At 44.1% G+C, this 57,671-nt stretch carries 51 protein-coding genes, 2 tRNA genes and 1 riboswitch (1 of these 54 running past the window's edge); of the genes, 29 read left to right on the top strand and 24 right to left on the bottom strand.

The window, feature by feature from the left end; all coding sequences use genetic code 11:
• The 7 genes from CH376_RS08540 to xrtN all read left to right on the top strand — a co-directional run.
• On the top strand, positions 1-595 hold the final stretch of the coding sequence (locus CH376_RS08540; RefSeq protein ID WP_100785002.1) for an HDOD domain-containing protein. 932 nt of this gene lie to the left of the window's left edge; only the last 595 of its 1,527 coding nucleotides appear in the window; its start codon lies beyond the left edge, outside the window; its stop codon occupies positions 593-595.
• A gap of 221 nt (positions 596-816) precedes the next feature.
• Complete coding sequence (locus CH376_RS08535; protein ID WP_100785001.1) at positions 817-2,103, top strand: LruC domain-containing protein; 1,287 nt, start codon at positions 817-819, stop codon at positions 2,101-2,103.
• A gap of 82 nt (positions 2,104-2,185) precedes the next feature.
• Positions 2,186-3,244, top strand: coding sequence for a sensor histidine kinase (locus CH376_RS08530; RefSeq protein WP_100785000.1), 1,059 nt, complete (start codon positions 2,186-2,188; stop codon positions 3,242-3,244).
• Positions 3,241-3,909, top strand: coding sequence for a response regulator (locus tag CH376_RS08525; protein WP_069608271.1), 669 nt, complete (start codon positions 3,241-3,243; stop codon positions 3,907-3,909). The genes CH376_RS08530 and CH376_RS08525 overlap by 4 nt, the downstream gene beginning before the upstream one ends.
• A 183-nt stretch (positions 3,910-4,092) precedes the next feature.
• Positions 4,093-4,431 (top strand): hypothetical protein, encoded by a 339-nt coding sequence (locus CH376_RS08520; protein ID WP_100784999.1) that lies wholly within the window; start codon positions 4,093-4,095, stop codon positions 4,429-4,431.
• A gap of 257 nt (positions 4,432-4,688) precedes the next feature.
• Positions 4,689-7,319, top strand: a complete 2,631-nt coding sequence (locus tag CH376_RS08515; RefSeq protein WP_100784998.1) for an XrtN system VIT domain-containing protein — start codon at positions 4,689-4,691, stop codon at positions 7,317-7,319.
• A complete protein-coding gene (gene xrtN, locus CH376_RS08510; RefSeq protein ID WP_100784997.1) occupies positions 7,320-8,675 on the top strand; it encodes an exosortase N in 1,356 nt (451 codons plus the stop codon).
• Positions 8,676-8,776: 101 nt separating this feature from the next.
• On the opposite strand, the gene CH376_RS08505 is transcribed toward xrtN, so the two are convergent.
• From CH376_RS08505 to CH376_RS08480, 6 genes are all read right to left on the bottom strand, one after another.
• Entirely contained in the window at positions 8,777-9,217 is a 441-nt protein-coding gene (locus CH376_RS08505; protein WP_100784996.1) for a hypothetical protein, read from the bottom strand.
• Between the two features lie 258 nt (positions 9,218-9,475).
• Positions 9,476-10,228: a DUF1554 domain-containing protein gene (locus CH376_RS08500; RefSeq protein ID WP_420843538.1), complete on the bottom strand. Its 753-nt coding sequence runs from the start codon at positions 10,226-10,228 to the stop codon at positions 9,476-9,478.
• A complete protein-coding gene (locus CH376_RS08495; protein WP_100784995.1) occupies positions 10,228-11,043 on the bottom strand; it encodes a fibronectin type III domain-containing protein in 816 nt (271 codons plus the stop codon). Before CH376_RS08495 ends, CH376_RS08500 begins: the two co-directional genes overlap by 1 nt.
• 4 nt (positions 11,044-11,047) lie before the next feature.
• Positions 11,048-12,655, bottom strand: a complete 1,608-nt coding sequence (locus tag CH376_RS08490; RefSeq protein WP_100784994.1) for a hypothetical protein — start codon at positions 12,653-12,655, stop codon at positions 11,048-11,050.
• The gene (locus CH376_RS08485; protein WP_100784993.1) at positions 12,652-14,886 is read right to left on the bottom strand and encodes an adenylate/guanylate cyclase domain-containing protein; all 2,235 of its coding nucleotides are present in this window, start codon (positions 14,884-14,886) and stop codon (positions 12,652-12,654) included. The genes CH376_RS08490 and CH376_RS08485 overlap by 4 nt, the downstream gene beginning before the upstream one ends.
• 153 nt (positions 14,887-15,039) lie before the next feature.
• Positions 15,040-15,474 carry a YHS domain-containing (seleno)protein gene (locus CH376_RS08480; protein ID WP_100784992.1) on the bottom strand — a complete coding sequence of 145 codons (435 nt, stop codon included), beginning with the start codon at positions 15,472-15,474 and terminating at the stop codon, positions 15,040-15,042.
• A 110-nt stretch (positions 15,475-15,584) separates the two neighbouring features.
• On the opposite strand from CH376_RS08480, the gene CH376_RS08475 reads away from it, so the two are divergent.
• Positions 15,585-16,631, top strand: a complete 1,047-nt coding sequence (locus tag CH376_RS08475; RefSeq protein WP_100785045.1) for a mechanosensitive ion channel family protein — start codon at positions 15,585-15,587, stop codon at positions 16,629-16,631.
• Positions 16,632-16,767: 136 nt separating this feature from the next.
• Positions 16,768-17,610, top strand: coding sequence for an LA_0991 family prenyltransferase-like protein (locus CH376_RS08470; protein ID WP_207767167.1), 843 nt, complete (start codon positions 16,768-16,770; stop codon positions 17,608-17,610).
• On the opposite strand, the gene CH376_RS08465 is transcribed toward CH376_RS08470, so the two are convergent.
• The gene (locus tag CH376_RS08465) at positions 17,579-18,307 is read right to left on the bottom strand and encodes a fatty acid desaturase CarF family protein (RefSeq protein ID WP_100784990.1); all 729 of its coding nucleotides are present in this window, start codon (positions 18,305-18,307) and stop codon (positions 17,579-17,581) included. The genes CH376_RS08470 and CH376_RS08465 overlap by 32 nt on opposite strands.
• Positions 18,308-18,438: 131 nt before the next feature.
• Here CH376_RS08465 and CH376_RS08460 point away from each other — a divergent pair, with 131 nt between their 5' ends.
• The 4 genes from CH376_RS08460 to CH376_RS08445 all read left to right on the top strand — a co-directional run bounded on the left by CH376_RS08460 (position 18,439) and on the right by CH376_RS08445 (position 21,804).
• Positions 18,439-18,837, top strand: a complete 399-nt coding sequence (locus tag CH376_RS08460) for a DUF2721 domain-containing protein (RefSeq protein ID WP_100784989.1) — start codon at positions 18,439-18,441, stop codon at positions 18,835-18,837.
• 189 nt (positions 18,838-19,026) lie between these two features.
• A complete protein-coding gene (locus CH376_RS08455) occupies positions 19,027-19,833 on the top strand; it encodes an SDR family oxidoreductase (protein ID WP_100785044.1) in 807 nt (268 codons plus the stop codon).
• Between the two features lie 19 nt (positions 19,834-19,852).
• The gene (locus CH376_RS08450) at positions 19,853-20,779 is read left to right on the top strand and encodes an alpha/beta hydrolase (RefSeq protein ID WP_165781720.1); all 927 of its coding nucleotides are present in this window, start codon (positions 19,853-19,855) and stop codon (positions 20,777-20,779) included.
• A 71-nt stretch (positions 20,780-20,850) separates the two neighbouring features.
• A complete protein-coding gene (locus CH376_RS08445; protein ID WP_100784987.1) occupies positions 20,851-21,804 on the top strand; it encodes a fumarylacetoacetate hydrolase family protein in 954 nt (317 codons plus the stop codon).
• Between the two features lie 425 nt (positions 21,805-22,229).
• Here CH376_RS08445 and thiC read toward each other — a convergent pair whose 3' ends face one another.
• Complete coding sequence (thiC, locus tag CH376_RS08440; RefSeq protein WP_100784985.1) at positions 22,230-23,798, bottom strand: phosphomethylpyrimidine synthase ThiC; 1,569 nt, start codon at positions 23,796-23,798, stop codon at positions 22,230-22,232.
• Positions 23,799-23,928: 130 nt separating this feature from the next.
• A riboswitch (TPP riboswitch) is annotated at positions 23,929-24,022 on the bottom strand.
• A gap of 792 nt (positions 24,023-24,814) precedes the next feature.
• On the opposite strand from thiC, the gene CH376_RS08430 reads away from it, so the two are divergent.
• Positions 24,815-25,771: a porin OmpL1 gene (locus tag CH376_RS08430; protein ID WP_100784983.1), complete on the top strand. Its 957-nt coding sequence runs from the start codon at positions 24,815-24,817 to the stop codon at positions 25,769-25,771.
• Between the two features lie 159 nt (positions 25,772-25,930).
• Positions 25,931-26,902, top strand: a complete 972-nt coding sequence (locus CH376_RS08425) for a porin OmpL1 (RefSeq protein WP_100784982.1) — start codon at positions 25,931-25,933, stop codon at positions 26,900-26,902.
• 483 nt (positions 26,903-27,385) lie between these two features.
• On the opposite strand, the gene CH376_RS08420 is transcribed toward CH376_RS08425, so the two are convergent.
• Together CH376_RS08420 and CH376_RS08415 are read right to left on the bottom strand one after the other, a co-directional pair.
• On the bottom strand, positions 27,386-29,086 hold the full coding sequence (locus tag CH376_RS08420) for an acyl-CoA dehydrogenase family protein (RefSeq protein WP_100784981.1): 1,701 nt from the start codon (positions 29,084-29,086) through the stop codon (positions 27,386-27,388).
• A gap of 504 nt (positions 29,087-29,590) precedes the next feature.
• Positions 29,591-30,199, bottom strand: a complete 609-nt coding sequence (locus CH376_RS08415; protein WP_165781719.1) for a protein-L-isoaspartate O-methyltransferase family protein — start codon at positions 30,197-30,199, stop codon at positions 29,591-29,593.
• 149 nt (positions 30,200-30,348) lie between these two features.
• On the opposite strand from CH376_RS08415, the gene CH376_RS08410 reads away from it, so the two are divergent.
• Positions 30,349-30,421, top strand: a tRNA-Phe gene (locus CH376_RS08410).
• Positions 30,422-30,436: 15 nt separating this feature from the next.
• On the opposite strand, the gene CH376_RS08405 is transcribed toward CH376_RS08410, so the two are convergent.
• The gene (locus tag CH376_RS08405; RefSeq protein WP_069609334.1) at positions 30,437-30,679 is read right to left on the bottom strand and encodes a hypothetical protein; all 243 of its coding nucleotides are present in this window, start codon (positions 30,677-30,679) and stop codon (positions 30,437-30,439) included.
• Between the two features lie 292 nt (positions 30,680-30,971).
• On the opposite strand from CH376_RS08405, the gene CH376_RS08400 reads away from it, so the two are divergent.
• Both CH376_RS08400 and CH376_RS08395 read left to right on the top strand, forming a co-directional pair.
• Positions 30,972-31,403 (top strand): AAA family ATPase, encoded by a 432-nt coding sequence (locus CH376_RS08400; protein ID WP_100784979.1) that lies wholly within the window; start codon positions 30,972-30,974, stop codon positions 31,401-31,403.
• Between the two features lie 594 nt (positions 31,404-31,997).
• Complete coding sequence (locus CH376_RS08395) at positions 31,998-33,182, top strand: DUF1577 domain-containing protein (RefSeq protein ID WP_207767166.1); 1,185 nt, start codon at positions 31,998-32,000, stop codon at positions 33,180-33,182.
• An 86-nt stretch (positions 33,183-33,268) separates the two neighbouring features.
• Here the strand turns inward: CH376_RS08395 and CH376_RS08390 are convergent, their stop codons facing one another.
• The 5 genes from CH376_RS08390 to CH376_RS08365 form a co-directional block, all read right to left on the bottom strand.
• On the bottom strand, positions 33,269-34,546 hold the full coding sequence (locus CH376_RS08390; protein WP_125231914.1) for an NHL repeat-containing protein: 1,278 nt from the start codon (positions 34,544-34,546) through the stop codon (positions 33,269-33,271).
• Between the two features lie 13 nt (positions 34,547-34,559).
• The gene (locus CH376_RS08385; RefSeq protein ID WP_100784977.1) at positions 34,560-35,651 is read right to left on the bottom strand and encodes a helix-turn-helix domain-containing protein; all 1,092 of its coding nucleotides are present in this window, start codon (positions 35,649-35,651) and stop codon (positions 34,560-34,562) included.
• A 421-nt stretch (positions 35,652-36,072) separates the two neighbouring features.
• Positions 36,073-36,510 carry a hypothetical protein gene (locus tag CH376_RS08375; protein WP_100784975.1) on the bottom strand — a complete coding sequence of 146 codons (438 nt, stop codon included), beginning with the start codon at positions 36,508-36,510 and terminating at the stop codon, positions 36,073-36,075.
• Positions 36,511-36,574: 64 nt separating this feature from the next.
• Complete coding sequence (locus CH376_RS08370; RefSeq protein WP_100784974.1) at positions 36,575-38,197, bottom strand: methyl-accepting chemotaxis protein; 1,623 nt, start codon at positions 38,195-38,197, stop codon at positions 36,575-36,577.
• Positions 38,198-38,269: 72 nt separating this feature from the next.
• Positions 38,270-38,683 carry a globin family protein gene (locus CH376_RS08365; protein WP_100785042.1) on the bottom strand — a complete coding sequence of 138 codons (414 nt, stop codon included), beginning with the start codon at positions 38,681-38,683 and terminating at the stop codon, positions 38,270-38,272.
• Positions 38,684-39,010: 327 nt separating this feature from the next.
• On the opposite strand from CH376_RS08365, the gene CH376_RS08360 reads away from it, so the two are divergent.
• The 7 genes from CH376_RS08360 to CH376_RS08330 all read left to right on the top strand — a co-directional run bounded on the left by CH376_RS08360 (position 39,011) and on the right by CH376_RS08330 (position 47,346).
• Positions 39,011-39,415, top strand: coding sequence for an STAS domain-containing protein (locus CH376_RS08360; protein ID WP_100785041.1), 405 nt, complete (start codon positions 39,011-39,013; stop codon positions 39,413-39,415).
• Positions 39,416-39,630: 215 nt separating this feature from the next.
• A complete protein-coding gene (locus tag CH376_RS08355) occupies positions 39,631-41,313 on the top strand; it encodes a GGDEF domain-containing phosphodiesterase (protein WP_100784973.1) in 1,683 nt (560 codons plus the stop codon).
• A 2-nt stretch (positions 41,314-41,315) separates the two neighbouring features.
• Positions 41,316-41,768, top strand: a complete 453-nt coding sequence (locus CH376_RS08350) for a hemerythrin domain-containing protein (protein ID WP_100784972.1) — start codon at positions 41,316-41,318, stop codon at positions 41,766-41,768.
• A 425-nt stretch (positions 41,769-42,193) separates the two neighbouring features.
• Positions 42,194-44,740: an NHL repeat-containing protein gene (locus CH376_RS08345; protein WP_100784971.1), complete on the top strand. Its 2,547-nt coding sequence runs from the start codon at positions 42,194-42,196 to the stop codon at positions 44,738-44,740.
• A gap of 541 nt (positions 44,741-45,281) precedes the next feature.
• Complete coding sequence (coaE, locus tag CH376_RS08340; protein ID WP_100784970.1) at positions 45,282-45,905, top strand: dephospho-CoA kinase; 624 nt, start codon at positions 45,282-45,284, stop codon at positions 45,903-45,905.
• Positions 45,902-46,645 (top strand): SPOR domain-containing protein, encoded by a 744-nt coding sequence (locus tag CH376_RS08335; protein WP_100784969.1) that lies wholly within the window; start codon positions 45,902-45,904, stop codon positions 46,643-46,645. Before coaE ends, CH376_RS08335 begins: the two co-directional genes overlap by 4 nt.
• A gap of 53 nt (positions 46,646-46,698) precedes the next feature.
• Entirely contained in the window at positions 46,699-47,346 is a 648-nt protein-coding gene (locus tag CH376_RS08330) for an FFLEELY motif protein (protein ID WP_100784968.1), read from the top strand.
• Positions 47,347-47,476: 130 nt separating this feature from the next.
• Here CH376_RS08330 and CH376_RS24210 read toward each other — a convergent pair whose 3' ends face one another.
• The 6 genes from CH376_RS24210 to CH376_RS08300 form a co-directional block, all read right to left on the bottom strand.
• Entirely contained in the window at positions 47,477-47,641 is a 165-nt protein-coding gene (locus CH376_RS24210; RefSeq protein ID WP_165781718.1) for a hypothetical protein, read from the bottom strand.
• A gap of 250 nt (positions 47,642-47,891) precedes the next feature.
• Positions 47,892-48,857 carry a hypothetical protein gene (locus CH376_RS08325; protein ID WP_100784967.1) on the bottom strand — a complete coding sequence of 322 codons (966 nt, stop codon included), beginning with the start codon at positions 48,855-48,857 and terminating at the stop codon, positions 47,892-47,894.
• Positions 48,826-50,238 (bottom strand): MBOAT family O-acyltransferase, encoded by a 1,413-nt coding sequence (locus CH376_RS08320; protein WP_100784966.1) that lies wholly within the window; start codon positions 50,236-50,238, stop codon positions 48,826-48,828. The genes CH376_RS08325 and CH376_RS08320 overlap by 32 nt, the downstream gene beginning before the upstream one ends.
• An 820-nt stretch (positions 50,239-51,058) precedes the next feature.
• Positions 51,059-51,140: transfer RNA gene (locus CH376_RS08310), tRNA-Leu, on the bottom strand.
• 133 nt (positions 51,141-51,273) lie between these two features.
• A complete protein-coding gene (cueR, locus tag CH376_RS08305; RefSeq protein ID WP_100784964.1) occupies positions 51,274-51,669 on the bottom strand; it encodes a Cu(I)-responsive transcriptional regulator in 396 nt (131 codons plus the stop codon).
• Between the two features lie 10 nt (positions 51,670-51,679).
• A complete protein-coding gene (locus CH376_RS08300; protein WP_100784963.1) occupies positions 51,680-51,976 on the bottom strand; it encodes a 2Fe-2S iron-sulfur cluster-binding protein in 297 nt (98 codons plus the stop codon).
• Positions 51,977-52,158: 182 nt separating this feature from the next.
• Here CH376_RS08300 and CH376_RS08290 point away from each other — a divergent pair, with 182 nt between their 5' ends.
• The gene (locus CH376_RS08290) at positions 52,159-52,365 is read left to right on the top strand and encodes a heavy-metal-associated domain-containing protein (protein WP_100784961.1); all 207 of its coding nucleotides are present in this window, start codon (positions 52,159-52,161) and stop codon (positions 52,363-52,365) included.
• A gap of 25 nt (positions 52,366-52,390) precedes the next feature.
• Complete coding sequence (locus CH376_RS08285; protein WP_100784960.1) at positions 52,391-52,855, top strand: hypothetical protein; 465 nt, start codon at positions 52,391-52,393, stop codon at positions 52,853-52,855.
• A 669-nt stretch (positions 52,856-53,524) separates the two neighbouring features.
• On the opposite strand, the gene CH376_RS08275 is transcribed toward CH376_RS08285, so the two are convergent.
• Positions 53,525-54,241 (bottom strand): IspD/TarI family cytidylyltransferase, encoded by a 717-nt coding sequence (locus CH376_RS08275; protein WP_100784958.1) that lies wholly within the window; start codon positions 54,239-54,241, stop codon positions 53,525-53,527.
• Positions 54,219-55,487, bottom strand: a complete 1,269-nt coding sequence (locus CH376_RS08270; RefSeq protein WP_100784957.1) for a diaminopimelate decarboxylase — start codon at positions 55,485-55,487, stop codon at positions 54,219-54,221. Before CH376_RS08270 ends, CH376_RS08275 begins: the two co-directional genes overlap by 23 nt.
• 75 nt (positions 55,488-55,562) lie before the next feature.
• On the opposite strand from CH376_RS08270, the gene CH376_RS08265 reads away from it, so the two are divergent.
• On the top strand, positions 55,563-56,639 hold the full coding sequence (locus CH376_RS08265) for a zinc dependent phospholipase C family protein (RefSeq protein ID WP_100784956.1): 1,077 nt from the start codon (positions 55,563-55,565) through the stop codon (positions 56,637-56,639).
• Positions 56,640-56,645: 6 nt separating this feature from the next.
• On the top strand, positions 56,646-57,671 hold a 1,026-nt coding region (locus CH376_RS08260; RefSeq protein ID WP_207769136.1), incomplete at its 3' end, for a transglycosylase domain-containing protein.

The following is a 57,671-nucleotide window of genomic DNA, read 5'->3' as shown; positions in this document are numbered from 1 at the left end:
CGGTTTAAAAGAACTCAATCAACTTCTATATTCGCTCGGAACAAAACAGATCCTGGAAGATAAGTTTCCGGCGTTTCTTACGATCTGGGATAAATCGAATCAGTGCGCGTTCTACTGCAAACTCATCGCGAACCGTATGGCTCTTCCGAAGGACACGATCAGTAATCTTATGTCCGCCGCGTTGTTACACGACATCGGCGAGATCATCCTTCTTTCACTGGAAGAAAGAACGATGAAGAGCATCGGAAAGATATCGGCTTCCAAAGAAATTGCGTCCGCGGTTTCCATGGAAGAAGCCGCATTAGGAATCACTCATACGAAAGTCGGCGCTCTCATCGCGGAAAAATGGAACTTCCCGGAAGTTTACGCAAAGGCTATGGAATATCATCACAGAGCCTTACTCGTCGACGAAGAATTCCAACCTTACGTATTTCCGATCTACTTGGCCGATATGATGATCAAGATCAACAACGAAGAAGCGAAATACAGCGAGATACCGGAGAAAATTCTTCAGTATTGCAAATTCAACACTTCGGGAGATTTTCATTCTTTCCGGACCAAATCTCTCGAAAGTTTCTTAGCAAGCACCCGATAAGAATTTTCTGCCGAGAAACCGCGACGAATGAAAACCGATTTTGTATACGATTTCGGTTCATTCTTTTATTGAATAAGAGTCCGAGTTTGGTCATTTAACGTTTCGTTTTTTCAATGTCGTTTTATACCTGTTCGCTTAACAAAATATACATTTCGGTCTATTGTTGTTCCGTCTCGCCTATGCGAGAATAAAACTCGTCGTGGCCTAGGCCGGAGGGTTTTATGAGAGGTTTTCCAAAAATGACGGGTTTGATTCTTTCGGGGATTCTCCTTTTGAGTTTCAACGCGTGCACGAACTCTCAGGATCCCAATCTGCTTTGGTTGTTGAGCGCGACGCAACCCACGCCTTCTCCCGCTCCGGACGGAGAGCAGCCGTTCAGCATCGTCATCAACGACGAGACCGCTCCGGTGGATTTTGTTTTCGATACCACAAAGACGGTAAACGTAAACATTCAGGTGTTAAGTCCGGATTCTCCCATCTCCGGAAGTCTAGTACAAATCTTTAATATAGATAATACCGCTCAGAAATCAATCTTTAGAGCCGTTACATCCGAAAACGGAGAAGTCAAAGGAAGTTTTACGATCGACGAAGCGACTCGAAAAGTCACCCTCAAGGTGGAGGCTTTCGGTCAACTCTACGAAGCGGAGATCGAGATCATCAATTCGTTTAGCATTTCGCGTAAAATCACGGTGATCATCAAGGGGAACAACGTTCTTCTTCCCGATACCGACGGAGACGGAATCGTCGACCGCGACGACACATATCCGAACGATCCTACCCGCGCGAGTACGTTCCGTTATCCGGCTAATGGCTATTATACGATCTCCTACGAAGACTTGTTCCCGAATCAGGGGGACGCGGACTTCAACGACTACAACGCGAGAGTGGTCTTCGAAGAGGACTGGAACGCAAAAGGAGAAGTTGCGAGAATTCGCGCCAAATACACTCACGTTGCGAAGGGCGCGGGATACAATCATACTCTCAACCTTACGATTCCCGGAGTTACCGCAGCTTCGTATTCCTTAACTCGTTACGCTTACGACGGAACTACCGTAGAAAATACTTTTTCAGGAAACGATACCAATATTCAGGCTCTCGAGATTCTTCCGAAATCGAACACTACGATTCCCTCCTCGAACACGTCTCGGTCCAACACCGTTTTTAAAATCGGGAAGTCGGCGAATTTGGAAATCATCTTACAAAGTGCGATCAATCGTGTGAGTTTAGGAGCGGCGCCGTATGATACGTTCTTGAAAGTCATCAATACGAATCAAGAGATTCACTTTCCGAGAAGACATTTCGATTCCAACGGAAAGGATCTTTATTTGGATTCCACCGGATTTCCTTGGGCGCTTTTGGTTCCAGGAAATTTTCTCTGGCCTTATGAAAGTACGGACGTTCGTAAATCGTATCCTTCTTTCAAACCCTGGTATGAATCGATGGGAAATCTGAATGCGGACTGGTATCTTTCACCGGTAATGTCCGAAGTTTTTCCTCCTTCGAACTGAACTCATTTCCCCGGGATTTTCTTCCCGGGGCATCTTTTTTTCTTTTCTTTCTTTCCATCGCGTGAGATGCTTCTAAGCTCGTATGCCCGATCTGAAAATGAAGAATCGAAAACTTCCGTCTTCCGTTCCTTTGGAATCGGGACTCTCCCCCAAATTCTTCCTCAATCTTTTAAGAGAGATCGCGCCTATCGTAGCGGTCGACGATAAACGTACCATTCTTTTTGCGAACGAATCCTTTCGCAAAGAGTTTGTGGGAAGTTCGAGAAGCGTTATCGGCAAAAATTTATTTCGAGTTTTCGGATTGAACCCGGTGGATCAGGAAGAAATGGATTCCAACATTCATCTTTCGAAAAGGGGAAAGGTTCAAAATCAGGAATTTAGAAAACAGAAAACTTACTACGGTTATTCGGTGTTTCGTTTCGGAGAAAGCATCGGTATCATTCTTAAAAACATCACCGAAAACAAACGTCTCGAAAAAAAGATCGCGAACCTTCACACAAAACTTCTTCAATCTCAAGAAGAGGAAAGAATCCGTCTTTCTCGCGAATTACACGACGGAGTCGGTCAGACGATTCTCGCGGCTAAACTCAACTTCCAAGCCTTCAACCGAAATCCGAAAATCTACGAAGCACAGTTTGATACGGGACTTCTTCTGATCGATAAGGCAAGTCAGGAACTCAGAGATATTTATACGAACCTACATCCTTCCACTCTTCGTGAAATCGGTTTGGAAGCCGCGATTCGCGCTCTGAGTTCGGATCTTTTTCCTCCGATGGACGTGGAATCGGAATTGGAACTCAACTTAAAACGCGAGCTTCAACCCACGGTCGCCAATCAGGTTTTCAGAATCGTACAGGAAATTTTTCAAAACGTGATCAAACATTCTCAGGCAAAAAAGATTTATCTCAAAATCCAAATCAAAGGAGGACAATTGTATCTGGACGCAAAGGACAACGGAATCGGATTTCAAGAAAGAAAAGTAAGAGCCCGCTCCTCTGGTTTTGGGCTTGAAAATATCAGAAGAAGAGTGGAAGATTTAAACGGTAAATTTAAGATTGATTCTTCCGCTGGAAAAGGGACTAAGTTTATCATTCGGATTCCTTTGGAAAAAAGCAAAAATACAACGACCAAAAAAATATGAAACCTCTAACAAAAATATTCTTAGTCGACGATCACGCCATCCTCAGAGAAGGACTCAAGATGATTCTTTCCGGACAACCGGGTTTGGAAATTTGCGGAGAATCCGGAGACGCCGAAAAAGCGCTGGATCAAATCGGAAAGCTGAGTCCGGATCTTGTCATCACCGATATTTCGATGCCGGGTCTAAGCGGAATCGACTTGGTAAAAAATCTAAGAAAACATTATCCGAACATCCGAACGATCATTCTTTCCCGCCACGATAATAAGGAATACGTTCAGAAATTACTCGAACTCGGAATCAACGGTTACGTTCTGAAGGACGACGCGGGGAACGATCTTCTGAGAGCGATCGAAGCGGTTCACAAAGGGGAAACGTATTTGAGTCCTGGGATTACCGCTCATTTTCTTTCCGGCTTTGTGGGATCGGGAAAACCGGGAGAAGACAATCAAGACGCGAAGAAAGCGTTCTCGGTTCTTTCGGATCGGGAAAGAGAAATCCTAAAATTGGTCGCGGAAGGAAACTCCAACGAATCGATCGGAAAAATTTTAAGAATTTCTCCTGCGACCGTGAAGGTTCACCGCGCGAACATCATGAAAAAATTAGATCTTCATAAAGTAGCCGACCTGGTGATGTACGCGATCCGCGCGGGGTTGATCGAGTCGTAATTCGTCGAAACGGACATTCTTCATTCGAAATTGTTAAGCGAAAACTTTGATCGAAACGGATCTTTCTCCATCCGATATTGATGAAATTCGAGAAAGCCTTTCGAAGATTCTCCGGTATCATTTTCGTTTCGATCCGCGAACGAATAGATTCCTAATTTTGAGTTCGACAAAATTTTATCGGAAATGAATTCAGATTCGATCTTAGAACAATACCCTTTTCTTCTCGATCTTCCGGATTTGATCTTGAAAGATTTGGATCTTCAGGTATTGCAGATTCCCACCCCAGAACAAAAGGAGAAAATCCGTTTCCTGGAGCAAAAAACGAATTCGTTTATCGTCCTTTACAAAAAAAAATGCGAACCCAAGGGAAAACATCTGTGTAAAACGATTCGTTCCGCAGAACTTGGATCGGACCAATGGAAATCAATCTCTCAACTGGAAGAAGAGATACAAAAAGAAACCGAATCGATCCTAGTTGCGTATCATAGGCCCGTACTTTTTTTTGAACCGAATCGGTTCTGATTTTCCTCTACCGATTCTTCGATTCTTTTCCGATCCGTTTTCAAATTTCCCGGAAACTCCTTTTTCTTTATCCCCCATCAAAAATTGATGAAAATTCCCGCTTTCTATGAGGTTGATAAGGGTATCTCGTTTTGGATCCCATCCGTTTTTTAGTCAAGCACCTGAGTGCTCCGCAGCGAACATCTGAGGAGCGGACATAGCCCGGAACTTTTAGTATATTCTTACAAAGATAAAATAAGGAAGAATCGACGAAGACCATGAAAACCCTCATCCAAGAATATCTCCAAAGAAACGTTCAAATTTTCAAATGGAAAGGCCCGGCCTGGCTCTGGTTTCTGGCCTTCTTCGTAGCGATCATCGCGTTAGGCGCCGTTTCCTACGGAATCCTGGAGTTTCTATTCACATTTACGGAAAAATACTCCCACTATTTCTTTTTCCCCGTTTTCGGGTTGATCACGATTCTCTTTGTTTCCATTTTTTCCGCGATCCTTTACGTGATATTTCCGAGTTATAAGCAGTTTTTTATATTTACTCTGATCGTCTCTTCGATTTGTTTCGCGGTGAATTCCTACGTGCTCAATCACGAAGTGTTCACGCCTTTTACGGAAAGGACGGTATGGGCTTTGTGGATCGCATTTTCGCTGTTAGCCGTTTCTCTTTTTATGGATCGTGTTCCTGAGTCGATTCTTCCTTTTTTTCAACCCATTCTCGTATTGGGAGCTTTTATGTCGCTGGCGTTCGTTTTAGTTTTGGCGCCGTTGATGCTCTTTAGTTGGGCTCTTGTTTGGATGGCCGGTTTGGGTTTTCTTCCCTACGGTCCTTTATTTTCGATGATCGCCTTTTTACATGCAATCTTCCTAATACATTCCAAACTGGAAAACGGCAAAAAGAAAATTTCTCTCGTTCTCATAACGGCTTCCGTTTTCCTTCTTCTCGGTTATTCTTCCTATTATTTTATCCAATGGAATCACACGGATGACATTCTCACAAAGCCGGAAGCGTTGCAGGGACACAATCGAATCGACGCCGACTTACCGGAGTGGATTCAGAAAGCAGGAAGACTGCGGGTCAACCATGTTACTGAAATGGTCTTACAACCCGATCGCAGATCTCAGATGGGTTTGTTTGCTTCGCAGAGTCAGTTCGATCCGCTCGCCTATTTCGCTTCGCAAGGTTTTCTTTCCTTGTTCCAAACGAGACAAGGATCCAGAATCACTCCCGAAGACTCCGGAAGAATTCTGCATCTTCTTTTCGGAAGATCGCACGCACATCTGGAACGTCTTTGGAGAGGAAATTCCCTGATCACGACGGATATGGATTCTCACGTGCAGGTTTATCCGGAGCTCAGAGTCTCTTACACCGAGACTACGATTTCGATCTATAACGAAAATTCTTCTTCCGATCGGCCCTTTCTTCGTTTCGGATCGATGTTCGCGACGCCGGAAGAAGCGATCTATACGATCACGGTTCCACCCGGGAGTATCTGTACCAAACTTTCGCTTTGGATAAACGGAGAGGAAAGACCGGCAAAACTTACGTTTAAATCAAAGGCGCGTAACGCGTACGAGACGATCGTAGGTAGGGAAAGAAGAGATCCTTCTTACGTGGAATGGTTGGACGGGAACAGACTTCGTCTTCGTGTTTTCCCGGTGAATCCGGAAGACTATCGTATGGTAAGAATCGGAATCGTATCACCTTTAGAATCGAAAGACGGTAAACTGAACTACGAACGAATTCGGATCGAAGGCCCGGTCTCCGATTTTGCGGATCAAAAAGTGAACGTGGATCTTTTTACTTCGGAGAAGATCGATCTTGATTCTTCCGGGATTTCTCTGAAAGAAAAGGTAGTTTCCGATTCTCAGGTGCGTCAGTGGACGGGCAGCGGCGGTTTTTTAAGTTGGTCCTTTTCCTTTCCGGAAACCGCGGCGAAAGGAAACGTTTCCGCCGGTGGTATGTCATACAACGTGCTCCCGCTACGTACCGAGTCTCGTTCTTACCGACCGGAGGGAATCGTAGTCATTCTGAACAAAGCCTATTCCCGCTCCGAATGGAAAGCGCTGATTCGGAATTTGTACGAGTTCAAAGTCCCGATCACGATTCTTACGAACGAATGGTTTCAAACAAAAGATTCCGATAAGGCGATGCGTTATCTGGAAGAATGCGAAATTCCCGCCTTCAATCTTTTTCCACTGCACTTAAACGAAATCCTATCGAACCGAAATATCGGCGAAAATCTTCTCTGGGTGGTCGCCGGAGAGAATCAATCGATTCCGTTCGGAGAACTTCGGGGTTCTGAAAGATTCGTGAACATGCAACGTGCCGCCAATCGTCGAAGTGAAATCCCCAAGATCGCGATCGTCAACGGAAGGAAATCAGAATACTTAGCAAGCCTATTCGATCTGGATCAAATCCTTCCGATCGCGGGAAGTGAAGCCGAACTTTTCGACATTCTCAAAAACCAGAAAATTTCGGTACCGATCCAGAACGAAGAATCGCTTTCTCTACCTTATGCGAAGCTCACTCTCGAGAAATCTAAACTAACGGGCGTTAAACGACCTGGCGCGGATCTTTTGATACGAATGGCCATCCAGAGAAAAATAATGCGGCAACTCGGGAAACGATTCTTTGACCGGGATCTGGACAATCAGGATCTAGTGAAACTGGCCCAGGACGCGATGGTAGTTTCTCCCGTTTCCACTCTGATCGTGCTCGAAAGCGAAGAAGACTACAATCGTTTTGGAATCAAGTCGCAGCCATCCACTCTTGGCCAAAGCAAATTGGAAGCGCCGGGGACGGTACCCGAACCCGGGGAATGGATTCTGATTTTTTGCATCCTGTTCGGTATGTTTATCTATTTTCGATTTCAAAGAAGACATTCCTTTTTTTGAATGTTTTTTAAGAAGTCGCTGAACGTCGTGTCCGGGAATGGTCGAACAATTCTTCCGTTACTCGCGCTGATCGCGATCTGCGTTCTTCCTATGTGCTTTATTGGGAAGGACTTGTTGAGTCTTCGTTCGGCGTTTGAGTTGTATCCGCTTCTATTCCTGCCGCTCTTCCTTCGCAAAGACAAGGATCGGGCCAACGCCTTATTCTTTTTACCGGGAATCGCCTTTGTAATCGCGGGAATCTTTTATCAGAGATCTAGTCTTATCTGGATCGGATCCTTTTGGAACTTTCTCGCGATCCTAAACGAAAGCGGAATCCGTTTTGCTTGGCCCGCGCCGTTCTTCGTATTTGCCATCCCTCCGATCACCGGATTCGGATCTCTTTTCCTGGGATTTCAACTTCGTTTGCTCGTTACAAAATGGAGCGCTTTGGTATTGCGTCTTTTGGATCCGTCCAGCTCGGCGCTTGGGAATCAAATTTTTTACAACGGCGCTTTGTTTACGGTGGATCGTGCTTGCGAGGGAATGAAGATGGGACTCGCGTCCCTTCTCATCGCGGCCGCCTTTTTTCTCAGATCCGATCGCAAAGGAGCGACTTTGATCGCGATACTCGCGCTTCCACTCTGGTTTTTTTCAAATTGGATTCGGGTTTGTTCATTAGTTCTTTTTAATATTCCCGCTTCGTCCTGGAGGCACGAGTTTGTGGGAACCGTTTTTTTTATCTGCGGCGTCGTAGTTCCCTTGAGCGCGATCTCTTCTTTTTTTCCAGATCCTCTTCGAAAGAATTCGTCTTCATCCTTCGAATTCGATTTAAGACTTCCGTCTAAAATCGCGCTGTGGATTCTTCCCCTTTTGACGATCGCGTTTTTTACGCGGAATTTTTACGTGGCATCGAAAGCGCATTCGTGGCCTTCCAAAATTCTATCCTTCACGTTGGAACCGGAATCTATTTTGAGCGATTCAAGAATCGCCGTTTATCGTTCCGATAAAAATTATCTGATTCTGAAACGCGATCTGTTCACGATCGGGACTGGGCACGATCCGAGAATTTGTTTCGAAGCGGTCGGTTTTTCTTTCGTGGAACAGGGGGGAGAAGACGGAGTTCAGAAGGCTCGGTTAAAAAGTCCGTCCGGCGAAGAACCGATCCTTCTGTGGTGGTATTCCGTTTCCAAAAAACCTTACGCTGAGGAATTTAAAGGAGATAAAACCACGGCCCCTCGAAGAGCGTCTTCGAATTTGGACTGGCGTTGGAGACGCTTTCAAGGAGCGGACGTGATTCAGTGGAATCTCTACGGACCGGATGAAAAGGAACTCCGTAGAATTTTAGAATCGCTTTCCAATCCTCCGGATCGATCATAGACGACGTCGCTTCTCTTAACGATTTTATTAAGCGAAACTAGTTAATAAGACATGCTTTCAAACCAAGGTTCGTTCTGCGAAACCGCCCCCTTGTCCTTCCTTTACCGATCCCAATCGACACAAAACGTTCCGGTCGCGAAATGGTCCTTACCGCCCATACACGCGATCTTCGGCTCGCAGGATTGAATCAACGTACTGATATGATTGATTGCAAACTCATCGGTTGAATTTCCGCAGGGAGTCGCAAGCAAACTTCCTTCACAAAACTCGATATCCTTTTTGAGATAAAAGGCGCTATTCTTCGGAAATAAGGATCCGAGCGCTTCGGTTCCAGCGATTAAAATCGCGGATATTAAATCCGGACGTTTCGGCTCGACGGGTGGGGAAGAATCGATCGGAAAACAGTAAGCTGCCTTCCATTGAATGATGTTTGTCTTTCGATCTTCAAAATCGCTGTTGCCTATCAGTTGCGGGCCGTCGATTCCATAACATCGGCATACTAAGAAAAGAATGAGGGTTATCGGGTAAAGAATCATTTTCATACAATAATTCTAATAAGAAATCCAAAATAAGACGAACCGTTTTTGCAATTTTTTAACGGAGCTCCAAGAGCGCGGCCCGTTCATCAAAATAAGAATATTAGAATTATAGTATTTTTTAATTTTCTAAAAGAATCGGATTTTTACCGGACAGCGCTTGGGTTCAAAAGTTATCAAAAAACGAACTTGTAAAAAAAGGTCCGATCCATCAAAAAAAAGTTCAACAAATCGAAAATGAAACGAAAAAGCACAACGGTCCTCTCATTGCCGAACGCAAACTAATTTTTTAGTCGCGTTACAAGGATCCGAGAAGCCGCCCGAGTTGATCGCATTCGCGCTCGTCACCGCTCCGGCTCCGAATTCGCCGGTAGAACCTCCGGTTCCATCCGCCCAATTATTGCAGGTATCGCCCGGGCTGATCGTCCAGTCAAATGCAAGGCCGGTCCACCACAGGTTTGCCGCGCTCAAATCCAAAAAGGAAGCGATCGGAAACAAGGCGATCCCGGCCGAGTTCGTGGTAAACACCTTCACCGGGTTTGTCGTCGTGCCTCGGTAATAGTCTCGATTTGCAAGAAGAACCCAATTCGAATTCTCGGCGATGTTTGTACAGTTAGCCGTGGCATTACAGGCTCTGCGGATCGGCGCCACGTTAGACACGATTAAAGCCTTATAATCGCTCCCGGTTCCGGGCAAAGTGGTAAAGTTTGCGTTTTTTTCCGTACTACAGATAGAATCCGCGCCGGTTACCGTTCCCCCGCTCAATTGTCCGGAATAGGTTCCCACGGTCACAAAAAGATATTTAAAGGCCAAATTCGGATCACTCGGAGGATTGGAAGGATTTTGGGAAACACTGCTCGAATTCAAAAGAGCCAAAAACAAGGCGCCTGAATTCAAATCGGGGAACGGGGCAGAACAGCGCAGAAAGAAAAACAGAAATACAATACATTCCGATTTTATAATTTTTTTAAAATTCATTTCCGATAATTTAATCTCTTTCCGAAGGATAGAACTCACTACAGCTCCTTTCGAAAGCTGATTTCGATTCTTCCTAACGTTAGAATCGGGCTGGCCTGTGAAGTCGGATAGTTCCATCTTGTATTACTTTCCGGTTTCGATTCTATCAGAACGGTTGTGGAATGAAAAGAACGTTTTTCAAGCCATACGTTCAAACCGTAACTCAAAAGGGCTATTACGCCTATGCTCACCTGATTATTTTGATGTCGATCGTATTCTTTTTTATCTTCTTCCCTCTGATGAAGGAAAAAATAACCGATGGGAAGCGGAGAGGTCAAAGCAACTAACGTCAAGAAGGCGGGATCATTCGTTCCGGCGTGAGAGAGCGCATTTCCGGCGTTTCTTTCCGCGTTACCCGCAACCGCAAGTGCGCCGAACCAAAGAAATACCAAGGACGCTCTGCCGTATTCCTTTCTTTCCAACGGAAGCAAACCCGGAATCCAAACCTTCCACGGAGAATTCCCCGTAAGCGCCCTTTTTTTTTCGGCTTCCACGACACTTTTCGGACGATCTTGTTCCACAAGGAAGGCGGACCACTGACTCCAAGAGGAAGGTTTTCCGAAACGGTTGAGCGCGCTAATACGAAATTCATATTCTCCGGCGGGAATCTTGAATTCCAGACTATTAACGGTTACCTTCTCCTCCATTGCGAGAATGTCCTCGATGGTTTTTTTCCTGATTTCGATTTTGTAACCGTTGTTTCCTTTTACTTCGTTCCATTCTATGTAATACAAGTATTTCTTGTCTTCTGAATATACGGAAGTGCTAATGCAGATACAAAACAAAACAAGAAGATTTGCCCAAAATGATCTCAATCTTTTATTCCTCTTTTTTCCCGCTGGCTTTCGCTTCAGGAGCAGCCAAGTCTTCTCTCAATTCGATTTTGAAATCCGTTCGGACTTGATTGGATTCGTTTCCTTCCTGGCTCAAGGACCAGGAGAATCTTCCCACGTCCAACACGCTTAAATCCGTCAAACGAAAGGATTCTCCGCTTACGTTCCTTTTCAAAATCGATTCTCCGTTCGCACCGTATAAGTTTAGACTCCATTTTTGTTCACGCGAAGCGGAACTGTGTTTCCATCGAAATACGATCGAATTCCGTCCGGTCATATCGACGAGCTTTCCCTTGTTTGGATAAAGCAAGGAGGGAAGAATTGAAACGTCCTTAGGAGTTTGAATTTCCTTCTTTTTCCCGTTCGATTCTCCGTTTTGTGCGATCTCCGTTTTCGTTTCGGACGCCGTCTCCGCCGCGGTCTGCTCTTTTTGTCCGGTCCCGTTTTTCTCGACTTGAAAGGATCTCGCTTCCGAAATCGATTCGGTTCCGGGTAGATTTGAAAACGACCTCACCCTCCAGTGATATCTTCCTGCGGAAAGAGGAATCGAAATTGAAGTCTTAAAAACGGTCAATTGTCTGAGTCCGTTTTTAAAATCGGAGGATTCGGAAATTTCAAGTATATATCCGGTCGCCAAACGCGAGGGCTTCCAACGAAAGGATTGAAGAGCGCTATTTCCTTCTAGCAAAGTATTTTTTAATGGGAAAAGAAGAGTGACCGGAGGATTAGGAAGAACTCGAAATTTACGAGTCGTCGAATTCTTTTTTCTATCCGAAGACAAAATTCTCCAGTAATAAATTCCTTCGGGAAGAGTCGCCTCCGCGGATTCTCCTTTGATTTCTTTTTTAAGAATGAGAGGAGTAAAACTGCGGTTGAGAGAAATCTCCAATAGACCGGAATTAAACGTCCCTTTCGAATTCCAACGAAACCCGATCTTCGCTTCTCCGGTTTCCGGAAAAATTCGATGATTGTCTTGTGGTTCCAAAAGTTCCCATTCGTCTCGAACGTCGATAAAAGAATCCTCGGTAACTTTCGACTTTTCCCCCTCTTTGAAAGTTACTGTCTCCTTGTTCGAACGGATCCACAGCAGATCTCCCTTTGCGGGTTCGATTAAATTTTCGTTCCCGTCTTCTCCACGCGTTATGCGAAACAGACTAGGCCCGTCGGTCGACTTAATCGTAGTTTTTCCGGATGACAAAGTCACGGGCTTTGCGGATTGGACTCGGACCGAACCTTCCTCGAGCTCCAGCAATTCCTCTTTGTCTTTTAAGTTGATCACGATCATGGATCTCGGATCGAGTTCGAATTTTGTTCCCGACGTCAGAGTGACGACGGCCTCAGACAATTCGTCGGTTCTTACGGAATCGTGATTGAAGATCGGAAAATTCTGTTCCACGTCCTGCCAGATCATACGATCAGAAAATTTTCTCTGGGCGGTTCTATATTTAAAAGTAATGTTTCCGACAGTCTCCTTTCTTCCTTCTCCGAAGTCCGCAGCGCCCTCTCTCCAAAAAAGAAAAAGGGAACCGAAAAATACGAGCAGAGACAACGCCCCGACTTGGATTTCCTTTCTGAATTTAGAATAAAGTTTCATGCCAAAGACCGGGAAGGAGATTCAGGATCCGGTATTCCGCATAACGTGCGCAGTTCTTCGAGGGACTTCGGACAATCCTGATCCTCTTTCCAACCTAACACGGCGTATATGCTCTGAGGTTTTTCTTTTCCTCGAATCCAAACGGGTGGAAGTTCCACGAATTGAAAATGATCCTTTGCCTGAAGATACGTGCTCTCGGAAATCAGAATGTCCGTCCCGAACTCCTTGTTCAAGTATTCGATTCTAGACGCGAGATTGACCGTGTCTCCGATGACCGTGAACTCGAGTTTTTTTTCGGAACCGATCTGACCCACGATCACCGGACCGGAATTGATTCCACAGCCGAATCTCGTGAACGGACGGCCGATATCTTGACCTTGCCGATTGAACTCGATCAGAGCTCTTCGCATTAACAAGGCCGCGTTGATCGCATTCTTAGGTTCGTTACCGTCGTGAACGAGCGCGCCCCAGTGAGCCATAACCGCGTCTCCGATAAACTTATCCACGATCCCTTGCGTGAGATAAATACATTCCACCATCTCGGTAAAATACTGATTCAAAAATTCCACGACCTCTTCCGGTTTCATTTTTTCGGACATTCCCGTGAAGTTGCGTAGATCGGAGAAGAATACCGTGACTTCTCGGTTTTCGCCGCCCAACTTGAGATCGGACGACAACGCCCTTTCCGCGATTTCCTTATTGACGAACTTACCGAAAGTGTTTTTGATTTTTTCCCGTTCCTCAAGCCCTCTCGCCATTCGTAAGAATGAGTTGGTAAGAACTCCGACTTCGTCGTGCGTCGTGGGTCTTATGTCGACCGAGTAGTTTCCCTGTTCCACCTTGCGCGTCGCTAAAAGAAGCTGAATGATCGGGATCGTAAGAGATCTGGAGAAAACAAAAACCACAAGGAACGCGATCGATAAGACCGAGATCATGATCAGAAGATTCTGTCTTCTGATCTTATAAACGGCTTCGAAAGCGAGATCGGCATCTAACGTGGAAATGATGCCGAGACCTCCCACATCCAACTGCTGATAAGAACCTAAAACTTCCCTTCCTTCAAAATCGAATCTCTGCGAGCCGTTATCGGACGGGCTTCGAAGCATGGTTTCCACGAGAGGATGTTTTTTATAGTCCTTTCCCGATATCGCTTCCTTATCGTTAGAATGAGCGATTAGGTTTCCGGAAGAATCCACCACGAGCATCTGAAAAAAATCGGTCTGACGAACCGCAAGAAAGGAATCCAAAAACTCCGTCGCCGAGAAAACCAAACCCGAGATTTCGTTTCCGCTCGAAACAGGAAGAAGCACAGCGACGGCGGGAAAGCCGAACTCCGAAGAAACATTCAATACTTCTAATGTTCCCGAAAGACGAGAAGACGCCTTTTCCAAAGCGGATTTCAGAGCCTCGGGATCGGGGACTCCGGAAACGGAATTGTTTTTCAGGAATTTAAGATTCCAAAAAAGCGAGCTAATCTCTCGAACGGACTCTCCCGGCTTTGATTTAAAACGAACGTAAGCTACCGCATTCGAGTTAACGCGAAAGAACTTTTCGGATTCGACGGGACGAAAGTCTTGGATCTTCAAGGTCGCTTCCTTGAGCCTTCCGCTCAGTTGAAGTCCGGTGAGCCTCGCAAGAGAAAGGTTGTATTCCTGGATGAGAATTTCGCTGTATTTCCGAAAGAAGTAAGTGGCCATCGTAATCATAAGACTCATGCTGATCATAATGATTGCGGAGACGATCGAAAGCAATTTCACCCGGATGGTAAATCGAGAAGGCCTGAAAGGTTCCGCCTCCCGATTATAAGAATGGACCGCGTGCGGATGCTTTAGAAAATCATGATATTTTAATTCTAGCTCCTTAGCAAGCCCGTGCCTCGTCCAGACCAGACAAGCCGAAGGTTGAGGGCGATTTTTAAGAAAATTGAAAAATTTTTCGGAAGATTCTCCGATTCCGGACAGGATTCGATCGCTGTCGCCCGAAGAAATGGAAAAGCCGCCGTGTTTCAGATCTCTTACGAGTCTCATAAAATCATTGGACTTTTTGAGAGATTCCGCCTCTTTGGAAGGTAGACAAAAAACGATCTCCCGAATTCCGAGAGCGAGCTTTTCGGAAATCAGACTTCGGATTAATAAATCGGGGTCCTCCGAATCGGAATGAAGATTCGGAAGCTCTTCCCAGCGGATTTTTTTATTGGATCTTCTAAAGAAACGATCAAGCAGCCTGGACATCCCTTCCCTGTTCTCCTTAATTCTGGAGTAGATTGAAGATGTTTTTTATCCTGTCATCCTAAAATCTCGATTTTACGGAGAAGACATAGTTACCAAAACTCTTTTTGACCGCGAATCGACACACCTAAGTCAAAGTTCTAAGAAGAATTCTTTTTATTTTTTCTTGACCGACTCCCATTCCTTTCGGGCTTTTTCAATCCAACCGGGGATATCCTTCTCCCATAAAACTTGAACGTCGCGATCGTAGTTGAGATAAAGTTTTCCGTCGACGATCTTCCATTGTTTCGGATCGATAGAAACCTTTTCTCCGAATGCAACACCGTAAGCGCAGTAACCGCCGAACTGCGGCGCGAACCGCTCGGGATGTTCTCGAAATAATTTTAGATTCTCCGCCGAAGAAAATCTCCAATCCGCGTCCATCCAGCGAAGCTGGAATTCTTTTTTACCTTCAATCGGTTTTCCTAATGTAAAATAGGCGACCGGATCGTAGCCGTTGATCGCGAGATCCTTCCAAAAAGTTTTGTTGATCGGGGACGCCTCCAGAGAAATTCCTAATAATAAAATCAGGATAAACGGATTTTTTTTCATCGATGCCCTGCCTCGCTTTCAAAATTCGGAAGTCGTTTTAAAATGTTACACCGAACTTCAATAAACCGATTTGGCCTTGCATGCTGAAGTTTTCTCTGAAAACTGATCCTATGGATTGGAATCACTTACTTACCCCGTTTTCAAAAGATTTCTTTTTGGAATTGGGGACTTCCGCCGGGATTTTTATCTTTGTCTTACTTTTCGGCTACGTGATCGGAGATAGAATCGTCCCCAGACTCTCGGGGATTCTTTTTCAAAATAAAATTCAGAGTTCACATCCTCTCTACAAAGCGGGAAGAAGAATCGTTCGGCTTCTTTTTTTCCTGCTCGCGTCCTATCTTTTTCTGCGCTTTCTAAAACTTTCGGAGAACGTCGGCGATTTTCTATTTTTGTCCTTTAGGATCGCCGCAATCATACTGCTCACATTCTCTTTGGTGCGTTTGTTCTCCGCGGTTTTTGAAACCTATTCGGAAATGACGGAAGGACTTCTTTCATCTGCCTCGATCATAAGCAACGTGATACGAATCACGTTATTCGCCATTGGGGTTCTTCTGATTCTTCAATCCCTCGGAATTTCCGTCGCGCCGATCCTGGGAGCGCTCGGAGTCGGAGGTCTTGCGGTAGCATTGGGTTTGCAGCCGACCTTATCGAATCTGTTTTCCGGTTTGAGTATCCTTATGGGAAAACAACTCAAAAAAGGAGACTACGTTCGTTTACAAGGAGACGGCTTGGAAGGTTACGTGCAGGATATCACGTGGAGATCCACGACGATCCGAAGATTCAACAACAGCACTATCATTGTCCCCAATTCGGTGATGTCTTCTTCCGTATTTACCAACTTCGACCTTCCTTCCAAAGAATTATCGATCACGATCGAATCGGGCGTTGCATATCGAAGCGATTTGGAAAAGGTGGAATCGATCGCGGTAGAAACCGCCAAAGAAGTGTTGAAACAATTTTATAAAACCGGAACCGATAAGGAAGTCTCTTTCACCTATCAACGATTTGGCGAGAATTCGATCGATTTTAAAATAACGCTTCCTTCTTTTGAATTTACGGATCAGTTCACCATCAAACACGAATATATAAAACGGATCCATTCCCGATTTCAAAAAGAAGGGATCGAACTCCGATTTCAGACTAAAAAGGAAATTTAACCCGAACCTGACGAAAGAATTCGGATTCCATTGTCAATCGAAACTCTTTCGGATCATTTGGATCGAAAAAAATAAAATAAGGTTTTGGGACGCGCTGTAAATTTTTCCGCACCGATTCAACGAAATGCCCGACTCGATTTTTAAAAAAGCGTTCTTTTATTGGAATGTCCTAAGCATCGACATCGTTTTAGGGGCTCTCGCGTCCGCTTACTTCGCATCGACAATTTTGGAAACTACGATGCGAACGGCGTTTTGGCTGATTCTACCGGCGGCTGTTTGGGTAATCTACACCGCCGATCACCTTTTTGACGGATGGAAACTCGGAGAAAAAAGCGTAAACGAAAGACATAAATTTCATTATAATAATATAATATTCTTAAGTATCACGACCGGTCTCATTTCGATCCTGTGTTTCACACTGTCGATCTTATTTTTAAGGGACTGGATCGTAACCGCGGGATTGATTCTCGGGATCTTCGTCTTTTTCCACGTAGTTCTTTCCTATCTGCGGTTAAATTTTTTCTGGAAAGAATGTTCCGTATCGATTCTCTATTCGGCGGGAATCTGGTTTGGTCCGATTCTTCTAGCGTCGAAACCAAAAATCGAAATCGTGATCCCTTTTTGCCTTTTTCTTCTCACCGCCCTCTGCAACTCGTTTATGAATTCTTATATGGAAAGAGAACTCGATCAAAAAGAAAACGTAACGTCCATCCTAAGACAGATTTCGCCGCGGGCCCTCAAACGGTCGGTCTATCTCCTTGCGTTTTTGGGTTTGAGTCTGAACCTTATTTGGATCGAAAAAAATCCGAAGTTCATTCCGGAATTCTTATATTATTGTTTCGGATATTCGATTCCGGCATGGATCGTTTATCGCGAGAATTTTTTTCAAAAAAATCAATTCTATAGAATTTTAGGAGAAGGCTACTTCATCCTTTCCTTATTTCCGGTCATCGTTCGGAAATGGGTTCTTCCATTCTGACCGCGCTCGCGGGAGGAATTCTTAAAATCCATCTTAGAATCTCGTAAAACTTGATATATCTTAGAATCGGATTCAACCAACCGGTCGTAATACAGAAATAAGTGTCGTACGGCGCCGTATGATGAATCTTGTGATGTTCAGGACCGAGAATCATTTTATATTTTTGTAATATTCTTACGACGGCGGCGGGAGAATCCTGATGAGCCCATTTGTGGATCTGATTGGTCGCAAAAATTCCCCAAAGAAGAAAAAACCAGAACAACGCAAAGAGCGAACTTACAGTCCCGGCCGATTCCCAGAAAAAAACGTAATAGATCAAGATCGGAAGCGATACGAGACAATTGTTCCCGTTGGTTTCTATAAAATCGTGTCTTGTGATTCCCTTCGGATCCACGTGATGATCGCGAAAAGGAAAGATAAAACCCGGACCCAAGATCGGAGTCTTTTCGGATCCGATACTATCCCCTAAAAAATGAACCAAACCGGAAACAAAATCGGCGCCGATCCATGACGTCAAAATTACGAGAGGCAGAGTCCAGAACAACCAAACGTGTTCCTTGAAGTCAGAGGAAAACAAAAGTGCAAGTTGATAACCGAGAAAGATCGAAAGAAATATAAAAGATAGAAGTCCAAGAATTTCAAATATTCTATGAACGCTGAGATCTGGTTTTGAAATCGGGTTTAATTCTGTATTCATATCGTTCCTAAGAGTATTCTTATCATACTTATCGATTCAAGCGAGATTTTTTTAGCCGTGAAATTACGGGATCTTAAAAAAATGAAACTTTACAGAACGAGAGATCGTTCGATTCTTCATCCAAAAGAATCATGAGTCCTCTTTCGTTTAACACTCCCGGTCTTCTCTTTCCCGCGATCTCGCTTCTGATGCTCGCTTATACGAATCGGTTTTTGGGATTAGCAACTCTCGCAAGACAATTGATCGCAAAGTTTCAGGAAAAAAAAGATCCCGATCTTCTTTCGCAAATTAGAAACCTTCGTTTTCGTCTCTCGCTCATTCGTCACACGCAGAGTATGGGGATTCTGAGTCTTATTTCCTGCACTTCCTGTCTTACCGTTTTAGCGTTTGATCTTCAGGAAACCGCTTGGTTTCTTTTCGGAACGGCTCTTTTGTTTCTCGTAGCTTCGCTTTGCATCTGTTTGGTGGAGATTCATCTTTCAGTCAGAGCCTTGGATATAGAAATCCACACTCTCGATAAAACGGATTGAAGAATTAGGTTTCTCTTTAGACGAAGATCCTCTTTCAAACCGGAATCGCGTCTTTTCATTCTAAAATTCCGTTTCGTATAAGAAGAATTCTTGAATCGAATCGCTTTACCCTAAAAGATCGCCTTTTATAAGGAAATTTTAATGCGAAGATCGGAATCGAATCTTCGTTCGGAGACAAAGAGGGATTCAATGAGCGAGACGTTTTACAAAGACAAAGTTGTGTGGATCACGGGGGCTTCTTCGGGAATCGGAGAAGAACTCGTCAAAGAAGCCGCGAAACGCGGAGCAAAGATCGTCCTTTCCGCGAGAAGACTCAAAGAACTCGAAAGAGTCAAAAAAGAATGCGGACTTACTAAAACGAACAGCCTTGTTCTTCCCTTAGATTTAGAAGATTATAAAAAACTAAAGAACGTTCCTAAAAAAGCGATCGACCAATTTGGAAGGATCGACGTTCTGATCAACAACGGCGGAATCAGTCAACGTTCCTTTACTTATGAAACTTCGATCGAAACCTATGAAAAACTCATGGATGTAAATTACTTCGGGAACATCGCGCTTTCTCTCGCGGTCCTTCCGTTTATGAGAAAACAGAAATCGGGAACGATCTCCTCCATCTCCAGCGTAGCAGGTCTTTTCGGAGTTCCTCTTCGAAGCGGATACAGCGCGAGCAAGGCGGCCCTCACCGGTTTTTACGAAGCGCTTCGCGCGGAAAACGGGAAAGAAGGCGTAAAAGTCACTCTCGTTTATCCCGGATTTATAAAGACGCAGATATCGAACAACGCGCTCAAGGGCGACGGCACCAAACAAGGAAAAATGGACTCCGTGATAAACCAAGGTATAGCGGCAGACGTGTGTGCGAAAAAAATCCTGGACGCGATCGCCGATGAAAAGAACGAAATCATCATCGCGGGCTTTCGCGAAAACTTCGCGGCGTTCTTACACAAATTTTTGCCCGGAATTTTTGCGAAGTCGATCGCAAACGCAAAAGTTACCTGAGAATTTCTTCCGAGGAAACATGAAACGAATTTTCAGTATATCCGTTTTGATTCTTCTTTTCGGCTTCGCGTATCTGATTTGGAATCCGATGCCGGTACTAAAGTTCGTCCTAAAAAACACGAACGTGATGAATCTGATCCGAAAGGATTCTCCGCTTCCGACAAAGGAAATAACGGAGCGTCACTCCGTGGAAATCGTCGAAGTCGAAGGTGCGAAAGGGATTTGGCTGGATAAGAAGAATTCCGCAAACGGAGTTCTCATTTATCTTCACGGGGGAGCTTATATCAAAGGACCTTTTGCGGCTCAGTGGAAATATGTTTCCAGAATGATTCAAAAGACTTCGACGGCTGCGTTTGTCGTGGATTACGGTATGCCTCCGAATTCTCCTTTTCCGAAAGGATTGAACGGAGTTGTAAGTTTGATCGAAACTCTGCAGGATCGCAAGTCGCTTCCCAATCGTTGGTTCTTGTTAGGCGACAGCGCAGGCGGAGGCCTTGCGGTCGCCGTCGCTTATCAATTGAGAGAGAGGCGGAGAACTCTTCCGAGAGGTTTGATTCTCATGTCGCCTTGGTTGGATCTTAGTATGGAGAATCCGGATTCGCTTCTGACGGCGAAAGACGATCCGATGTTGACGAAAGAATTCTTAATCCAATCCGCGAAGGAGTACGCTCCGGGCAAAGACCTCAAAGATCCTCTTCTTTCTCCCGTTTACGGAAACGTGAAGGGCCTTCCACCGATTCTTCTTCAGATCGGAACCTCGGAAATATTCTTGGCGGACAATCGCAAGTTTTACGAAAGTTGTAAGAACAACGGAGTTGAAATTCAATACGAGGAATATCCGGAAGCATTTCACGTTTTTATGATGCTCAATGTCCTGAAGGAAGCGAGAAAAGCCGTTCGCTCCCAGATCGATTTTATTGAAAAAACCAAATCGAATCCTTTGTGAAAGCGGAACGTTTTCAAAGAAGAATTCGATTCTCAGGATAGAAATTCTAAAATACAAACGATGGAAGACCCATGGCAAAAAACTATGTTCGGTTTAGCAAAAAGAATCGGATCCAATGGGGATCGATCTCAAACGAAAAGATACAATCCTTGGAATGCGGAGATCTTAGCACCGCGGAATTTTTGGAATTCGTAAAGAAGAAGAAAAAATTCTCCCCTAAAAAAACGGTTTCGATCTCGGAAGTCGAAATTCTTTCTCCTATCACCGCTCCGTGTCAGATCCTCTGTCAAGGAGCGAACTACCGTCAACATCTGATCGAATCCGGACTCGATCCGGACGATAAGAATTACAATCTATTCTTCACTAAGTCGGACGCTTCGCTTTCCTCTCCGATCGGCGAAATCGTCCGCCCTTCCCACGTGAAACTTTTGGACTACGAGATCGAACTGGGGATCGTGTTCGGAAAAGGATTCGATTCTTCTTTGGATCCGAGATCCGAAAATTTAGAAGATTACGTAGCCGCTTTTTTTATGGCGAACGACGTCTCTGCGAGAGACGTTCAACTTCCGCAGCTTCAATGGTATAAAGGGAAATCGTATAGAACTTTTTTTCCGGCCGGGCCTTATCTTTCCGTTTTGGATCCGGGAGACTTTGCGTTATACGAAACGTTGGAGTTGAGTTTATCGGTGAACGGAGAGGTCAGACAAAAGGACAAGGCTTCCAATCTCGTCTTCAAACCCTTGGAAACCATTTTAGAACTATCAAAGTTTAGTAATATTCTTCCGGGCGACGTGCTCCTCACCGGAACTCCTTCGGGTTGCGCCCTCCGAGCGCCGGGAAAGTTGGTGCAGGCTCTCGGCGGATTTCTTTCGGAAAAGAAAAAGTGGGAACTCTTCGTCAAAGCCCAGAAAAAAAGAAGACAGTATCTCAAAGAGGCAGACGTCGTCCGCTCCACGATCCGAACCGCGGACGGAAGAATCGATTTGGGAGAACAGAACTTGCGCGTGGTTTCGGAAGAACATTAGACGAAATCCATTTAGGACCGACCGCACGGAACTTTTAATCCGGAAAGGTCCATCCGTTTTTGATCCGGATTTGTTTGTCGGAACAAGTTGTCGCGGATTTTCATGGGAAAGAAGGAGTTCCCGCAGACTTCTCTTTCAAATCAGCTCCCCCGAAAACGAAAGCACGTGAGAGTTCCCACGTTTTTTGTCTCGAACGAAAGAACCTCCGACCTCCACAACCCGCAAGCGACACGGAGTAGCCCGGCGCTTTCCTTTCTACGGTTCGTTCATCGGTTATGCCAAGCTCGCGACGCGAGGTAAGTGCGGGAACTCCCTCGAAATTTCGGTTTCAGGCTGGATCACAAGCGGATCGGCCCTTCTGCGTTTCGAGAGAATTCGGAGATCCGACCCGTTTGGATAGCAGGTCGGATTGTGAGCGAAGTTGCTCAAGGTGCGCTGTAGATCTCCGCGCCTTTTTCCAAAAATTCCTTCGACTTCTCCATCATTCCCGCCTCTACCGCATCGGATTCTTTCATTCCCTTTTCTTCCGCAAACTTTCTGAGCTCTTGGGTTAGGTTCATGGAACAAAAATGAGGACCGCACATGGAACAAAAGTGCGCGGTTTTCATACGATCCTGAGGAAGCGTTTCGTCGTGAAAGGATTGCGCCGTTTCCGGATCCAAAGAAAGGGCAAACTGATCTTCCCAACGGAATTCGAAACGAGCCTTGCTCAAAAGATTGTCCCTTTCGATGGCGCCCGGATGACCCTTCGCCAAATCCGCCGCATGAGCCGCGATCTTATACGCGATCACTCCCTGTTTTACGTCTTCCTTATCGGGAAGTCCTAAGTGTTCCTTCGGAGTCACATAACAAAGCATAGCCGTTCCATACCAGCCGATCATCGCTGCGCCGATCGCGGAAGTGATATGATCGTAACCGGGAGCGATATCCGTGACAAGAGGGCCTAACGTGTAAAAGGGAGCTTCCTGACAGAGTTTCATCTGAAGATCCACGTTCTCCTTGATGAGATGCATCGGAACGTGACCCGGACCTTCGATCATAACTTGAATGTCTTCCGCCCAGGCCCTTTTCGTCAATTCGCCTAGGGTTTCCAATTCTCCGAACTGGGCTTTGTCGTTCGCATCCGCGATCGAACCTGGACGAAGTCCGTCTCCCAAGGAGAAAGAAACTCCGTATTTTTTCATCACTCCGAGGATCTCGTCGAAGTGAGTATATAAAAAATTCTCCTTATGATGAGCGAGGCACCACTTCGCGAGGATGGATCCTCCTCTCGAAACGATTCCCGTCACACGATTCGCGGTCCAAGGAATATAACGCAGAAGAACTCCCGCGTGAATCGTAAAATAATCCACGCCCTGTTCGGCTTGTTCTTCGAGGGTTTCTAAGAAAACTTGAATATTCAAATTCTCTGCTTTACCTTTCACCTTTTCAAGAGCCTGATAGATCGGAACCGTCCCGATCGGAACCGGAGAATTCCGGATGATCCATTCTCTCGTCTCATGAATATTCTTTCCGGTGGAAAGATCCATCACAGTATCGGCTCCCCATTTCACGGACCAGTGGAGTTTTTCCACTTCTTCTTCGATCGAAGAACCTAAAGCCGAATTTCCGATGTTCGCGTTGATCTTCACCAAAAAATTCCTGCCGATGATCATAGGTTCGAGCTCGGGATGATTCCGGTTGGAAGGAAGAATGGCGCGACCGGACGCGATTTCGGAGCGAACAAATTCTTCGGACATATTCTCTCTAATGGCCACATAACGCATCTCTTCGGTGACGATGCCGTTTTTAGCGTAATACATCTGCGAATGATTCGTATCTCCGCGGTCCAGACGTTTCCCGACCCATTCTTTTCGAAGTTTGGGAATCCCATTCTTATAATCCGAGGGAAGTTTTCCGGAAAGAGCGCCTTCCGTGTGGTAACATTGATACTTCGTCCCGTCGGTGAGCTGAATCGATTTCAGAGGGACTTGAAATTCTTGAGTTGGTTCCATACATTCTCCTGACCGCAGGTTGGAAGAGGGAACCTAAAAAAGAGGACGTGAAAAAACAAGAGGTTATAAAAAAGAATCCGACTTCGTCTCCGCAAAACGGTTGTTAAACGCTGTGCTTAAAAGTAAGAATCTTTTGTATGATCCGTTTTCCTACGCAGGCTTTATCCTGATCAGGTTCCGGGGACTCTCTCAGAGGCAAACATGCCCCACCCCCAACGGTTTCAAGATTAGAATCCCGTACAAGGACAAGATGACAAGGACAAAAAAGGGCCGAACTCACCGGTTTTCTTCCGTTTTGCTAAAATCCAACCCCGATCGAAATGGGGATCCGCGGCCAAGGATCCAAAAACTCCATTTCAAAAAGAATCGAATTGTTCCGAACGTCAAAACGCCTTCTTTCCCAACCTCGAAAAGAATCTAAGAATTGTTAAGCGAAGTCCTTTTTCTTTTTACAAATCGAGACGGAGAATTCCGCCTAACGTCTCCGACTTTCCGCGTAAGACGAAGTTCGCACTTCGAGTCCGGCTCCGAAATGATCCTCTAAGGATTCCAAGATTTTATACAAAAGGAAAACGGATCTTCCTTGAGAAATAGATTCTGATTGGAATGTTCGTTCTAGTCGGAGTTCTTTTAAAAAAATCTTAAAATAGAGCCGGAAATTTTTACCTAAATCTCCGGTTCTATATGATGATTTTCTAAAACTTTCCGTCGAATGGGCCGATTCTTTCCGGATCTCGTGTTGAAAATCCTTCGCGTCACTCTCGCTTTTCAAAATTCATTTTCGAAATCAACGCTTGTTCTCTCGCGATGACGCATCCATAACGTTTGTTATATTATGATGAAAAATTTTTTTCCGCACTTTCGGAATTTTGGGAACTTTTCAATCTTTTGCCGAAATCCTGTTTGACACTAATCCGCGAACTTCTAAAGTTTCACCCTGTGTCCGGGATTCAGGAAATATACATAACCTCCGGAAACACATCAAATCAAATTGAATCGTGAGTAAGGAGTTATCAATGGTTCGTAACATGAGTAAGGTGTTGCTTGTCCTCGCCCTTTTTTCCTCGGCGGCAAGCCTAAGCGCAAAATCATACGGTATTGTAGGATTTGGATTACAGTTAGACCTGGGGCAATTAGGTGGAACAATCACTAAGGACGGTTTGGACGCAGCGACTTATTACGGTCCTGTTAGATCTTCCAATACCTGTACTGTAGGAACTGACGCAGGTTGCGTTCAAGATCCTTCTAAGGCTGCCGGAACAGGAAATTATATCGGTGTTGCACCAAGACGTGCGATCCCTGCTGAAAACAGATTGATCACTTTGGAAAGAACTTCCGGCGGTCTTATCAACGCAGCAACTACAAAAGGAGCCATGGTCGGTGGTAACTTGATGGTTGGATACGAGTCTGACTTTGCGAAATATTTTTTCTGGAGAGTTGCCGCTGAGTACACTCAAAAGATTTCCGGTGGTATTACAAAAGCGGATATCGCTGGTTATAACATCGTAGACATCACTTGGGGATTTAGCTCGATCGTGATTCCCGCAACCGTAGGTATCAAAATCAATGTTACTGAAGATGCAGCGGTTTATATGGGAGCCGGTTTGAACTACTTCAACGGCGGATGGTCTTTGAACGGGATGAACAACATCAAAGGCGGTTACGATCTTCTTACCGCAGCGGGACTGACTTCCATCGCAAACTTATTGAGCGACGGAACAGATCCAGTAACCACTCGTGAGCACACTCGATTTAGAGCTTCCGGAATCGCTCCGAACTTCTTGATCGGAACTCAAGCAAGAGTAACCGACAAAGGTCACGTATTTATCGAACTCGAAACGATTATGTCTGCGGCTTATTCCGTCGGTAAGACTCAGTCCGTGGGTGGAGCTTCTAACCTTTCCCCATATCCTGCGTATCCTATCGTTGTGGGCGGTCAGGTCTACAGATTCGGTTACAAACACGAACTCTAAGATCTACTTCAAAGATCTTTCTTGAAAAGAGGCTCTCCTGAAACGGAGGGCCTTTTTTTTATACCATTCGATCTAAAAAACTCTTTAAGAATCTTGACAGGAGTTGCTTTCGAATTAGCGTCCTAATTTTTATAAGCTAAAAAGTTTTCACATTTGTAAATGATTCTGCGCAAAACCTTGATCTCCCCGTTTTCTCTCTTTCAGAAATATTTCCTATTTCTATTCTTGATCTTTTTTCATTCCAACATAAGCGCTAAATCCTACTTCGTAACTGGCCTCGGTCTTCAATTTGATTTGGGAAATATGGGAGAGATCATCACAAAAGACGGAATCAATTCGGGTCAGTATTTCCCAGTCCAATCCTCAAATCCTTGCAACCCGGGAACGGCCGGATGTAATCCGAACGGAACCACCGGCGGCCTGGCGCTTCGAAGATTAGTAGTTCCCGAGAATCGATTGATTACGATCGAAAGGACTACGGGAGGAGTCTTTCAGGCCGATAGCACGCAAGGCGCGATGGTCGGAGGAAATATTATGGCCGGCTTCGAGAAAGATTTCGGCAAATATTTCTTTTGGAGAATCTCCGGAAACTATACTCAGAAGATCGCAGGCGGAGTCACAAAGGCCAGTTTTTTGGGTTATCGTTTTATTGACGCCAATTGGAATTTCCAATCCGTCATCATTCCCGCGACGATCGGAATCAAAATCCAAGTCTCGGAGGATGCAGCAATTTATATGGGCGCCGGTTTCAACTACTTTACGGGAGGATGGGGGCTTAGAGGAAGAAACGATTCGAAAAGTGTCGCCGACACTCTCGATATTCTTTCCGTAAGCGTTCCGCAATTGTCTTTGGTGAGAGATCTTTTGCGGGACGGTCCGGATCCGACTGCAGTGAGGGAAAACACTCAGTTTAGAATTTCCGGATTCTCCCCTCATTGGCTGTTCGGAACTCAGGCAAGAATCACCGACAAAGGACATATCTTTTTAGAAGTCGAAACGGTCTTCGCTTCCAAGTATGATTCCACTACGAGCAAATCCCTGGGAACGATCTTGAATCTTTCTCCGACCCCGGCTTTTCCAATTCAGTTAGGCGGGCAGGTTTTTCGAGCCGGCTACAAACACGAACTCTGAAATCAAAAGAACCGAATTTTAAAAGAAATCGATCGTTTCGAAAAACGCTTCTTTTAAGGAATTCCCGCGTTTTTGAGGGAGAGATTTAGGGGCGCCATTCTCCATCGATCCATTTCTTGAAACTCAAGGTCTGTCGGTCAGTAGAAACTACGACAATCCACCGTGAAAACCGCGCTCCCCGCCCTGCGTAGCGACGCGCTGAGTTTCTTGGGCTGGAGGGGTGATGAGCGAATCACTGAGTTTCGGCGGCGAAAAAAAAGGGAGACTTTCCTCCATCAGAAAATTCTAATCATGGCAAACACGAAATTCCTCGTCGGAACTACGACAATACGAATGTTCGAGCCGATTCTTCTTTCATGTTTCTCAACCGGTCAGCCAGGATAGAAAAAGAAAACGGAAGATCCGATTCTTAGGAAACGAAAACTTCCGCGTTCTTTCTAGGTTCTCGAGAAAACGGACTTAAAAAAGCCCGCGTCTAAAACTTCAAGGAGCCATTTCGTAAGCGTCTTTGTAAGAATAAACTTTGGCGCAAACTCTCAAGAAAAGTTCCTCGTCTTCCACTGGCTTATGAATCATCTCGAGACATTTCGCCATTTGTTCCGCGGTACTGCTTCTTTTTGAATAGAGCTGAAGAGCGTATTTTGAAAAATCGCGAATCATAAAATCGAAAATCTGACTCAAAAGATCGTCCTCCACTTTTTCTATCGCGGAGTTCTCGATCAGAAGTTGTCCATAAGCGACTAACGTAAACAATTCTCCCAAGATCAACATGAAGTCGAGATCCTTGGATTGTTTTCCGTCCGGAGGCGTTTTTTCCAGGAATTCCTTGAGAGTCGCGATCTGTTTTCTAAAAATTTTCACGTTAGGCAGATTCACGCTCGCATACACCGCGTTGTAGTCGTGAAAGGAAATTTTTTCGAAACCTTTCGTAGTCGCGCCCTGGTTAAAAAGGAAATCGTCGTTTTTAAAATCGTTCACTTTCGGAATCACCGGAAGGGAAGAATTCGGCTCGAAGAAATAATTGTGCATGAACTTTATGATCAAGGCCATGTTGACGTGCGCGGTTCCTTCCAGCTTCGGAAGTCCACGGATGTCTTTCGCGGCCATTTCAAAATACATGTTCTTCTCGAAACCTTTTGCGGCGATCACGTCCCAAAGAAGATTGATGACTTCTTCTCCCTGCATCGTGACTTTCATCTTCACCATCGGATTGAAGAGAAGATAACGTCTATCGGAAGCGGAAGCCGATCTCATGTAGTCCTTCGCTCTGGAAGCGAAAAGTTTCATGGAAAACAATCTGCAATAAGCGTCGACGAACATCTGCTTGATCTGGGGGAAGTCGGTCACGTAACGATTGAATAATTTTCTCTTCGACGCGTGATTGATCGCTTCGTAAAAGGAATGGGTACAGATTCCGATGGAAGCCCAACCCAGATTGTATTTACAGATTGCGATCGTGCTCAAAGAAGCGTCCCAAGCGTCGCGATCCTTGGAAAGAATATCGTTCTCCGAAATCGGATAGTCGTGAAGCGCGTATTCTCCGACGTAACTTTGGGAGTTCACGACGTTCTGAATGAGCTCGTAATTCTTATGTTGGGAATTGACCGCAAAAAATACGTAGTTCCCCGTTTCTTTCATCTTTCCGAATGTGGAAACGATCGCGGCCTTATTCGAGTTGCCGATGTAGTATTTGTCTCCGTTTGCGACGTAGGAACCTTCCCCTCTCTTCTCGAGAATCATATCGCTCGAGATCAAGTCGGCTCCGTGTTCCTTTTCGGAAAGACCGAAGGCGAAGATCTCGCCTTCTTTGAGAAGTTTTGCGGTCTTGTGTTTGATCTCTTCATTCTTACTGATCCAAATCGGACCGAGCCCCAACATCGTAACCTGCCAAGTGTACCAATAACAGAGTCCGTAAAAACCGGTGACTTCGTTGAAGTCGCAAATCCGAGTCGTATCCCAACGTGAGTCGGAATCTCCGTAACCGGCGGGGGTCATCAAGGTCGCGAAGGCCTTCGCTTCTTTTTGAAATTCGAGAAAGTCTCCGTACCAAGTCTGGTGACGATCGTCTTCCTTTAACTTGTTCTTTCCCTTTTTTTCAAAGAACTCAATGGTACGTTTCATGATGTTTCTGGATTTTTCATCCAGATGAGCAAATTCTGATTTTTTAGGGTTCAGTAATTCCATATTCAAATCTCTTTTACGTTTTCCTTCGGATGATTCAAACACTCGGAATCGCTTTGCAAAAGGAAAATTCTCCGAAAGAAGTCCAAATAAAAACGGTGTTCGATAATTCCGATCATCATCACTTATCTCGATTGTCTTCTCATAGATTCTTTAGAACCTTACAAAGAATTCATTCCATAAACCCGATGTTTGAAAAGCCAATCGTATAAGAAAGAAATCTCCTCACAAGTTTAATTTACAGCGCGTCCCAAAACCTTATTTTATTTTGTCGGAAAGATCAAGCTGCAAGGTTCTGTCCCAGTTTTGGGACAGGTTCTTATCATAGAATTCGCCCTTTCCGAAACTTCGCGAGTTCTATGGCGAATCCCGTTTGTTATCGAAAAGGATGGAATTCTATTCAAAGAGCGGAACAAAAAGAAGAGCGTTTGAAAACAGGCCCTCGACCGAATCGATCCGGAAAAATCAATACTACATTCCAATAAAAGAATATTCTATTTTTATAATTTATAGCAAGGGCACGAATTTGACGCCTCCCTTGATTTCCAGGGACCAATCGTCTAACGTTCTTCTTGCGATCAAAAGGACTTGTTCTTTTTTTCCGCTCGGGAACACGAAAACTCCTCCCGGAACCAGAGAACGAAAATAAGGACTTTCTTTGCTCGGGAGTTCGGAAAGCGAAGCGCAAGAGATCATCTTTTCAAAAAAAAGCCCGGGCTTCAGAACTTCCGGACCGCTCCCGGAAACAAAACGATGTTTTTTCGTACATCCGTGCTTCCAGCGCTCCAGATTTTGAATCGCAGTGTCATGAAGAGATTCAAAAAATTCTACGGAGTAGATTCGGGCGCCGAGAAAATCAAGAACCGCGCTTTGATAACCGGAACCGGTTCCGATTTCAAAAACCCGATCTCCTTTTCGGATCTCGAGAAGCGAGGACATCCAGGCCACCATAAACGGTTGAGAGATCGTTTGGTTGCATCCGATGGGAAGCGGTTTGTCTTCGTAGGCTTGGGAAGAATAGGAGGAAGGAACAAAACATTCTCTCGGAATCGAAAGCATCGCGGAAAGAACGTTATGATCTCTGATTCCTCTCGAGACGATTTGTGATTTCACCATCCGTTCGCGTTCGACGCGCCGAAAAAGTGGGTCGCAGATTTCGGACGAGGAAGACATTATCTTTCTCCGAAAGAACCCGAAGAGAAGAGGCAGTTTCCGATCTTTTTCGTTGACAGTGAGGCCTGTTTTTCTATGCTGTCCATGAGTTCGGCCTTGTAGCTCAGTCGGTAGAGCAGAGGACTGAAAATCCTTGTGTCGGGAGTTCGATTCTCTCCGAGGCCAGAACTCACTTCTACTCTACTTCGCCGCCTTTCTTTCTTCTCCCAATTTCCAGAGTTCGGAAAAAACGAGTTCGTCTATCACCTTACAGAGTTCCGGTTTGTATAATTTTTTGACGGGCGGTTTCGGGTAGATATGAATTTCGTCCGTGTTCGGGATATAAGTCATCATCTTAAGAATCTGATCTTCCCCTTCCACTTCGTACATCGTATAAGACATTCCTTTTGCGGGAATGATCTGTTCTGTTTCTAAATATTTCATTCTACTCTGGTCCTTTTGTTCCAAGGGCTCGGCTCGAGCGTAAGGATTGTTTTTCCGTGGATCTTTCTTCTAGGCTAATCAGATTCAACGTATTTGTAAAGTAAAAGAAGAATGGAAAACGGAACTTTACCGTCTTTTACGAGAATCCGCGATCCGCTCCAAGAATGATTTCAATGCAGAGAAACTTCTCTTTCATTTTTTAAAAAAGATAAGAATCGCTTTGAAAGAATCGTTTCCATCTTGCCCGAACAAAAGATCCTCTCAAAGTGGGAACTCCCCTTTTGCAAAAATCATGAACTTAGAATTCTCACTCATTCTGATTCGAGGGCTTCCCGGAGCCGGAAAAAGCGCTTTGGCAAAACTCTTATCCGAGAATGGAAAGTATCCGGTCTTTTCCGTGGACGATTATTTCACAGACCCGGAAACAAAAGAATATCGCTTTCGTTACGCCGAAAATCATCTCGCTTATAAAAGTTGCGAAGAGAGAACCCAAAAGGCGATGGAGGAAAGATCGACGAAGATATTCGTGGATAATACGTTTACCCTTTCCTGGGAAATGGAACCTTATTTCAAAATGGCTTCGAAATGGAATTATACCGTTTACGTTTTCACCGTGGAAAACTACCACAACGGCAAAAACATTCATTCGATCGAAGAAGAACAACTCCTCAAGATGGCTTCCAAATACAAGGTGCGTCTGCTGTCTTCCGATTTGATGGAATGAACGGTTTCTTCTTTAAAGAAGGAAAGAATTTTTTTCAAAAGCCTTTCTCTCAATCCATTCTCATTCTCATTTGTTCCGTCAAAAAAAATCACCGAAAAACAATTTCAAACGGACCTGAAGTCCTTTCGAGATAGAATTTCGGAAAGAATCCGATCCTAATTCGAAAATTTCAAAACGTTCGTTAAATCGGAAGTCCCGTCCTCAAAAAATTGAATCCAAAAACGAATCCGGTTTATGTTCCATTTTTACACAGAGACACAACACTTAAGCAATAAATTCTTTCACTGCCTCGGAAAAAGTTTTTACAAAGAATTTTAAGAGCCTTCTTTTTCAAGACATATTCATTCACTCGCACAAACGTTGTCCGAAACGGAATGAAACTCGGAAGGAATCCCGACTCGCAGACATTTTGAACCGTTGGAATCCGTTTCGAAAATAATTCTTCTTACTTATCCGTCGATAAAATGATAATTTTCCGACTATCAAAATATCGGATCTATAATTCAGAAATTACTTCTGGAAATTTTATATTTACTAATCCGCTGCTTCGTTCTATTTTATGCAGGCTATATTTCGAAAGAGAGAACGAGTCACATGTTGGAATCAATGAACGGAACAAAATCTAAAAATAGAGAATTGGATGTGCTCCATTCTCCGGATCAGAGAAAACACATTATCGAAAAGCATTTATTGAATCAGACGCTAATTATAAAAGGCGACGAAGACGGTTCCACCGTAACCATTAAGAAATTTATTCCGGAAGGAGAAATACTTCTCGTCGAGTTAAACGGGGATCTTGATCTTGCTTCTAAAAACGAGATGATCTTGTATAGAATTCTTGCGAAGTACGTGCAGCTGGAATGTTTTTTTCAACAGAGCATCAACGAAAAAATGGCGGAACTTTCCGTAAGCCAGATCTCCATCGCAAAATCGAACCGCGCCTTTCCAAGATATCCAGTCGCGGAAGACTCGGCGCATATCACCAATATCAATTCTTCCAAAACGGTAATCGACGCTTCTCTCTTTAACATTCCCACTCTGGTCAAGGTAAGTTTCGAGGATTATAAGACAAAATTAAAAACCTTCGATTTTGGAATCGTAGAAGTCGACGTCTTCAAACCGGATCTGGATGAAAAATTCGACTTGGTCAAAAGATCAAAAAAATACATTCACATAGAGAACACTTCGGACGAATCTTCTTTTACTTCAAAAAACGAAAATCAAGTCGACGTGGAAGATCAAATCAACCAAGAAATTTCGGCTATGATCCGCAAATACAAGGATGAAAAAATTCTTTCGGAGATCATCTACCCGATCATTTACGTCAATCATTCCAGACAATCGATTCCCCTCGGTTATATTTGGATTCGGAGCAAGGAGAAAACGCTTACTTCGGATACGATCGATAAGTTATCGGAGCTCGCCAAGGAAATGGTGGCAAGAATCAAAGAATCAAACACGGTGATGACCACGGAAAAATTTCCGATCATGGACATATCCAACAACGGAGTTTGTGTTAAGATCACGAACGCTCATTTGATTCAAACCCTCCCGAAACATACCGGATTTGTTTTCGATATCTATATTCGGATGCAGGGATATTTTAAAGTTTTCGGCGCGGTCCGCTGGATGTCCTACGATTCCGCGGGCAACTTGATTCTCGGTTTGGAATTGGTGGCTAAATCCTCTTTTCCCGGAGAAAGAGAAAAATTTCATAAGAATGTGGAATTGATCGGTCAGGGAAAATTTACAGGGATGAAAGCGAGCAGCGCAGTCTGATTCTTCCTAACGTAATTTTCACGGCGTTTATAAAATTCTCAATTCTCGAATACATTCAGTTTATTGAATGTATCCCAGAATTCTTTTTAATATTTATTGAAATATCCGGATTGAAGAATCGGATCGCAGATCTTTCCGTTTGCCTGAGGATCGATTTCTAAAAACGTTCCCGCGTTGTACGGCATTCCGTAAATTTTTCCGTTCGGAGCGAGCACCCCGCCCGACCAAGCTCCGCCTCCGGGAGCCGCTCCGAAGTAGGTTACGGTCAAAGTGTTCGGATCGATTTCGACAAACTGAGTCGCGTCAAAAGGAATTCCGTAGATCTTTCCATTCGGAGCGAGTACCCCGCCTGAATACGCTTGCGAGGTTCCGGGCGCGGCTCCGAAAAGTGTAATCGTTCGAGAAACCGGGTCGATCTCCACGAAGGAAGAATATCCGTCCGGCATGTAATAAATCCTTCCATTCGGCGCGAGCACTCCGCCTGCCCACTTCCCGGAAAAGCTGATAAAAAAGGATCCGAAGTTGAGATTCGTTTTTGCGACAGGATCCACTTCCACAAATTGACTGGCCCGGCTCGGAACCGCGTAGATTTTTCCGTTCGGTCCCAACACTCCTCCCGAGTACGCCGGACTTGTGGTAAGCATAGTTCCGAAGGTCGTTTGAGTTCCGGCCACAGGATCCACTTCCGTAAAGAAAGCGCTTGAGGACGGCATTGGATAAAATTTTCCGTTCGGAGCGACGACTGCTCCCGAAAAATCACCGAAGCCGGATGCGGCTCCGTAACCGACCGTTCCAAAGCTCGTCGGATCTACGGAAACATAAATCGTTGTACCGTATGGAATCAGTTCAACATTCCCCGCAGGTGAAAGAACTCCGCCGGCCCACTTGATCGCCCCTAAAAAACCGACTACCACGATGTCAGTGATCGTTTTCGATACCGGATCCAATTCTCTTAAGGCTGAACCTGCGTTCGTGATCGCAAAAATTCTTCCGATCGGCGTGAGAACCCCGCCAAGATACGCAGCCATATCTCCTTCGATTCCGAAAGTGCTAACGGAAGGAGCCCCGACGCTTCCCTTTGCGGCTTGGAGTTGCAACTCGTCTTGAACTCGAGTCCAGTTGTTAGGTTGAATCACTTCGAGACTTGTCTCGGAACAAATATTCTTAGCGGGAATTACGGGCGGTTCCGAAAACGTATCTTTCTCACATCCTGGATTGATTCCCGCGTTACAACGAAAGATCAATAGATTGAGAAAGGTTGCTGAAGACGGATCAGGAGGTTCTTTCACAAAACATCCGCTCAGCAGAATGGATCCGAAGCAGAACAAAAGCGCCGCTTTCAAAAAATTCTTCTTTGAATCCATCCTTCCCGTCATTTCAGTTCAGAGTAAAAGAATGTTTATTGAAGAGTTGAGCTTCTCTGAATTTTTTGGGAGACATTCCCGTCTCCCTCAAAAAAGCCCGATGGAATACGGAATTGGAATTGAACCCGACCGCGTTTCCGACAGAAATCACCGATCGGCTCGGATCGTTGATTAGAATCGTCTTCGCTTCCTCTACGCGGAACTGATTTATGTAATTGTTAAAATTGATTCCTTTATGATCGTTTAAGTACGAAGAAAGCTGATGAACCGATACTCCGAGTTCTTCCGCGACGCTCGGCAACCTGATGTCCTCGTCCAAATAAATCCGTTCTTCCTGAATCAGATAGTTCAATTGTTTCTCGAGTGCGTCGATGTCGATGTCGCCGAGGAGGGATTTTTTTGAACTATTCTTCTGAATATCGGAAGCGGTTTGTTCTCCTAAAAAATCCTGAAAGTAAACGCTCACGTAATAAAAGTAAACGACTTCGATCGTCGTGATGACTCCCGAGAGAAGCACGAGCGTTTTTTTCTCCGTAACGATTCCTACGATCTCAAGAAGAGCGCAAAAGGAAACGGTAACCACCAATCCTCCCAATACTTTCGATTTGAGAGTGGTGAAATCGAAAACTCGGTTTGTAAACATCTTATAAACCGCCACTCCGACGTAAGTCATTACGAACAAATCGGTCAGATAAAGAAACATTCCGAATTCAAATCGGCTCTGCTGATCGTAAAGACTCGCGACGGGGATGGACAAGACCACGGGAGGGACCAAGTTCCAGTAATACTTAGAAGGAAGTTTCGAATACTTCGAGAAAACCATGATCGAAATCAGATATACGAGTATGCCCGCGGTGGAAAGCGCGATCAAGTCGATCTGAAATAGAAACCGTTTCATCCAATTGTATGAAACCGCGTTTATCGTCGTTTCGTCGAAATACTGAAAGATAGCAGTGAGCACGAGAAGAGCAGATAAAAAATAATCAATCTGGTTCTTTGCCCGCAACAAACGACCGAGCCCGATGATCAGAGCAAAAAAAGCTCCGAATCTCGATATATCAATCAGTAATTCTTCCCGTAATAGCCAATCTATCGTGTTTACCATAATCTCAACTTCCAAATTCGAATTTCTTCTTTTTTATAATTCCGGTCTTTTTTCCAAAAAGAGCACCCGCTATTAAAAATTCTTCTTTCTCAATGCGAATGAATCTTTTCGAATCTTTCAACCGTTCAATTGACCAACAAAATATCGCCGCTTATTTTTCACTTAAAAGATTACAGGCATCTTCCCGGTGGACTGAACGACATTTTTTAAAGAATAAACGTCAATCAACGATCCGCGGATTATTAATAACTTATTTCCAGAATTTTCATCCCCCTTTTACGTCCTATCTTTCTTTTCAAACCGGTAAAATTTTCTTTCTAAACTCATTTCGTATTAAAAAAGCTGATTACTTATCCGAACTGCCGATTTATAGAACGCAATGAATTCAAATTTTTCTCAAACCGGACATCTTGTCAGAACCTCATCCGATTTTTTTTGAAACAACGAAAGAATTATTTAAAATAGGAAACAAAAGTTCAATTTCGCTTTGTAGTCTTATGTAGAGCCTGTCCATCAGCTCATTTGAATCCTTTAGAAAAGACGCGGAGTCTTCCAGTATCAAAGAAGGCAAGGACCACTTGGTTATGTATTGTCGAAAGTGATTCTTGAGTTCGTTTCTACGAGACTTTGTAAAGAACTCGAAATCTTCCTCCGACAATATGCCCTCTTGTAAGGAACTTAACAGAATCAAACTCGACTCCGTCATAAGGTGCTCGTTCAATTTTGCGTTTACGGTCGCAAGAATATCCAAGACCTCGCCGACCCGATCTTCGACCGAATCCGTTCTTAAAATTCGAATCAATTCGATGACTAATTTTTTTAAAACTTCGTTTTGTTTTTTATATACTTGAGCCTGCATGCTTGTCTAATTTTACCTCGATCTATCTATATCTAAACCAGATTCTTTTTTTAATCGGTCTTAATCATATTTTGTTTATATTTTCTATTCTTGTCGATTTCGCATTGAGCTGATCGGAATAATCCATCAAAGACTTCGAAATAGAAAGACTGCCGTTTGTGATCTTTGAGATTTTGGAGATTTGAGTTTCCATCCCCGAATTCGCGTTCTTGTGCTGTTTGATGGAATTATAAATTTCGTCGGACTTCTTGTCGATCTGATCGCTGCTATATTTGATTCTTGCCCTTTTTTGGGTTTGAAGTTCGACAAGGTTTACGATCTCTTCGCTGGAGGATTTGAGATTTATTAAGTCTTTTATAATATTCTCATATAACTCTCCGGAACGATTGACGAGCGATCGTCCTAGATCCGCCTCATAGATGCTCTTTTGTATGAGAGATTCGATCGTTTTCATACTCTTATCGGTTTCCTGCGCCAAAGCGCCGACTTCCCTGGCAACGACCGAAAATCCCCGTCCATAAGCCCCAGCTCGCGCGGATTCGATCGCGGCGTTTAACGCGAGCAGGTTGATTCGCTCTGAAATCTGCTTAATCAAGGACGCGATCAACTTCATCTCCTTCGAATTATTCTCGATCTTGGAAACGCTTTCCGCGAGTTGAACGATCGTATTGGATCCGCTTTCTATGTTTTTCTCCATCTCCGAAGCGCCCTTCATGGATTTTTCGACCGCCGAGCCGACGTGATCGATGATCTCGTCGAGTTGTTTGATTTCAACGTTCAAAGAGGAAACCAGGATATAATAAGAATCCGCGTTTCTGTCTATGTTGCTGATCTCTCCCTTGATCGAGTTTGCAAGAGAATGGATTTCCCGTATCCTTTCGTTTTCCTCGCTGATATTGGAATTGAGAACGTGTGAAGTCTCGTTGATGAGATGAGTCAGAGCGGACACTTCCGAAAACCTGCTTTTAATAGCGTCGGTTTCCGTCATCAGCTCACTTCCGTATTTATGAATCGTTTCCGCCAATGTAAGAAGCGCCGGGCTATCCACGAGCTGTTCTTCGGCTTGCGTTGTTAACAGAATATCTCCCGATTCGATTTTCTTTTTTAGAATCGAAATTTTGATGCTCGTCGCTTTAGAATCCTTATATAAAAATATGTTTAGAAAGAATAATAAGCAGAGAGTCCCCGCTCCAAAGACGCAAAACATTCCGACGCTAAATGCAGACTGCTCCAAAGATTCGATTCGCATATTCGCGATATTCCGAAAATTGATTTGTCCTTCTTCGGAAAAAGAATTCTTAACTTCGGAAGCCGTTCGATTTTCAGGAGAAAAATTCAGCAAACGCATCCAAGAATTTTTCATAAACGAAGTCCAAAAAAAATCGGACCAGCCTTGAAATTCGATTTTTGAATCCGCGATCGAGCGGTATTCGACGTTTTTAAAACTTTCATATCGATTGTTTTTCGTTTCAAGTTCGCGCTTTAGTGCGTTGGCTTCGATCAGTTTGAGTCGTTCCACACGATCGCGATAGGAGTCCTCTACGATTTGATCCCTTTTTTTGAACTGAAGAAGCGCTAAACAAAACAGAATTACGTAAAATAAAGTCGCGATGCTGACTATGAAATTCGGTCTTTTGAAAACGCGAAATACAGTTCGAAAACTCGGATTCTTAGATTTAATTTTCATACATCGCCGCTGAATTTTACGAAATGAAAGGAATCGGTTTCTGAACGTTAGTCGCCGTGAAACCGATTTCGATTACTGTTTACTACCTTCGATCGCGGTCTTGGCTACGATCTGATAGATGTCCGTCCATAAGCCTTTCAATTTAGGAGTAAACTCGGCTCCTAAACCTTGCTGCAGCGTGGCGAGAAGAGCGGCGCCTACCACGTCGTAGTCTTGAGTTTTCACTCCGTATTTCAAATGGCGCTTCCCCATATCCTGAATAACGGGAACTAAACTTGCAAGATCTCCCAAACCTGAAACCAGAGTTCTAAGCATTAACATGAGCTTTCTTCCCTGCTCATTCATATCCCCTTTGAATAAAGATTTATAACTCGGTTCCAGTTCGAAAAGTTTGCTGTAAAATAAAGTCGCCACTTCGTCCTTGTTCACGTAAACTTTTTCAAAACTCGATTTTACTAATTCGATATCCTCATTTCCCAATGCCATCGATTGCCCCCGATATTTTTTTCGGATTCTATCAAAGGAAAAAGAGGTCCACAAGCGTATTTTCAATTTATCGGCGGGAGCAAACTTTCATCTTAATTCAAGTCGTACTGTAAAACAGAGGTAATATCTATTTATAATTCAATACCACATTCGTTTTATTTTTCACAGACGGGAGCTAAATTACTTTTGAATGTCCCGATTTCAGAATTCAGAACCGAGTTTCACTCCTCGATCGGTATTCTAATCAATTAAAAATTTCTTTCCATTTTTAATTGAATTTAATTCTCGAGATTTGAATCTTAGTAAAGTTGAATGCGGAGAAACGAAATGGATCCCAAAGCAGACTCTATTAGCTATAAAACAAACGATATGAATTTAACGATCGAACACATTTCCTCTGCGGGAACACTCCCCGGGCCGGCTGTTATCTTTCAGATTCAGGGAGATATTAATATTTTTTCCGCGAAAAAACTGAAGGACGCTTTCAACGAATCGATCGAAAACGAAGTTTACATTCTTCTAATAGATTTATCCGGAGTGAGAGTGATGGATTCTTCCGGAATTGCGACCTTTATCGCCACCCACTCCCGACTCAATAAGATGCCGAACGCCGGAATCATTCTCTATTCCCTTACTCCCGAAATCGAAAAGATGCTGGAGCTTACCCGGCTAAAATCTCTGCTTAGAACAGCGTCTAACTTCGCAGAAGCGATTCGTCTGTTTAATCCCTGATCGAAAGCACCCTTCTTTTTCTGTAATTCCTTACTCATAGGGCTTTCCATGTCTTCTGCTTTCTAAAAAATTGCAGAGCCGACTAAATTTAGATGCTCTGCTACACGCAAAACATAGTTAGTATTTTTTTATAAAACTAAATTATAACTCTTATAAGTCCGTTTTCTATTTATAAAGCAAATTGTTAGACTACTCGAGTATAGGCTGGTTGCAAAGTGACTAACAATACTCAAGTTTCCCCCCTCATTCTAAGAAGAGCGATTAAATTCTGCTCGGATAATTCCAAGGAAGGAATCGCACTCTTTTCAAAAAATTGGGATTTATTATATACAAACGCGACATTCGACGAACTTCTTCAATCGCCGAATTTTCAGAGTATTCAAGATTCTCTTTTATCTTATCTAAAAAGCACGAAAGGAATTCAGTTTGAAAAGGAGATGGGGCTTTCCAGCGTTCTTCTGGAATCGGGGCTTATCGACGTAGGCTACTTTAACGATATGACCCTAATGTTGAATTTTATCGTCCATGATTTGGAGGAGATCAACGCGATCCGCTTTCTTACGGTGCGTCAAAATCTTTCCGCCGATTCTAAAGAATCTTTTTACCAAGATCGTTTCACCGGACTTCCCAACAAAAATTACTTTCTTTCCATATATAGCAACAATCGGATCTACAACACCCAGTCCAATCGGCCCTACTTTCTCTTTCTAATATCACTTTCCAATCCGGATTCTATTCTAAATAAGGAAGATAACTTTTATTACGAATCCATCGCCCTTAAGATCGCGGAACGTCTGAAAAAATATATTTCTAAGGGTGATCAGATTTTCAGACTGGGCTCCGAACGTTTTTTAATCGCGAGCGCCAACGTCGAATCGGAGCTGGAAGCGGAGTGGTTCGCTGAATGTATCATTCTTCTATTTTCCTTCCCTTTCACTTATCGTGAAAGAGAGTTTCACCTAAACGCGAACGTGGGTTACGCCCAATTTGATCAATTGGTCAATTCCGATCTTAATTCTTTAAGAATTCTGGAAGAAGCGGTGCAGCAGTCTTCGCTGATTGGCCCGAATTCTTTTTATCACTACGATAGAAGCACGATAGAACAGAACGCCACTAGAGCAAAGATCGAGATCGATTTAAGAAAAGTGTTAAACCGAAATGAACTGGAATTGGCCTATCAGCCGATCATGGATCTTCGGCAAGATTCGATTCTTTCCATGGAAGTTTTGTTGCGCTGGAATCATCCCGAAAAAGGAAAGCTGATGCCTGCGAGTTTTATTTCTATCGCGGAGAGTTCTAGCTTTATCAAAACGATCGGAGAATGGCTGATCTGGGATACCCTGAAATCGTACAACACTTCCATTTTAAAAGAAAATCAGATCTGCATTTCGCTTAACATTTCGGCGAAACAACTCAACGATAAACAGATTTTTAACGTTCTCAAGGAAGCCACCGACTTTTACGGCATTTCTCCGGATTCTATCATTTTGGAGATCATCGAAGATTCTTTCGATTCCAATTTGATTAAGGTAAACAAGGTGATCGCTCTCCTCAAAGACTTCGGTTATAGGTTTGCCATAGACGATTTCGGAAAAGGTTACTCTTCTCTCGGAAGACTTCAGACTCTTCCCGTGGATTACATCAAGCTCGATAAAGTCTTTCTCTTTAACTACTTTAAATCCTCTAGCAAGACGATCATATCCTCTCTGATCAATCTCATCCAAGCGATGGATAAAGCTATCATTGTCGAAGGCGTCGAAAATCCGAATCAACACGAACTTTTAAAAGAACTCAATTGCAACTACGCGCAGGGTTACTTTTATTCTTATCCTCTGGAGGCTTCGAAAGTAGAAGAATACATCAAAACAAAATTAACTCAAAAAATTAGCAGGAATTAAACATGGAACTGATCGGAAAACTTAAAAAACAACATCAAATCGTGAATGAATACGCCCATCAGATCGAATCCGAGATCGACAAAGCGAATCCGAACATAGGACATCTGGTGGAACTGCTTTCCATCTTTTCGGCATCTTTACTTTTTCATCTCAACGTGGAAGACATGGAACTCTATCTGAAGATGGAACACTACACGCACAACTCGCCCACGCTCGTTTCCCTTTTTGAACAATATCAGAAGACGATGTTCGGTTTAAAGGATACTTTGCTGGATTATGCGAGCAAATACTCGGATCCTCTCACAATCGAAATGAATTTCGGAAATTTTAAAGAGGAAACGATCGAGATTCTGCATCATCTCAGGAAAAGAATCGAAAGGGAAGAATCCGAATTCTATCCATTGATAGAGGATATCATCAGAAAACTTTCGACCGAAGAGAAAGTCGCAAATTAGATCTTATTATGTTTAAAAGAAGGAAGGATTCAATTTGCAAAAATCGTTATACTTTCTTAGACGATTGTGTTTCTTTCCTACAAAATGGACTCATTCGGTTACTTTTTATAATTTCCTATGATTCGATATAAATGCGAACTTTCATTTTCCACGTTTCCCATGAATTATATTATGTATTTATAATACTTCTGAACCGGATTTAATAAAGTACTTGAATTTTTAATCCGACAATGCGAATATCCGGTCTATAAATTAATTCGCAATACTTTCGGTTGGATTTCTTAATTCTTCTTCGTTGAAGAATCAAGAAAAGAAACCGGATTTGTATTTTAATAAAATTGAATGTTGGGGGAGTCTGATAAAAGCATTACGGAAACGTTCTGGTTCAAAATAAAAAAAGCCGTAATTCCAGACTAAAAATTTCTATGAAAACACGGACAAAATTCTTTCACATCTGCTCGATCGCCGGAATTCTCATCACCTTCAATTGTCTTGGAGATAAGGATTCTTCCAATCTTTCCTTGAAAGCGATACTCAATATTCCGGGATTTATCACCACAAACGGAGTGGATTTAACTCCGGAATCGATAGGAGGAAGCGTTGTCGGATTAACGGGAACCGGCCTCATTTTGACGAATAACGGCAAGGATACGATCAACATCTCTTCGAACGGAACTTTTGTTTTCAACGAAAAGATCGCGGGGTCCTCTTCTTACAACGTTACCGTTAAACAGAATCCGTTTTCTCCCGCACAGATTTGTTCAGTGAGCAACGGTTCGGGAATCGTATTTTCCCAGCCGATTACAAACATTCAAGTGATCTGCTCGGTCGTCGGATTTAACGTCAAAGGCACCGTTACCGGATTGAACGGGACAGGTCTGACTCTGCAAAATAACGGCTCAGACTCGACGGCAATCTCCGCGGACGGTTCGTTTTCATTCGCGACCAAGGTTGTAAACGGCGGTACATACAACGTCACCGTTTCGCAAAACCCGAGTTCTCTCAGCCAAACTTGCTCCGTTTCCAACGGCACCGGTTTGATTGCCGGCGCGGATATTACAAATGTTGCAATTACTTGTTCCACGGATTCTTTCACCGTCGGCGGTACTGTGTCAGGTCTTTCGGGCACGGGCTTGACTCTGAAGAATAACGGAACGGATGACATCGCAATTACTACAAACGGAGTCTACGTTTTTCCCGCCGGAATTTCCAGCGGCGGAACGTATAACGTTACCGTTTCGCAAAACCCGAGTTCGCCGACTCAGACTTGTTCCGTTACCAGCGGGAGCGGAAACGTTACCTCCTCTTCCGTAAGCGGAATTGCGGTTTCTTGTTCCACTAACTCCTACGCCGTGGGAGGTTCCGCGTCCAACGTCCTCGGAAGCGGATTGGTCCTGAAAAATAACGGAGCCGATCCGATCTCGATTACGGCAGACGGAAGTTTTTCTTTCGGAACCTCCGTGGCGAGCGGCGCCGCATACAATGTCACTATTCAGCAGAATCCGACTTCTCCGACTCAATTGTGTTCATTGAGCAATAACACAGGGACAATCGCTTCTTCCGCGATCAGCGATGTTTCCGTTTCTTGCGGCGCCCCTCTTTATAATGTCGGAGGAACGATCTCCGGATTGACGGGAAGTATCACGTTAAAAAACAACGGAGCCGATTCTACCGTAATTTCGTCTAACGGAGCATTTACGATGACGACTCCGATTGGAGATACGACCGGGTATGCAGTTTCGATTTCCGGCCAACCCGCGGGACAGACTTGTTATATAGCGCAGGCTTCCGGCACGATCGCCGCTGCGGATGTGAACACGATTCTTATCAATTGTGTGAACGGAGTCACGCTGGGTAATTTGGTGAACGGGAATATCATGGTAAGTAATATCCCCTTGGCGCCTTACGTTGAAAATCCGGCAACCGGTAGCGCTGATTGGTTTATTGGAGATCCCGCTGATTCCACCTCAGGCTTGATGCAGGACGGTTACGGTGCAGCTATGGGTTTTAGTCCGGTAGGTGTTTTCGGCAATTTATACCACATTACGACGGACGGAATCAATATCTATGCCGTCGATTTCAATACGGCGACTTCGAACCTTGGTACGGTTCGAAAGATCAATATCGCGAACCGAAACGTTTCGACTCTCCCGATCACAATTGATAGGCCGAAAGGAATCACGACCGACGGGATCTATCTGTATATTACGAGTCAGAATCACTTTATCGTAAAATACAATCTGATCACCAATGCATATTCGACGATCGCCGGACTTGCTGGGACGTCCGGAACGACCGATGCTGTCGGAACCGCTGCGAGATTCAACGCCCCCAAAGGAATCGCAACGGATGGGACTTATCTTTACGTAGCCGATACGGGGAACAATAAGATTCGGAAGATTAGGATCTCCGACAACACCGTAACAACGATCGCGGGAAGCGGAACTGCGGGAACATTGGATGGCCCGGGAGACGTGGCAAAATTCAACCAACCGACTCACGTTATTTACGATTCGAACACGCTTTACGTCGCGGACACAAATTCTCATAATATCAAGAAATTGGATCTTACGACAAGCCCGGTCGGCGTTTCTACGATCGCAGGTGATCCTGCGGGAACTTACGGGAACGTCGTGAATGCGACCGGAACTTCGGCTCGCCTTGCAAGACCATTTGCTCTTGCGCAGGATAATAATAGTTTGTTTGTATCTGACGGAACTACATTGATCAAAAAGATTTCGAAAACGGCTCCGTATGCAGTTACAAATCTGATCGGATGTGCTCCGATAGATCCGGTCGCTTCTACAGGAACTCCAAATGCGTATCCGGGCGGACCGGACGGAGGAACGATCGGGACCTGCCAAGGCGGGGAAGGAAGTTTTTACAATCCGAGAGGAATGGTTTCGAACGGAAGAAGCCTCTATGTAGTCGAGATGCATCCTTACATGCGTTTTATTCGAAAGATCGATTGAACGTGAAATTCGAAAAGTCCCGGAGTTTCTTCGTAAGAGCTCCGGGCTTGGAAAGAAGGAGTTCCTACTTTTTCAGATGATTCTAACTTACAGCGCGTCCCAAAACCTTATTTTATTTTGTCGGAAAGACCAAGTTGCAAGGTTCTGTCCCAGTTTTGGGACAGGTTCTTATCAGGTTAATGATAAGAATCGGAAACTTACGTTCTAAAAGAAGGAGTTCCTACTTTTTCAGAGGTTTGCGCGGCAATTCCTTTATCACACAAATTGCAACACGCTAAAAGAATACGATTTCGCGAGGAGTTCCCGCGTTTCTAAAAAATAAAACACGCATAGAAACCTGCGATCGCTCCGGATCAAAGCGATTTCAATAAGATTCTTATAAGAATCCTACTTCCACCCTTTCAAAGTTTGGGTCCGTGTTCCTACAAACAAACGCCATTCTAAAAACGAGTTATAAACGGACTTGAAGTCCGTTCGGAGTGAGAATCCGGAAATTTCTTTTTTGCTTGTACTTTTTGAGCGGCAGGGGCAACATCAACGCATGCAGAGTTCGAATTCCGCAAAAAAGGCCTTTTTGGTCGGAATTACCGGAATGATCGGAGGCGGGAAGAGCACCGCGACAAAAATTTTGGCCGAGTTGGGGGCATTCGCGATTCAAGCGGATCCGCTCGCCAAACGTTATACGGCGCCGGACACCCCGATACTTCGGGAACTGATCGAACTCTTAGGATCGGAGATTCTCGACGGAGAAGGAAAACCGGATCGGAAAAAAATCGCCGAATTGGTTTTTCACGATCCGAAAAAATTGGAAGGACTCAACAAACTGATTCATCCCAGGGTGAGACAAGACTTCCTCAAAATTTTGGAAACGGAAGCCTCGGGGAAACTCGTGATCTGGGAAGTCCCGCTTCTTTTTGAAACCGACGCGCACACACTCTGCGACGCGACGGTCGCCGTGGATTCGGATCCGGAGGAATCGATCTTGAGAACGATTTCAAGAGACGGGACGACAAAAGAGGACGTTTTAGCAAGAATTGCAAACCAACTTCCTCTTTCGGAAAAGCTAAAAAGAGCCGATTATATAATTAGAAACAGAGGGAACTTGGAAACACTCAGAGAAGAATGTAAAAATCTCTACGCCGCTCTGTTAGGAAAAATGTTATGAAAGAAAAAATATTTTATGTGATCAATCTCGACAATAAGAGAATTGTAATTCTCTCCCTTTTCTTACTCGGACTTTTGTTCTCGTTTTTTTTCTTAGGAGTTTCCGTGGGAAAAAAGCACGGAGGAAATTCGGGAGAAGAATCCTTAACGTTAAACGACATCAAAAACCAAGAAGTTCAAAACGGAATTCCATTCTCCGAACCGGGACAAATTCCCTCGGAAGGAAACAACTCGGTAGCTTCTACGGAAATCCCTCCTGCGACGACGAATTCTCCTTCGAATTCTAAAACTCAAGATTCCGTAACGTTTAAAAATATTCCTCCCGCGACCGAAGTTGTGGAGTTTAAAAAGTCGGGAACAACTCCTTCGACTTCCGTGGAAAAAGAGAACAAATCCCTTCCGGAAACGTTATCCGTCAAAGAACCTGAAAGTTCCAAGGAATCGAAAAAAGTTAAGAAGAACGAAGAAAAAAAATCGAAACGAATTTCCAAATCTTCTTCGGACGAAGAATCAAACGGTTTTACTCTTCAAGTCGCCGCATTTAAAGATAAAGAAAAAGCGGACGAATTAAAAAAATCAATTTCAGGAAAGGATAAAAATTCGAAAGCAACCGTCAAAAGATCAAGAAACGGATACTATACGGTACGATTTGGCTCCGCATCGTCTAAAAAAGAAGCAGAAGGCCTTTCTAAAATGCTGCCTGCAAAATTGAGATCGGGAGCCATCATAGTCAAGGATTGATTTTTATATTGACCTTCTCTATATAGCCTACGAAATCAGTTTCTAAGTTTCGAATGGATCCAAAGGTGTTAGAGCTAACGCGCAAAGCAGTTGTACGCGCGACGATTGAGAGGCTTCGCACAACGTATTCCGATCTTCTGATCATAAAAGGATACGATGGGATTCCGAATTTTTTCGAATACAATCTTTATTCTCCTTCCAATAAAGAAGAAAGAGACAACGCCTTGGAAAGTCTCTACGAAAAGTTGAAAACGGTCGCGGGTAAATCCATGACCGACAACATCCATCAGATCATTCTCCTAAATCGACTAACGGACTCTCTCGATTTTGATACCGCTAAAGTAGTGATCGAAAATAATCTTATGGAAGACGGAGTGATCTCCAGAGACAATCTTTACGCCGCAATGGGCGAGGCCGATCGTTTCGACGAAAGAAAACAGCAGATCCAGATGGTCGGCAATACTCTTCGTTTTTTCTTCTCTCTTTCTAAACTTCCGATGATAAAACTCGTGATGGCTCCGATCAAAGTCGCCGCTTCCATGGTAGGCGCGACCTCCTTGGTGGAAACGATGGAAGCAGGTTACGATCTATCGAGTAAGATCAAAGATCTCAATCCGTTTATCGACGCCTTCGTCGACAGAGAAACGAAACTCATCGGAAAATTGGAAATCGGAAGTCCCGTCGGGGAACTTCACGCGTAGACAAAATAAGTTTTTTCCAAAAAAACTTTTTTGGGTTCCGGATCGAACCCTTCTCAAAATCCGGCGAATCTATGTTCCCTCTTTCCCGATTCTTCGCGATAAAATTCCGTCGATACGAACCGAAACAGCTTTAAGTCAGTTTTAATTCCTCTTTACCATTGCCGGCTTCGTCGGAAAAATCATAACGTTCCCTTGCCGTAACGTAACTCGCAAGTTGGAAAAAGTGTTTTGAAGTAACCGAGGCGCCCATCCGAATTTTGTAGGAGCTCCTATATCCGAGACTTGTTACTTGCAAAAAGTATGATTTTCTGATAGAGCAAAGTCCCCCCGAAGTTTTTCCCTGCGACGCGATCCTTAGAGAGCGTCGCAGGGAGTTAATCCCCCGCTCCCCTCCACCCTAGATCAGGGCGGGGCCCGCGGCTTTTAACGGAGGATTGTCGTTGTTGCGACAAATTCGTATCAAGATTCAGTCCGCTTATGAATAATAAGGACACGTTCCTCGTTTTGTTCTCAGCGGAAAAAATCGAAAGGGTAAAAATTCCAATTTAGAAAAGTGATTTTTTCCGAAGTTCCTTTTGAAAAAAATCCGTATACGCGGCCTTTCCGGAAAGATTGAGATGGGAGGCGTCAAAGAAGAATTCCGACTTCGTTTCAAAAAGACCCGGATCCAACCGAAGGTAAACCGAACCGGAATCCTCCGCGATTCTCATAAGTTCCTTCCGAACGGAATCGTATTTCCGGTTTTCTTCCTCGGAAAAGAAATAATTGGGAGTTTCCAAAAGTACGACCTTCACTCCGTTGTCGCCGGCGAACTTTAGAATTTCATAAAGTTCTTGAACGAGATCCTTTTCGATTTGAGGAGAAAGGTGTTCGTATTGATTCTTCCAGTTCCGGATTTTTTCTTCGTTTTCTTTTTCGCTCGCGTTCAATTTCCAAACAAAAATCGAAGAAAGATATTTATCGTAGAGTTTTGAAAAGATAAAATGGGAAAAAGAATTGAGGGAATAAGAATGGGAGATCCGAAACGTCCAGTATTCGAGAACGGATTCTTTCGGAACTTTTCGATCTAAGAAGTCCACAAACAATCCCTTGTGATAATAACCTTTTACGGATTTGTAAGCCGAATCCGGATAACGTTCTTTGTGAAAGACAAATTTATCGGTTTCTAAAACGAGTAGAGAAGGTTTTTGATTTTGATTCTTTCTGAAATATTCTCGGACGATTTCTTTTCGGAGCGTTAGATTGGCGCCCGGTATATTCAGAAGTGTGACCGGTTTTCCGAATTCTTTCGTCAAAACGGAAGGATCCAAATCCCAGAGGATATGACTCGAACCTACGATCAAAACTTCCGAAGGTTTGAAATTCTTATACATCGAAAACATCTTATCGTATTGAGGAAAGAAAAGTGTATAGGAAATTCTATCGAATACAAAAATTGAAAAAAGGAACGCGATAGCAAAGCCCGCATAACGCAGAATTTTAGAATTGGAAGTAGATGAAACTGGATCCATAGAACACTCCTCCCGTAAAAATCAAAACGACAAACAAACCGGCGGCGGCCCAGTCTCCGTATTTTCCCCAGCCTTCCTTCGTTTTTTCCCAGAAAGGAAAAATTCCTTCCAGGATAAGAAATAGAAAGAGCGCGAAAACTCCGGCTTTTTTCTGAAATTCGACGATCAAATCCAAGGATTCTCCGTTTGAGAAATCAAAGATCCTCGCGAGAATGAGATGCGCGACTCCGACGGAACTCGCGCGGAAATAGACCCAACTGAAAAGAACGCAGTGAAACGTAAAAATAAATCCCAAAACCCGGATCCAATTGTGTTTCGATTTTTCCGAAGAAAAAATTCTTCGAAAGAGAACTTCCAAAGCGAGATAAATTCCGTTCAAAAGTCCCCAAACGACGAAGGTCCAATTCGCTCCGTGCCATATTCCGGAAAGAGCGAAAACGATTAAGAGATTGCTAATATGTCTGAAGGTGGACACGCGATTTCCGCCTAACGGAATGTAGACGTAGTCCCGAAACCAGGAAGAAAGCGATATATGCCACCGTCCCCAAAATTCGGATACGCTGGATGAAAAATAGGGTCGATCGAAATTCTTCATCAAATCGATTCCCAGAATTTTCGCGGTTCCGATGGCGATGTTCGAATATCCCGCGAAATCGCAATAGATCTGAAATGCAAAAAAATAAGTGGCGACCAAAAGATCGGCTCCGGACTTTTCGGAAGGTTGGTTGTACATCGCGTCCACGAACACGGAAAGACGGTCGGCGATAAAAAGCTTCATTAAGAATCCATAAACTATATATTTCAATCCGTGTTCCACGTTTTGAAAAAGAATCTTGTGTTCCTGATGAAACTGAGTCATCAGATGATGCGCCCTTTCGATCGGACCCGCAACCAACTGAGGAAAGAACATCACGTAAACCCAATAGTATCCCAGATGTCTTTCCGCTTTGATCTTTCCCTGATAGACTTCAACGATATAACCCATGGACTGAAACGTATGAAACGATAATCCGATCGGAAGAATGATCTCAAGCCGTGAAATCGGCATTTCCGAGGAAAAAAGAAATTTATAAAGAATTCCGGTATTGTCCAAAAGGAAATTGAAGTATTTAAAAAAGATAAGAATTCCCACGTTCGACGAAAGACTCAATATGAGAAAGGTTCTTCTTTTGGATCCGCGCGCGTTTTCGATCCAGATCGCGAGATAGTAATCCAAGACGATCGTAAACGCGAGGATAAGAATATAGGCCGGAATAAAGGCCATATAAAAATAACAGCTCGCAAGAAGGAGAAGAATCCATCGAAAACGAAACGGAAGGAGAAAATAGGAGATCGCTACGATCGGATAGAATACGAGAAAATGAATCGAGTTAAAGAGCATCGGGTCTTAAGAGATCGTTTTGCAAAAAGGGAAGGAATTCTTTCCAAGCCTAAAAGAAAGCTCGAACTCCTTTCGTCTTTTCAATAAAGTAGAATCAGAATTTAGAGAGAAGCTCGAAAAGTAAAGCGGATTCGAGTGAGTTCCCACTTTTCAAAACGAGCCCAAACAACGATCTTCGGATTCTAAGAGAATTTCCGTTCCTTCTCTTGACCATTTTTGAGTCGTTGTAAACCATTCTTTTGCCGTTTCCGTTTCCGTTTCCCCTTTCCATCTGGTCATCCGATTGAGGAGAAGAATCAGGATCCAATTTTGGATAACAGAATTTCTTCTTGTATATTGGATGAGTTCTTCCTCACGAAGTTGAATGTATTTTGTAAGTGGAAAAAGTAGGAACTCCTTCTTTTGAGAATTGAAAACGCGGGAACTCCTTTCGCTGAGGGATTCTTTCTGTGAAGTTTAAAACGAAGGAGTTCCTACTTTCCGAGAATTGCAGAGTAGAATTATAATTTTTCCCTAAAAGAACACCAAGAATGTAAGAGTTCCCACAACTTCGCGAAAAGCCGCCTCGATTCGACCTTCCACGGTTCGACTTTTTCAGGTTCAATTGGATTTAAAAAAGAAGTCTTGCGAGTAGAGGGACTCGCCGTTACGCAATTCGACTTCCTGTCGAATTTGGCTCCACGGCGTCTCGCTTTGGCCTCGGGCCTTCCTGCCCCTCGGAATCGTTTTTCGCTTTTTACGAAAGCTCAAAACGATTTAACAAAGCTCGCTTCGAGTCACATTTCTACAATTCAATGTTTTGGATTTAAGAAAGAAGTCTTGCGAGTAGAGGGACTCGAACCCCCACACATTACTGCACCAGAACCTAAATCTGGCGTGTCTACCAATTCCACCATACTCGCGGTGAGATCTCCAATTTTTGGGAGTTTCGAGCGGAGTCAAGCTGAAAGAAACAATTCTTCCCAGCCATTTTGGGAATTGCCTCTCGGGAAACCGATGAAAACAAATTACCAATCGCTCGAGGCAAATAAAATTTCAAACCTTCTCGTTCGAAAGGGATTTTAGAATCGGACAATGAGGGCGATGGTCTCCGTTGCAATGCGACGCCAAGTCCTTGAGCGTATCCGCCATTTCCTTCATCTCCGCAATCTTGGTTTCCAGAGTTTTTAAGTGAGAGAGAGCGAGAATTTTCACATCGGAGCTTGCCCTGCTCTGATTCCTCCAAAGACCGACTAACTTCTTGATTTCTTTCAGAGCAAAACCCATACTCCGAGCCCTCTTCACAAACTGAAGGATGTGGACGTCATCGGAAGAATACATTCTATAACCGGATTCTCCCCTTCTCGCTTTCGGAATCAGACCGATCGTTTCGTAGTGGCGAATTTGTTTTGCGGTGACGCCGGATTTTTTGGACACTTCCCCGATATTCATAACCGATTTCTCACGATATAATTTTTGGACTTTTATGAGTCCAAGGAAGAATAAGGTCGCTCAGAGGAACGGATCTGCAAGCCAAAATAAAACCCTCTTCCTTTTCTTCTTCCGTCAAAGAAAACTTTCCGTGAGAAAGATGCTCCACCTTTCCGCCCAAGAGAAGAATTTTACAAACCCCACATCGACCGAATCTGCAAGAATACGCAAGATCGATTCCCGCATTCAAAGCAGAATCTAAAATCGTTTCCTTTTCCCCGGATTCGATTCTGCGATTCAGATCCGGAAAGTGAATTTTAAAACCCATACTACCTCCTTGTCCAACTTCGGAAAAATTCTAAAGGTTCCCACTGGAGGAAGGTCAAGATCGGAAGATCAAAAAAAATCAGTCATTGCGCAAAAAAAACGGAATCACCCCTTGACCTTCCCATTAAGGGAAGGTTTAGCCTTGTTCTTAAAGATTCCAAAAAGAATCCAAGGAGAATTCAAATGTTAGAATTTCAAGTGGAGAATATGTCCTGTGGAAGTTGTGCGAACGTGATTTCCAAAGCGATCAAAACGATCGATCCGAATGTTCAGGTAAGCGTGGATGTCGTAAGTCAAACCGTTCGAGTGAAAAGCGGACGCTCGGAAAAAGAACTCGCAAATCTAATCGAAGAATGCGGTTACCCCGTATCCAAAAGCACTGTCGTTTAACAATCAACAAAAGGAGAGATTTAAAATGAGAACTTCCATTCAAAACGAAACTCTCGGAAACGTTTCTGTTCCGAGTTTAAAAACGAATACTTCCGTCCTTAAAACCGAGGTTTCAAAACTGGCGATTTCAATTCTTCTTATATTCGCAAGTTATGGATTGCGTGCGCACGGGGACGATCATCCCGGTCCTAACGGAGGAGCCATCCGTATGCCGGGCTCTTTTCACACGGAACTCATCGTTTTAAAAGAAGGTTTTAAAATTCTTCTTTTGGATGTGAGTTTAAAAAATCCAATCATGAAAGACAGCTCTCTTCAGGCAAAACTCGTTGAAGGGAACAAGGAACAGAAGTTGGAATGCCAAGCGCATCCGGATCATTTCTTTTGCCCGACTTCCAAAGTTCCTACTTCCGGAAAATTGATCTTGAAAGCGTCTCGTGCAAAACTTCAAGGCGCGGAAGCCGTCTACGACCTTCCGATTCCAAAAAAATAAAAACGAATCTCTTCGGCGTCGATCGGCGCCGGAGAAAACTCAATTCTTCCTGCGGTCTTTCAAATTTTTCTCTTGCCATTTTGCCTTTTGGAAGGCCGACTTCCGGAAATTTACTTTGTCAAAAAAGAAAGTAAAAGTTCCTACACATCTTGGTGTTTTTTTTAGAATCGATATTTGGTCCGACAAAACTTCTCTTTTAGAAATTCGCTTGTGAAAAAACCTTCCCTTTTTTCGAAACTGAAATGCAAAAAACTTTCCGGGATTTTTAGAATCGATCTTAGAATCCGTCTTCGACCTCGAAAGAAGAAATGAATTTCTTTTGATAGAGTTCTTGTCCATCGAAGATGTGTGAGTTCCTACAAATTACGTCCCTTTCTGCGTTTTGTGGACTTTGAGTCCTTCTCTACGATTACGAAAACGCGGGAGTTCCCGCAATTTCTTCCTTTTGACGGTACGAAAACTTTCTAAAGGACGGATCTCCGTTTGATTCTTCTTGGAGTTCCCGCAGATTCGGTCCCTTTCAGGATCTTCATCCATCCTCGAACAGAATGACCGCCGTTAAATTCCAGTGGGAGTTCCCACATTTTACGGTTTTAGAACGGATTCTCGATCGAAATGAAATTCGGTCGGATCATCGGTTCCGAACTGCGCACAAGTGCGGATCAAATTTTAAGATTCCGGGACGAGTTTTTGAAATAGGGAAGAATAGAATTCCGCGAGCTCCAAATCCTCTTTACGAGTGATCTTGAGGTTGAAAGGATGAGATTCTACAATCGCGGATTTTTTTCCGCAACCTAAAGCCCAAGAACAAAGATCGGTGGGAATCAAATTCAAAGGAAAAGACAAAAGTTCCTTTAAGACATCGCCTCTGATTCCTTGCGGAGTTTTCATAAACCAGATATGTTCTCGGTCGAGAAACGATGCGGTGAGTCCATTATATTCTTCTAATACTGTTTCGGAAGTTCTGGAAGCGAGCGTCCCGATTCCATTCTTCCTTACGCTTTCGCATAAACGATCCAACTCTTCTCCTAAGACGAAAGGTCTCGCGGCGTCGTGTATCAAAATGACGTCTTCGTTTCCGATATCCAAAACGGAAAGACCCTGCAACATCGATGCGTGTCTTGTTTCTCCGCCTTCCACGATCCGATCCTCGTCCCTCAAAAAAGGGGCGCAGATCTCTTCGGTTTTCGGAATCGATACTTTATGAGAAACCAGGACGATTCTTTTTTGTTTTCCCCAATCCTGAAATCGTCTGAGGGAATGAATTAGAACCGGTTCGTTCTGAAATTCCAAAAATTGTTTCGGAACCGACGAACCCATTCTTGTGCCGGTTCCACCGGCTAAAATCAGAACGTAGATTTTTTCAGAGAGAAACAGAGACTTCATTTTGAAAGATCTGTTCCAAATTCTGACGTTTTCTTATGAGTTGAAAAGAACCGTCGAGTCCCAACAAAACTTCGGCGGTCTCGGGAAAGGAATTGTAATTTTTCGTGGACATCGAGGAACAATAAGCGCCCGCTCCTTCCATCACTATAAGATCGCCTAACTTTGCTTCGCCGGTCGTTCTTGTGATCGGTCCTCCGCCTTCGGCTTGCGTGAAAAGATCTCCGCTCTCGCAACAATGTCCCACAAAAACGTAATCTTCCGTCTTTCCGGAATGAGTTCCTTCTTTGGGAACGACGACTAACGGATGTTTTGCGGCATAAAGGGATGGTCTTGTGTTCACGTCCATCCCTGCGTCGACCTTGACGAACGTATATCCGTTTTCTCCCGTCGATACGATATCGTCGACGGTTGTTACGATGGCTCCGTTATTCACCATCATAAAAGAACCTGGCTCGATCTCCATATGGAGCTTGGTTCCGTTCTTCTTTGCGAATTCCTGAAAGAGTTCGATCACCGGCTTTCCGATCGTCTGAAAGTCGGTCGTCTTTTCGTCTTCCATTCTTCCGACTTTGAATCCTCCGCCTAAATTGAGAATTCTACATTCCGGAAACTGAGCCGCGAGATCCAAAGAAACTTGTGCGACAATCTTCCAAACCGCGGGATCACTTCCGGATCCGATATGAGTGTGCACTTTGAATATTTTGAGATCGTATTTTTTGGCGATCTCTTTCACTTTGCCGATGTCCTCGTGCCAAACTCCGAAGGAAGAAGTTTTGCCGCCCACGTCCGTTTTCTTCGTTTGTCCCGAACCGAGTCCCGGATTGAATCGAACGCTGACTTCTTTCCCTGGAAATAACTTTCCAAAAGATTCGAGTTGTCTCAAGGAACACGCGTTGAAGATCACCCCTTTTTCGACCAATTCTTTCAAACCCTTTGCGAGTTCTTGAGAGGTCAACATGATCTCTTCCGGTTTGAATCCGTAATGAATCGCTCTTTGCACTTCGTATTCCGAGCTCGCGTCGATCTGAATTCCTTTTCGTTTCATGATCTCGAGAATGGTTCGATTCGGATTCGCCTTCATTGCGTATCGTACGGTAAGCCCGAACGCGTTCGGAAACGCAAGAGCCGTGTCGCAGCTTTTTTCGATTCTCTCTCTGGAATAGACAAAAACGGGGGTTCCGAATTGTTGTGCGACGGCGCGCACTTGGGATTCAGTCAAAAATTTTAATTTTTCTATTGATTGCATAGTGAAACGGGCATTTCTAAATGGTTTTAGAACAGGCTCCGTTTGTGTCCTGTTTTTTTAAAGGCATTTTCATCCATGGCTGGCAAAATCACTCATCTCGAAGTTCTTTCCCAGGTTTGCAAACATCTGGATCACGGAACTCCGGAACAAAGAAAAATCGCCGGACTCATGCGCGCGGAATCCAATCGAAAGTTCGCGAACATCGGCGCGATCGCTCCCGATATATTTTATTTTTATCATATTCTTTCTCCTGCCAAAACGAAGAAGGCGACGGTCTGGGGAGACATGAGCCATCATAACTCGGTCGCGGAATTGATTCTCAACTTTTTGGATTTGATTCTTCAAACCGAAGAGGGAATTCACAGAGATCGTTACATCGCTTTTACTCTGGGTTATATCTGTCACTGCGCGGTCGACATCGTCACGCACCCTTATATCTTTTATATCTCCGGAGATTTTTACAACAAGGACAAGAAGATCAGCAGCCTTGCTCAGTATCATCACATGAGAGTGGAGAACGCTCTGGATTCCTGGCTCCTCGACTACAGATGGGGAATGACTCCGAAAGAATACGACTTCGTCCATCACGTAGACGCGATCTTTAAATCCGAGAAAAAATCCTGGAAGATGGATCCGATGCTCTGGCATTTTTGGCTTCGCGGTTTTAAGACGACGTTCCCGGAAGCATTCAAAAAACATTATATCGGTTCCGAAGACAAGATCATTCCGGGAGATTTGTTAAACGAATCCTTTCTCGGATATCTGGAGTTTCACAAGGTCATGGATTCCAGAAGCAAATGGATGCGGGGCGCGCTCAAACTTTTGGATAAGATCACGTTTCACAAAGTGAGATCCTCGGTTTTGATGCTTCCTCTCAAGGAACATATCGACAAAAGAATCATGAACGAAGAACACAAGAAGTGGAATTATCCCGCGGACCCGACGATCGTAAGAGAGGATTCTTTCGTTGAACTCATCAATCGTTCGGCTCAGAACGGAAAAGACGCGCTGACCCACGCATGGAATTATCTCGAAAATAAGATGTCCCGAACCGCTTTTTTAAAGGAATACCAGGGATACAATTTGGATACGGGACTCCGATTTCAGGGAATCGACAGCATGAAAGAATTTTCACCGATAGAAGAAGTTTAATCGAATATGAAACACGAACCAGTCAGTTATCTTTCTCGTTTTTTTGTAATCCACTTCCGAGATAGAATTCTTCAAAAAGTTCTAAACTCACCCGATCCGATCAGACAACTCGCCAAACTCTGTGCGGGACTTTTGTTTCTCAACGGATTCTTATTTGTGTTTTCTATCAAGGATCTCTGGAGAGTTCCCGAATCGAATCAATACGAAAAACCTTCGGTTCTCTACGGACTCAACGACAAAAACGAATACGAACCGATCGCGGAGTTCTATCGTTTTTCACGTGTCGTATTGAACATCAAAGAACTTCCTCCCGAAGAGGACGGAAAACCGAACAAACTCATTCGGAGTTTCGTTTCCACGGAAGACAACAATTTCTATTCTCACTGGGGACTCGATCTTCGCGGAATTTTCCGCGCCTTTATGGTCAACGTTCTCGCGGGAAGAATCAAGGAAGGAGCTTCCACGATCACGCAGCAAGTCGCGCGTCTGCGATTTTTAAACACGGAGCGTTCCTTTTTAAGAAAAGCAAGAGAAGCCTGGCTCGCGCTTCTTCTCGAAGCCGTCTTTGACAAAGACACTCTGATGGAAATCTATCTCAACGAAATCCCTTTAGGCCACGGAACGATCGGGGTCGGAGCGGCGGCGCGATTCTACTTTCGAAAGGACGTAAAGGATTTGAGTTGGGGAGAATCCGCTCTTCTTGCAAGTTTGACTACGCGTCCTACAGAATTTTCTCCCTTGGTCAATCCGAATTCTTCCAGCGCCAAAGTGCGGGTGGTATTTAAGAAGTTTGTCGAAAACGGGATCTTAGATATCAAAACCGCCGAAAAAGAATACGACGCGTTTTCGGAATATTACATAACTCTAAACCGTTCGCCGAACGACTCCGCCTTCGGAGATCGTCTCAATCGTTTTCCTTATTTTACGGAATACGTTCGCAAGAATCTAACCCGATACATTCCGAAAACGACCCTCTACAGCGGCGGCCTCAAGATCTATTCTACATTAAACATTCAGCACCAAACCCAAGCG

Origin of the sequence: Leptospira adleri (assembly GCF_002811985.1) — a bacterium.
Taxonomy (GTDB): Bacteria; Spirochaetota; Leptospiria; order Leptospirales; family Leptospiraceae; genus Leptospira; species Leptospira adleri.
The sequence above is the reverse complement of the archived record's forward strand: the minus strand, read 5'-3'. Positions and strand labels throughout refer to the sequence as shown.

Coding starts and splice junctions, on each gene's coding strand:
- CH376_RS08535 (WP_100785001.1), top strand. CDS start 817: ATGAGAGGTTTTCCAAAAATGACGGGTTTGATTCTTTCGGGGATTCTC.
- CH376_RS08530 (WP_100785000.1), top strand. CDS start 2,186: ATGCCCGATCTGAAAATGAAGAATCGAAAACTTCCGTCTTCCGTTCCT.
- CH376_RS08525 (WP_069608271.1), top strand. CDS start 3,241: ATGAAACCTCTAACAAAAATATTCTTAGTCGACGATCACGCCATCCTC.
- CH376_RS08520 (WP_100784999.1), top strand. CDS start 4,093: ATGAATTCAGATTCGATCTTAGAACAATACCCTTTTCTTCTCGATCTT.
- CH376_RS08515 (WP_100784998.1), top strand. CDS start 4,689: ATGAAAACCCTCATCCAAGAATATCTCCAAAGAAACGTTCAAATTTTC.
- xrtN (WP_100784997.1), top strand. CDS start 7,320: ATGTTTTTTAAGAAGTCGCTGAACGTCGTGTCCGGGAATGGTCGAACA.
- CH376_RS08505 (WP_100784996.1), bottom strand. CDS start 9,217: ATGAAAATGATTCTTTACCCGATAACCCTCATTCTTTTCTTAGTATGC.
- CH376_RS08490 (WP_100784994.1), bottom strand. CDS start 12,655: ATGAAACTTTATTCTAAATTCAGAAAGGAAATCCAAGTCGGGGCGTTG.
- CH376_RS08485 (WP_100784993.1), bottom strand. CDS start 14,886: ATGTCCAGGCTGCTTGATCGTTTCTTTAGAAGATCCAATAAAAAAATC.
- CH376_RS08480 (WP_100784992.1), bottom strand. CDS start 15,474: ATGAAAAAAAATCCGTTTATCCTGATTTTATTATTAGGAATTTCTCTG.
- CH376_RS08475 (WP_100785045.1), top strand. CDS start 15,585: ATGGATTGGAATCACTTACTTACCCCGTTTTCAAAAGATTTCTTTTTG.
- CH376_RS08465 (WP_100784990.1), bottom strand. CDS start 18,307: ATGAATACAGAATTAAACCCGATTTCAAAACCAGATCTCAGCGTTCAT.
- CH376_RS08460 (WP_100784989.1), top strand. CDS start 18,439: ATGAGTCCTCTTTCGTTTAACACTCCCGGTCTTCTCTTTCCCGCGATC.
- CH376_RS08455 (WP_100785044.1), top strand. CDS start 19,027: ATGAGCGAGACGTTTTACAAAGACAAAGTTGTGTGGATCACGGGGGCT.
- CH376_RS08450 (WP_165781720.1), top strand. CDS start 19,853: ATGAAACGAATTTTCAGTATATCCGTTTTGATTCTTCTTTTCGGCTTC.
- CH376_RS08445 (WP_100784987.1), top strand. CDS start 20,851: ATGGCAAAAAACTATGTTCGGTTTAGCAAAAAGAATCGGATCCAATGG.
- thiC (WP_100784985.1), bottom strand. CDS start 23,798: ATGGAACCAACTCAAGAATTTCAAGTCCCTCTGAAATCGATTCAGCTC.
- CH376_RS08430 (WP_100784983.1), top strand. CDS start 24,815: ATGGTTCGTAACATGAGTAAGGTGTTGCTTGTCCTCGCCCTTTTTTCC.
- CH376_RS08425 (WP_100784982.1), top strand. CDS start 25,931: ATGATTCTGCGCAAAACCTTGATCTCCCCGTTTTCTCTCTTTCAGAAA.
- CH376_RS08420 (WP_100784981.1), bottom strand. CDS start 29,086: ATGGAATTACTGAACCCTAAAAAATCAGAATTTGCTCATCTGGATGAA.
- CH376_RS08415 (WP_165781719.1), bottom strand. CDS start 30,199: ATGGTGAAATCACAAATCGTCTCGAGAGGAATCAGAGATCATAACGTT.
- CH376_RS08405 (WP_069609334.1), bottom strand. CDS start 30,679: ATGAAATATTTAGAAACAGAACAGATCATTCCCGCAAAAGGAATGTCT.
- CH376_RS08400 (WP_100784979.1), top strand. CDS start 30,972: ATGAACTTAGAATTCTCACTCATTCTGATTCGAGGGCTTCCCGGAGCC.
- CH376_RS08395 (WP_207767166.1), top strand. CDS start 31,998: ATGTTGGAATCAATGAACGGAACAAAATCTAAAAATAGAGAATTGGAT.
- CH376_RS08390 (WP_125231914.1), bottom strand. CDS start 34,546: ATGGATTCAAAGAAGAATTTTTTGAAAGCGGCGCTTTTGTTCTGCTTC.
- CH376_RS08385 (WP_100784977.1), bottom strand. CDS start 35,651: ATGGTAAACACGATAGATTGGCTATTACGGGAAGAATTACTGATTGAT.
- CH376_RS08375 (WP_100784975.1), bottom strand. CDS start 36,510: ATGCAGGCTCAAGTATATAAAAAACAAAACGAAGTTTTAAAAAAATTA.
- CH376_RS08370 (WP_100784974.1), bottom strand. CDS start 38,197: ATGAAAATTAAATCTAAGAATCCGAGTTTTCGAACTGTATTTCGCGTT.
- CH376_RS08365 (WP_100785042.1), bottom strand. CDS start 38,683: ATGGCATTGGGAAATGAGGATATCGAATTAGTAAAATCGAGTTTTGAA.
- CH376_RS08360 (WP_100785041.1), top strand. CDS start 39,011: ATGGATCCCAAAGCAGACTCTATTAGCTATAAAACAAACGATATGAAT.
- CH376_RS08350 (WP_100784972.1), top strand. CDS start 41,316: ATGGAACTGATCGGAAAACTTAAAAAACAACATCAAATCGTGAATGAA.
- CH376_RS08345 (WP_100784971.1), top strand. CDS start 42,194: ATGAAAACACGGACAAAATTCTTTCACATCTGCTCGATCGCCGGAATT.
- coaE (WP_100784970.1), top strand. CDS start 45,282: ATGCAGAGTTCGAATTCCGCAAAAAAGGCCTTTTTGGTCGGAATTACC.
- CH376_RS08335 (WP_100784969.1), top strand. CDS start 45,902: ATGAAAGAAAAAATATTTTATGTGATCAATCTCGACAATAAGAGAATT.
- CH376_RS08330 (WP_100784968.1), top strand. CDS start 46,699: ATGGATCCAAAGGTGTTAGAGCTAACGCGCAAAGCAGTTGTACGCGCG.
- CH376_RS08325 (WP_100784967.1), bottom strand. CDS start 48,857: ATGGATCCAGTTTCATCTACTTCCAATTCTAAAATTCTGCGTTATGCG.
- CH376_RS08320 (WP_100784966.1), bottom strand. CDS start 50,238: ATGCTCTTTAACTCGATTCATTTTCTCGTATTCTATCCGATCGTAGCG.
- cueR (WP_100784964.1), bottom strand. CDS start 51,669: ATGAATATCGGGGAAGTGTCCAAAAAATCCGGCGTCACCGCAAAACAA.
- CH376_RS08300 (WP_100784963.1), bottom strand. CDS start 51,976: ATGGGTTTTAAAATTCACTTTCCGGATCTGAATCGCAGAATCGAATCC.
- CH376_RS08290 (WP_100784961.1), top strand. CDS start 52,159: ATGTTAGAATTTCAAGTGGAGAATATGTCCTGTGGAAGTTGTGCGAAC.
- CH376_RS08285 (WP_100784960.1), top strand. CDS start 52,391: ATGAGAACTTCCATTCAAAACGAAACTCTCGGAAACGTTTCTGTTCCG.
- CH376_RS08275 (WP_100784958.1), bottom strand. CDS start 54,241: ATGAAGTCTCTGTTTCTCTCTGAAAAAATCTACGTTCTGATTTTAGCC.
- CH376_RS08270 (WP_100784957.1), bottom strand. CDS start 55,487: ATGCAATCAATAGAAAAATTAAAATTTTTGACTGAATCCCAAGTGCGC.
- CH376_RS08265 (WP_100784956.1), top strand. CDS start 55,563: ATGGCTGGCAAAATCACTCATCTCGAAGTTCTTTCCCAGGTTTGCAAA.